General features: G+C 69.8%; 53 protein-coding genes, 2 tRNA genes and 2 pseudogenes (2 of these 57 cut by a window edge). 18 read left to right on the forward strand and 39 right to left on the reverse strand.

Features of this window, described 5'->3' with window-relative positions:
* Positions 1-506, forward strand: partial view of a macro domain-containing protein gene (locus NFR93_RS12430; protein ID WP_251453652.1) — the 3' portion only. 10 nt of this gene lie to the left of the window's left edge; 506 of the gene's 516 nt are visible here — the last part of the coding sequence; its start codon lies off the left edge, out of view; it ends in the stop codon at positions 504-506.
* 13 nt (positions 507-519) lie between these two features.
* Here the strand turns inward: NFR93_RS12430 and NFR93_RS12435 are convergent, their stop codons facing one another.
* The 4 genes from NFR93_RS12435 to NFR93_RS12450 form a co-directional block, all read right to left on the reverse strand.
* Entirely contained in the window at positions 520-1,608 is a 1,089-nt protein-coding gene (locus tag NFR93_RS12435; RefSeq protein ID WP_251453653.1) for a Gfo/Idh/MocA family protein, read from the reverse strand.
* Positions 1,578-2,288, reverse strand: coding sequence for a ThuA domain-containing protein (locus NFR93_RS12440; protein WP_251453655.1), 711 nt, complete (start codon positions 2,286-2,288; stop codon positions 1,578-1,580). Before NFR93_RS12440 ends, NFR93_RS12435 begins: the two co-directional genes overlap by 31 nt.
* Positions 2,285-3,484: a Gfo/Idh/MocA family protein gene (locus NFR93_RS12445; protein WP_251453657.1), complete on the reverse strand. Its 1,200-nt coding sequence runs from the start codon at positions 3,482-3,484 to the stop codon at positions 2,285-2,287. Before NFR93_RS12445 ends, NFR93_RS12440 begins: the two co-directional genes overlap by 4 nt.
* A gap of 141 nt (positions 3,485-3,625) precedes the next feature.
* Positions 3,626-4,630 (reverse strand): LacI family DNA-binding transcriptional regulator, encoded by a 1,005-nt coding sequence (locus NFR93_RS12450; RefSeq protein ID WP_251453659.1) that lies wholly within the window; start codon positions 4,628-4,630, stop codon positions 3,626-3,628.
* A 130-nt stretch (positions 4,631-4,760) separates the two neighbouring features.
* On the opposite strand from NFR93_RS12450, the gene NFR93_RS12455 reads away from it, so the two are divergent.
* The 5 genes from NFR93_RS12455 to NFR93_RS12475 all read left to right on the forward strand — a co-directional run bounded on the left by NFR93_RS12455 (position 4,761) and on the right by NFR93_RS12475 (position 10,519).
* Positions 4,761-6,044 (forward strand): ABC transporter substrate-binding protein, encoded by a 1,284-nt coding sequence (locus NFR93_RS12455; RefSeq protein WP_251453660.1) that lies wholly within the window; start codon positions 4,761-4,763, stop codon positions 6,042-6,044.
* A 10-nt stretch (positions 6,045-6,054) separates the two neighbouring features.
* Positions 6,055-7,074: a carbohydrate ABC transporter permease gene (locus NFR93_RS12460; RefSeq protein WP_251453661.1), complete on the forward strand. Its 1,020-nt coding sequence runs from the start codon at positions 6,055-6,057 to the stop codon at positions 7,072-7,074.
* Positions 7,071-7,964 (forward strand): carbohydrate ABC transporter permease, encoded by an 894-nt coding sequence (locus NFR93_RS12465; RefSeq protein ID WP_251453662.1) that lies wholly within the window; start codon positions 7,071-7,073, stop codon positions 7,962-7,964. The genes NFR93_RS12460 and NFR93_RS12465 overlap by 4 nt, the downstream gene beginning before the upstream one ends.
* A gap of 19 nt (positions 7,965-7,983) precedes the next feature.
* Positions 7,984-10,272 (forward strand): beta-xylosidase/alpha-l-arabinosidase, encoded by a 2,289-nt coding sequence (locus tag NFR93_RS12470; RefSeq protein ID WP_502846295.1) that lies wholly within the window; start codon positions 7,984-7,986, stop codon positions 10,270-10,272.
* A gap of 70 nt (positions 10,273-10,342) precedes the next feature.
* On the forward strand, positions 10,343-10,519 hold the full coding sequence (locus NFR93_RS12475; protein WP_251453663.1) for a hypothetical protein: 177 nt from the start codon (positions 10,343-10,345) through the stop codon (positions 10,517-10,519).
* 9 nt (positions 10,520-10,528) lie between these two features.
* Here the strand turns inward: NFR93_RS12475 and NFR93_RS12480 are convergent, their stop codons facing one another.
* Together NFR93_RS12480 and NFR93_RS12485 are read right to left on the reverse strand one after the other, a co-directional pair.
* Complete coding sequence (locus tag NFR93_RS12480; RefSeq protein WP_251453664.1) at positions 10,529-10,747, reverse strand: putative acetyltransferase; 219 nt, start codon at positions 10,745-10,747, stop codon at positions 10,529-10,531.
* A complete protein-coding gene (locus NFR93_RS12485; protein ID WP_251453665.1) occupies positions 10,741-12,222 on the reverse strand; it encodes an SDR family NAD(P)-dependent oxidoreductase in 1,482 nt (493 codons plus the stop codon). Before NFR93_RS12485 ends, NFR93_RS12480 begins: the two co-directional genes overlap by 7 nt.
* A gap of 117 nt (positions 12,223-12,339) precedes the next feature.
* Here NFR93_RS12485 and NFR93_RS12490 point away from each other — a divergent pair, with 117 nt between their 5' ends.
* Together NFR93_RS12490 and NFR93_RS12495 are read left to right on the forward strand one after the other, a co-directional pair.
* Complete coding sequence (locus NFR93_RS12490; protein ID WP_251453666.1) at positions 12,340-12,798, forward strand: NUDIX hydrolase; 459 nt, start codon at positions 12,340-12,342, stop codon at positions 12,796-12,798.
* Positions 12,795-13,241 (forward strand): DUF5996 family protein, encoded by a 447-nt coding sequence (locus NFR93_RS12495; RefSeq protein ID WP_251453668.1) that lies wholly within the window; start codon positions 12,795-12,797, stop codon positions 13,239-13,241. Before NFR93_RS12490 ends, NFR93_RS12495 begins: the two co-directional genes overlap by 4 nt.
* Before the next feature lie 22 nt (positions 13,242-13,263).
* Here the strand turns inward: NFR93_RS12495 and NFR93_RS12500 are convergent, their stop codons facing one another.
* From NFR93_RS12500 to serS, 11 genes are all read right to left on the reverse strand, one after another.
* Entirely contained in the window at positions 13,264-13,536 is a 273-nt protein-coding gene (locus NFR93_RS12500) for a GlsB/YeaQ/YmgE family stress response membrane protein (RefSeq protein WP_251453670.1), read from the reverse strand.
* 156 nt (positions 13,537-13,692) lie between these two features.
* The gene (locus NFR93_RS12505) at positions 13,693-14,046 is read right to left on the reverse strand and encodes a TraR/DksA family transcriptional regulator (protein ID WP_251453672.1); all 354 of its coding nucleotides are present in this window, start codon (positions 14,044-14,046) and stop codon (positions 13,693-13,695) included.
* 65 nt (positions 14,047-14,111) lie between these two features.
* Positions 14,112-14,381, reverse strand: coding sequence for a hypothetical protein (locus tag NFR93_RS12510; protein ID WP_251453674.1), 270 nt, complete (start codon positions 14,379-14,381; stop codon positions 14,112-14,114).
* A gap of 31 nt (positions 14,382-14,412) precedes the next feature.
* Positions 14,413-14,504, reverse strand: a tRNA-Ser gene (locus NFR93_RS12515).
* 85 nt (positions 14,505-14,589) lie between these two features.
* Positions 14,590-15,903: a diguanylate cyclase gene (locus tag NFR93_RS12520; RefSeq protein ID WP_251453676.1), complete on the reverse strand. Its 1,314-nt coding sequence runs from the start codon at positions 15,901-15,903 to the stop codon at positions 14,590-14,592.
* A gap of 22 nt (positions 15,904-15,925) precedes the next feature.
* The gene (locus NFR93_RS12525; protein ID WP_251453678.1) at positions 15,926-17,164 is read right to left on the reverse strand and encodes an LCP family protein; all 1,239 of its coding nucleotides are present in this window, start codon (positions 17,162-17,164) and stop codon (positions 15,926-15,928) included.
* Positions 17,165-17,250: 86 nt separating this feature from the next.
* The gene (locus tag NFR93_RS12530) at positions 17,251-18,570 is read right to left on the reverse strand and encodes an LCP family protein (protein ID WP_251453680.1); all 1,320 of its coding nucleotides are present in this window, start codon (positions 18,568-18,570) and stop codon (positions 17,251-17,253) included.
* A gap of 52 nt (positions 18,571-18,622) precedes the next feature.
* Positions 18,623-18,707, reverse strand: a tRNA-Ser gene (locus NFR93_RS12535).
* Between the two features lie 258 nt (positions 18,708-18,965).
* On the reverse strand, positions 18,966-19,265 hold the full coding sequence (locus NFR93_RS12540) for a GIY-YIG nuclease family protein (RefSeq protein ID WP_251453682.1): 300 nt from the start codon (positions 19,263-19,265) through the stop codon (positions 18,966-18,968).
* A gap of 478 nt (positions 19,266-19,743) precedes the next feature.
* Complete coding sequence (locus tag NFR93_RS12545; protein WP_251453684.1) at positions 19,744-20,652, reverse strand: HAD family hydrolase; 909 nt, start codon at positions 20,650-20,652, stop codon at positions 19,744-19,746.
* A complete protein-coding gene (gene serS, locus NFR93_RS12550; RefSeq protein WP_251453686.1) occupies positions 20,649-21,938 on the reverse strand; it encodes a serine--tRNA ligase in 1,290 nt (429 codons plus the stop codon). The genes NFR93_RS12545 and serS overlap by 4 nt, the downstream gene beginning before the upstream one ends.
* A gap of 84 nt (positions 21,939-22,022) precedes the next feature.
* Between serS and NFR93_RS12555 the strand changes: the two genes are divergently transcribed.
* On the forward strand, positions 22,023-23,039 hold the full coding sequence (locus NFR93_RS12555) for a diacylglycerol/lipid kinase family protein (RefSeq protein ID WP_251453688.1): 1,017 nt from the start codon (positions 22,023-22,025) through the stop codon (positions 23,037-23,039).
* Between the two features lies 1 nt (position 23,040).
* On the opposite strand, the gene NFR93_RS12560 is transcribed toward NFR93_RS12555, so the two are convergent.
* Positions 23,041-24,189 carry an ROK family transcriptional regulator gene (locus tag NFR93_RS12560; protein ID WP_251453690.1) on the reverse strand — a complete coding sequence of 383 codons (1,149 nt, stop codon included), beginning with the start codon at positions 24,187-24,189 and terminating at the stop codon, positions 23,041-23,043.
* Positions 24,190-24,345: 156 nt separating this feature from the next.
* Between NFR93_RS12560 and NFR93_RS12565 the strand changes: the two genes are divergently transcribed.
* On the forward strand, positions 24,346-25,749 hold the full coding sequence (locus NFR93_RS12565; protein ID WP_251453692.1) for an aspartate aminotransferase family protein: 1,404 nt from the start codon (positions 24,346-24,348) through the stop codon (positions 25,747-25,749).
* Between the two features lie 18 nt (positions 25,750-25,767).
* Here the strand turns inward: NFR93_RS12565 and NFR93_RS12570 are convergent, their stop codons facing one another.
* Entirely contained in the window at positions 25,768-26,853 is a 1,086-nt protein-coding gene (locus NFR93_RS12570; protein ID WP_251453694.1) for an FUSC family protein, read from the reverse strand.
* A 103-nt stretch (positions 26,854-26,956) separates the two neighbouring features.
* Between NFR93_RS12570 and NFR93_RS12575 the strand changes: the two are divergent.
* A pseudogene (locus NFR93_RS12575) lies at positions 26,957-27,259 on the forward strand (DUF7882 family protein); the annotation flags it as partial.
* A gap of 171 nt (positions 27,260-27,430) precedes the next feature.
* Here the strand turns inward: NFR93_RS12575 and NFR93_RS12580 are convergent.
* The 7 genes from NFR93_RS12580 to NFR93_RS12610 form a co-directional block, all read right to left on the reverse strand.
* Positions 27,431-27,787 (reverse strand): DUF7882 family protein, encoded by a 357-nt coding sequence (locus NFR93_RS12580; RefSeq protein WP_251453696.1) that lies wholly within the window; start codon positions 27,785-27,787, stop codon positions 27,431-27,433.
* Between the two features lie 29 nt (positions 27,788-27,816).
* Positions 27,817-29,379, reverse strand: a complete 1,563-nt coding sequence (locus NFR93_RS12585; RefSeq protein WP_251453698.1) for an SLC13 family permease — start codon at positions 29,377-29,379, stop codon at positions 27,817-27,819.
* Positions 29,380-29,408: 29 nt separating this feature from the next.
* Positions 29,409-30,560 (reverse strand): mannose-6-phosphate isomerase, class I, encoded by a 1,152-nt coding sequence (gene manA, locus NFR93_RS12590; RefSeq protein ID WP_251453700.1) that lies wholly within the window; start codon positions 30,558-30,560, stop codon positions 29,409-29,411.
* Between the two features lie 39 nt (positions 30,561-30,599).
* Positions 30,600-31,469, reverse strand: coding sequence for an alanyl-tRNA editing protein (locus NFR93_RS12595; RefSeq protein WP_251453702.1), 870 nt, complete (start codon positions 31,467-31,469; stop codon positions 30,600-30,602).
* A 47-nt stretch (positions 31,470-31,516) separates the two neighbouring features.
* Positions 31,517-32,236 carry a phosphatase PAP2 family protein gene (locus NFR93_RS12600; RefSeq protein ID WP_251453704.1) on the reverse strand — a complete coding sequence of 240 codons (720 nt, stop codon included), beginning with the start codon at positions 32,234-32,236 and terminating at the stop codon, positions 31,517-31,519.
* 84 nt (positions 32,237-32,320) lie between these two features.
* On the reverse strand, positions 32,321-32,665 hold the full coding sequence (locus NFR93_RS12605) for a hypothetical protein (RefSeq protein ID WP_251453707.1): 345 nt from the start codon (positions 32,663-32,665) through the stop codon (positions 32,321-32,323).
* Positions 32,666-32,765: 100 nt separating this feature from the next.
* Positions 32,766-33,752, reverse strand: coding sequence for an NADP-dependent oxidoreductase (locus NFR93_RS12610; protein WP_251453709.1), 987 nt, complete (start codon positions 33,750-33,752; stop codon positions 32,766-32,768).
* Positions 33,753-33,938: 186 nt separating this feature from the next.
* Between NFR93_RS12610 and NFR93_RS12615 the strand changes: the two genes are divergently transcribed.
* Positions 33,939-35,189 carry a glycoside hydrolase family 26 protein gene (locus tag NFR93_RS12615; protein WP_251453711.1) on the forward strand — a complete coding sequence of 417 codons (1,251 nt, stop codon included), beginning with the start codon at positions 33,939-33,941 and terminating at the stop codon, positions 35,187-35,189.
* Between the two features lie 3 nt (positions 35,190-35,192).
* Here the strand turns inward: NFR93_RS12615 and NFR93_RS12620 are convergent, their stop codons facing one another.
* From NFR93_RS12620 to NFR93_RS12645, 6 genes are all read right to left on the reverse strand, one after another.
* Positions 35,193-36,500, reverse strand: coding sequence for a PP2C family protein-serine/threonine phosphatase (locus NFR93_RS12620; protein WP_251453719.1), 1,308 nt, complete (start codon positions 36,498-36,500; stop codon positions 35,193-35,195).
* On the reverse strand, positions 36,497-36,910 hold the full coding sequence (locus NFR93_RS12625) for an ATP-binding protein (protein ID WP_251453721.1): 414 nt from the start codon (positions 36,908-36,910) through the stop codon (positions 36,497-36,499). Before NFR93_RS12625 ends, NFR93_RS12620 begins: the two co-directional genes overlap by 4 nt.
* Complete coding sequence (locus NFR93_RS12630) at positions 36,903-37,235, reverse strand: STAS domain-containing protein (RefSeq protein ID WP_251453723.1); 333 nt, start codon at positions 37,233-37,235, stop codon at positions 36,903-36,905. Before NFR93_RS12630 ends, NFR93_RS12625 begins: the two co-directional genes overlap by 8 nt.
* Positions 37,232-39,187 (reverse strand): glycosyltransferase, encoded by a 1,956-nt coding sequence (locus NFR93_RS12635; RefSeq protein ID WP_251454576.1) that lies wholly within the window; start codon positions 39,185-39,187, stop codon positions 37,232-37,234. Before NFR93_RS12635 ends, NFR93_RS12630 begins: the two co-directional genes overlap by 4 nt.
* A gap of 59 nt (positions 39,188-39,246) precedes the next feature.
* Entirely contained in the window at positions 39,247-41,736 is a 2,490-nt protein-coding gene (gene opgC, locus NFR93_RS12640) for an OpgC domain-containing protein (RefSeq protein ID WP_251453725.1), read from the reverse strand.
* A 113-nt stretch (positions 41,737-41,849) separates the two neighbouring features.
* Positions 41,850-42,971, reverse strand: a complete 1,122-nt coding sequence (locus NFR93_RS12645) for an ROK family transcriptional regulator (RefSeq protein ID WP_251453727.1) — start codon at positions 42,969-42,971, stop codon at positions 41,850-41,852.
* A 73-nt stretch (positions 42,972-43,044) separates the two neighbouring features.
* On the opposite strand from NFR93_RS12645, the gene NFR93_RS12650 reads away from it, so the two are divergent.
* The 4 genes and pseudogenes from NFR93_RS12650 to NFR93_RS12665 all read left to right on the forward strand — a co-directional run bounded on the left by NFR93_RS12650 (position 43,045) and on the right by NFR93_RS12665 (position 48,387).
* Positions 43,045-45,216, forward strand: coding sequence for an alpha-galactosidase (locus NFR93_RS12650; protein WP_251453729.1), 2,172 nt, complete (start codon positions 43,045-43,047; stop codon positions 45,214-45,216).
* A 37-nt stretch (positions 45,217-45,253) separates the two neighbouring features.
* The gene (locus NFR93_RS12655) at positions 45,254-46,552 is read left to right on the forward strand and encodes an ABC transporter substrate-binding protein (RefSeq protein ID WP_251453731.1); all 1,299 of its coding nucleotides are present in this window, start codon (positions 45,254-45,256) and stop codon (positions 46,550-46,552) included.
* Entirely contained in the window at positions 46,549-47,481 is a 933-nt protein-coding gene (locus NFR93_RS12660) for a carbohydrate ABC transporter permease (RefSeq protein WP_353049916.1), read from the forward strand. The genes NFR93_RS12655 and NFR93_RS12660 overlap by 4 nt, the downstream gene beginning before the upstream one ends.
* Positions 47,481-48,387 (forward strand): annotated as a pseudogene (locus NFR93_RS12665) (carbohydrate ABC transporter permease). Before NFR93_RS12660 ends, NFR93_RS12665 begins: the two are co-directional and overlap by 1 nt.
* Here the strand turns inward: NFR93_RS12665 and NFR93_RS12670 are convergent.
* Entirely contained in the window at positions 48,380-49,384 is a 1,005-nt protein-coding gene (locus tag NFR93_RS12670) for a nicotinamide-nucleotide amidohydrolase family protein (RefSeq protein WP_251453736.1), read from the reverse strand. The pseudogene NFR93_RS12665 and the gene NFR93_RS12670 overlap by 8 nt on opposite strands.
* Before the next feature lie 124 nt (positions 49,385-49,508).
* On the opposite strand from NFR93_RS12670, the gene NFR93_RS12675 reads away from it, so the two are divergent.
* Both NFR93_RS12675 and NFR93_RS12680 read left to right on the forward strand, forming a co-directional pair.
* Positions 49,509-49,988 (forward strand): hypothetical protein, encoded by a 480-nt coding sequence (locus NFR93_RS12675; RefSeq protein ID WP_251453738.1) that lies wholly within the window; start codon positions 49,509-49,511, stop codon positions 49,986-49,988.
* Positions 49,985-50,944 (forward strand): cation diffusion facilitator family transporter, encoded by a 960-nt coding sequence (locus NFR93_RS12680; protein ID WP_251453740.1) that lies wholly within the window; start codon positions 49,985-49,987, stop codon positions 50,942-50,944. The genes NFR93_RS12675 and NFR93_RS12680 overlap by 4 nt, the downstream gene beginning before the upstream one ends.
* 3 nt (positions 50,945-50,947) lie before the next feature.
* Here the strand turns inward: NFR93_RS12680 and NFR93_RS12685 are convergent, their stop codons facing one another.
* The 6 genes from NFR93_RS12685 to NFR93_RS12710 all read right to left on the reverse strand — a co-directional run.
* Positions 50,948-51,793: a ribokinase gene (locus NFR93_RS12685; RefSeq protein WP_251453743.1), complete on the reverse strand. Its 846-nt coding sequence runs from the start codon at positions 51,791-51,793 to the stop codon at positions 50,948-50,950.
* Between the two features lie 4 nt (positions 51,794-51,797).
* On the reverse strand, positions 51,798-52,631 hold the full coding sequence (locus tag NFR93_RS12690) for a DeoR/GlpR family DNA-binding transcription regulator (RefSeq protein WP_251453745.1): 834 nt from the start codon (positions 52,629-52,631) through the stop codon (positions 51,798-51,800).
* Positions 52,632-52,636: 5 nt separating this feature from the next.
* Positions 52,637-53,422 (reverse strand): triose-phosphate isomerase family protein, encoded by a 786-nt coding sequence (locus NFR93_RS12695; RefSeq protein WP_251453747.1) that lies wholly within the window; start codon positions 53,420-53,422, stop codon positions 52,637-52,639.
* Positions 53,415-53,888, reverse strand: a complete 474-nt coding sequence (locus NFR93_RS12700; RefSeq protein ID WP_251453749.1) for a ribose-5-phosphate isomerase — start codon at positions 53,886-53,888, stop codon at positions 53,415-53,417. Before NFR93_RS12700 ends, NFR93_RS12695 begins: the two co-directional genes overlap by 8 nt.
* Positions 53,885-55,639 (reverse strand): dihydroxyacetone kinase family protein, encoded by a 1,755-nt coding sequence (locus NFR93_RS12705; RefSeq protein ID WP_251453751.1) that lies wholly within the window; start codon positions 55,637-55,639, stop codon positions 53,885-53,887. Before NFR93_RS12705 ends, NFR93_RS12700 begins: the two co-directional genes overlap by 4 nt.
* A gap of 88 nt (positions 55,640-55,727) precedes the next feature.
* Positions 55,728-56,903, reverse strand: partial view of a substrate-binding domain-containing protein gene (locus NFR93_RS12710; protein ID WP_251453753.1) — the 3' portion only. It continues 1,023 nt past the right edge of the window; the window shows 1,176 of its 2,199 coding nt (coding positions 1,024-2,199); its start codon lies off the right edge, out of view; the stop codon is at positions 55,728-55,730.

The following is a 56,903-nucleotide window of genomic DNA, read 5'->3' on the forward strand; positions in this document are numbered from 1 at the left end:
TCACGGTCGTCCGAGGGGACATCACCCAGCAGCAGGTCGACGCCCTCGTGAACGCTGCGAACACCCGTATGCGCGGAGGGGGTGGCGTCGACGGAGCCATCCACCGCGCGGCGGGCCCGGCGCTGCTGCGCGAGTGCGTCGAGCGGTTCCCTCGCGGACTGGCGACGGGGGATGCCGGATGGACGGCCGCCGGCGACCTCGCCGCCCGCTGGGTCATCCACACCGTGGGTCCGAACTACAGCGCCGGCGAGCGCGACCGCGCCCTGCTCGAGAGCTGCTATCGCCGCGTGCTCGAGGTCGCGGACGAGGTCGGTGCGGCATCCGTCGCACTCCCCCTCGTCGGCGCCGGCGTCTACGGGTGGCCACGTGACATCGCGATCGAGACCGCGGTCGACACCATCGCCGCGGCAGCGACCCGTGTCGAAGAAGCTCGTCTGGTCGCCTACGACGTGGCCGCGCACGGCGAGATCCGGGCGGTGCTGGAGCGGCGCGGCCATCCCGTGTGATCGGGGGTACGGGTCAGCGTGCTCGCCACTCGGACGCCGGCGTCAACGGCACGAGCGAGGGGCGCTCCGCCGACGTCTCGAGCTCGATGCGTCGACCTTCTCGCGCCGAGGCCAGCAGACTCAGCATGATGTCGAGCACGTGCATCGCAAGTCCGCCGTCCGCCCGCCTGACGCCGGTGCGCACGAAGTCGATCACGCCGATGCCGCGCCCGGCGTCCTCGTAGCCGGCATCGGTCGGGCGCACGGTCCACTCGTCCGCCCCACGGGCGCGCACCCGCACCTCTCCGTCGAAGTTGTTCGGATCCGGTACCTGCAGCGACCCTGCCTCGCCGTGCACCTCGATCGGCGCGGCGGTCGACGCGCCGGCGTCGAAGCTGAAGGTGACGGTCGACAGGGCTCCCCCGACGTGCTCGAGAATGCCCGTCACGTGGGTGTCCACCTCGACGGGGATGATCTCGCCGGCGCGGGGCCCCGAGCCGATGCGGCGGGTGTCGCGGGTGCGGGAGGACGCGCCCGAGACCCGGGCGACGGGCCCGAGCAGGTGCACGAGCGAGGTGAGATAGTACGGGCCCATGTCGAGCAGGGGTCCGCCGCCCTCGCGATAGTAGAAGTCCGGATGCGGGTGCCAGGACTCGTGGCCCCCCGAGACCCACGTCGCCACTGCCGACACGGGACGGCCGATCGCGCCGGCGTCGATCGCCGATCTCGCGGTCTGCACACCGGTTCCGAGGACGGTGTCCGGCGCACCCCCCACCCAGGACCCGTTCGCCGCTTCGAGCATCGCGCGCGCGTCGTCGAAGGTCGCCGCGAGCGGCTTCTCTCCGTAGACGTTCTTGCCGTGCTCGAACGCGGCGATCGCGACCTCGGCGTGCGCAGCCGGGATGGTGAGGTTCACCACGGTCTGCACGGCGGGATCCGCCACCAGTTCCGCGACGGTGAGGGCGCGGCATCCGGGGATCTCAGCGGCCAGCGCCTCGGCGCGTGAGCGGTCGAGGTCGGCGGCGGCGACGATCTGCAGCTCGGGGTGCCCCGCGAGCGTGTCGAGGTACGCCCGCGAGATGACTCCGAGGCCTACGATGCCGATGCCGTGCGGCTTGCCCACAGCAGTCCCCTTTCGATGATGGTGCGGACGTTCGCGTCGGCGAGGACGTCGAGGCTGTGGCCCGGGGTGGCGACGAAGATGCGCCCTGCTCCCCATTCGCGCGTCCATACGGCCGGCGACACGATCGGCCGGTGCCACGGGTGGTACGGCTGCACCGGGTGGGTGGTGGTGGCGAGCACGTCGATGAGGTCGTCGTGCAGCACCCAGTACTGCTCGGTGTCGAGCGTGAAGTCGTCGAGTCCCGCAGTGATCTCGTGCGAGCGGCCGAGGTCGGTGAGCTCGACGGTGTAGGGCAGGTAGTTGTCGGATTCTCCGTTGCCGCACTGGTCGGGATGCTTCGACGGGTGCGTGGCGAATTGGCCGCCGATCAGCTGCAGGTAGTCGGAGGTGTTGCGATACGAGTCGGCGATGCCCCCGTGCCAGCCTGCGAGTCCCGTGCCGCGCTCGACGGCTCCGCGCAGACCCGCGAAGGCCTCCCGCGAGATCTCGGACATCGTGACGCACTGCAGGATGAGGTCGGTCGCCGCCATCGCCGCCTCGTCGGCGTAGACCTCGTTGGATTCCTCGACCCTGACCGTGAACCCGGATTCCTCGAGGAACGGGATGTACATGTCGGTGGCCTCGACGGGGCGGTGCCCGTCCCAGCCGCCGCGGACGACGAGTGCCTGTGGCGTGCTCATGCGGGTGCTCCTTCGATCGATGCGGGCGCGACGTCGACGGCCGCGCTGTCGTTCGCCGCGCTCTCTTCGACCGCCGCGAGGACCCGCTGCACCCGCGCTGCGTCGGCGAACGTGGGGGCCACGGTCTCGCCGCCGCCGATCGCGCGTACGAAGTCGACGACCTGGTGGGTGAAGAGGTGCTCGTAGCCGAGCCCGTGACCTGCCGGCCACCACGCCCCGGCATACGGTTGCTCGGGCTCGTTCACCTGGATCCTGCGGAAGCCCTGCTCGCCGGCGGGATCGGCGGCGTCGTAGAACTCGAGCTCGTTCATCTCGCGGAAGTCGAACGCGATCGACCCGCGGTCGCCGTTGATCTCGATGCGGTTGGAGTTGCGGTGCCCGGTCGCCATCCGCGTCGCCTCGAAGACGCCCAGCGCCCCCGATGCGAACGAGGCCGTGAACGCGGCGGCGTCGTCGACGGTCACCCGTTCATGCGGGGCGTCCTCGCGGGCGCGGCCGCCGAGACCCACCGATTCGCCGCGCACCGGGCGAGTCGGCACGAAGGTGCGCAGCGCAGCGGAGACCCGCACGATGTCCTCGCCGGTGAGCCACTGCGCGGTGTCGATGCTGTGGGCGCCGATGTCGCCGAGAGTGCCCGAGCCGGCGCGCTCGCGGTCGAGCCGCCAGGTGAAGGGGGCCTCGGGATCGCTCAGCCAGTCCTGCAGGTACTGCGCCCGCACGTGACGGATCCGCCCGATGCGCCCGTCCTCGACGAGGCGTCGCGCGAGGGCGAGGGCCGGGGTGCGGCGATAGCTGAAGCCGCACATGCTGACCGCTCCCGCAGACGACGCCTGCTCGGCGGCGGCCACCATGCGCTCGGCGTCCGCGACGCTGTTGGCGAGCGGCTTCTCGCACAGCACGTGCTTGCCGGCCGCGAGCGCCGTCAGGGCGATCTCCGCGTGCGTGTCGCCGGGCGAGCAGATGTCGATGACGTCGATGTCGGAGCGATCGATGACCGTCCGCCAGTCGTCCGTGGACTCCGGCACGCCGTAGGATGCCGCGGCTGCAGCCGTGCGTTCGGCATCGCGTCCGGCGAGGACGACCAGCTCGGGCGTGACCGGCAGGTCGAAGAAGCGCGGGGCGGTGCGCCATGCGTGGGCGTGCATCCGTCCCATGAAGCCGGGCCCGATCAGGGCGACGCGCAGTGTGGCGGGCATCGTCGGATCCTCTCTCGGCGCACGACGACTCCGGTGCACGCCGGGTCATCACGATGCCATCCGAGCTCACCGTGGCGCAGAAATTTGCGCAATATAGGCCGTGACCCACAGGCACGGGCGTGCGCGGGTCGACCGGGCACGTCAGCTGACCGGCGGTGGAGCCGTGGATCCGCGCACGACGAGCTTGGTCGGCAGCTGCACATGCAGCGACGGGGGCTGCTCGCCGGCGAGGAGCCCTGTCACGTACTCCGCCGCGAGCGCACCGAGGCGCCGCATCGGCTGGCGGACCGTCGTGAGGCCGGGTGAGACCCGCGCCGCCTCGGGGACGTCGTCGAATCCGACCACCGACAGGTCGTCGGGAACCCGGATGCCCAGCTCGCCCGCGACCTCCATCAGGGCGATCGCCGACATGTCGTTGGCGCAGAACACCGCCGACGGCCGGCGCGGATTCGAGAGCATCACGCGGGCCTCGTCTCGCGCGGTCTCGAGCAGGTACATGCCGTTGCGCACGAGAGCGGGATCGATGTCGATCCCCGCATCCCGCAGCGACTTCCGATAGCCCGCGTCGCGCGCGGCAGCCGAACGCAGGTCGGGCCGGCCGGCCAGGAATCCGATCCGGCGGTGGCCGAGGCCGAGGAGGTACTCCATCGCGTCGAGAGAACCGTGGTAGCTGTCGGACTCGACGGTCGGAAGGTCTGCTCGACCGGTGTGGGGGTCGATGGCGACGATCGGCACGTCGACGGACGCGCTGACGACGGTGGGAGTGACCATGATCGCTCCGTCGATGAGCGTGCCGCTGAGCCGGCTGAGCGAACGCCGCTCCCACCCCGTGCTGTCGGCCTGCCGAGAGCCGCTGTAGGCCAGCAGGTCGTAGCGGGTGGAGTGCAGCGCCTGCGCGACGCCCTTGAGGATCTCTGCACTGAACGGCTCGAAGTCGGCGACCAGCACGCCGATGACCCCGGTGCGGAACGATCGCATGCTGCTGGCGACGAGGCTGGACTCGTATCCGAGGCGCTCCACGACGTCGAGCACGCGCTGCACGGTGTCGGCGGCGATGCCGTACCGACCGTTGACCGCCTTCGACACCGTCGACACCGAAACGCCCGCTTCGGCGGCGACGTCGTGGATTGTCGGTCGGCGTCCCATGTCGGTGAGTGTAGTCATGGAAAAGGATTTCGAAAACGTTTGACGACATCGGCGGAGCGGGTGACACTCGTCCGAGCAAGGCGCGCAGCAGCGCCCAGGTGTCCACTCGAAGAGGAGAAGGTTGAATCACATGAACGCGAAGAAGATCCTCGTCGCATCGGCGACGTTGGCGATCGGCGCACTCGCCCTGAGCGGTTGCGCGGGCGGGTCCGGCGACAGCGCGGACGGCCAGAGCATGACCCTCTGGCACAACTCCACGACCGGACCGGGGCAGGAGTTCTGGGAGCAGACGGTGGCCGATTTCGAGGCCGAGAACCCCGACGTCACGATCGAGATCCAGTCGCTGCAGAACGAAGAGCTCGACGGCAAGCTGCAGACCGCGCTGAACTCCGGCGACGCGCCCGACATCTTCCTGCAGCGCGGCGGGGGCAAGATGGCCGCGATGGTCGAGGCCGGTCAGCTCAAGGACCTCACAGACGTGCTGTCCGACACCGCCACCAGCGAGATCCCCGAGGGCTCGTTCCGCGCCAACACGATCGACGGCAGCGTCTACGCGATGCCGGTGGCCGTGCTGCCGGGCGGCATCTTCTACAGCCAGGACCTCTTCGACGAGGCGGGCATCGAGGAGACCCCGGCCACGATCGACGAGCTCGAGGACGCTGTCGAGGCCTTGAAGGCCACCGACGTCGCCCCGATCGCCCTGGGCGGCAAGGACGCCTGGCCCGCCGCGCACTGGTACTACTTCTTCGCGCTGCGCGCCTGCAGCCCGGAGACCATGGCCGACGCCGCCGCCGAGATGAACTTCGAGGACCCGTGCTGGCTGGAGGCGGCGGAGAACCTCCAGAGCTTCGCCGACACCGAGCCGTACAACGACGGATTCCTCACCACCTCCGCACAGCAGGGCGCCGGATCGTCCGCCGGACTCCTCGCCAACCGCCAGGCGGCCATGGAACTCATGGGCGCCTGGAACCCGGGCGTCATCGCGTCGCTCACGCCCGACCAGGAGCCGCTGCCCGACCTCGGCTGGTTCCCGTTCCCGGAGGTCCCCGGCGGCGAGGGCGAGCCCGGCTCGATCCTCGGCGGCGTGGACGGCTACTCGTGCTCGGTCGACGCACCCGACGCGTGCGTCGACTTCCTGAACTACCTCGCCACGTCGGACGTGCAGGAGAACTACTACGCGGCCTTCAACGCTCCCCCGGTGAACACAGTCGCGCAGGAAGCGGTCACCGAGCCGTACCTCCAGCAGATCCTCGAGGCCTACAACGCCGCACCCTACGTGTCGCAGTGGCTCGACACGGTCTACGGCCTGAACGTCGGCAACGCCCTGAACGTGGCGGTCGTCGACCTGCTCGCCGGCAACAGCGGGCCCGACCAGCTGGTCGAGGCCGTCAACACCGCCGCGGCGAAGGGATAGGACCACTCGCATGCGTGTCCGCGAGAACTCGCTGACGGAGACCTCCACTCCTGCCGAGCTCGCGCAGCACGAGGGGGGCGGCGTCAGCGCGTCGCCCCCCTCGGTGCGGCGGCGACGGAAGGGTCTGGGATGGGGCGGCCGCCTGGAGGTCGCCCTGCTGGTGGGCCCCGCCCTCCTGGTCTTCCTCGGCTTCGTGATCTTCCCCGTCGTCGCCGCCGCCTACTACGGCTTCTTCAACTGGCAGGGCTACGGCGTGCCGACGAACTTCGTCGGCTTCAACAACTACCTGCTGATCCTGCAGGACCCCGCGTTCCACGCGGCGCTGAGCCACAACGCCTTCATCGTCGTCATGTCGCTCGTGCTGCAGGGTCCGGCGGCCCTGCTGCTGGCCCTGCTGCTGAACCGGCGCATGCGCGGACAGTCGGTCATCCGCGTGCTGATCTTCGTGCCCTACGTGATCGCCGAAGTCGTGGTCGGGGTCGGCTGGAGTCTCATGCTCCAGCAGAACGGAGCCCTGAACGGTTTCCTCGATCAGATGGGCCTCAGCGGCATCGAGCAGGACTGGCTCGCCGACCCGAACCTCGCGATCTGGACGCTGATGGTCATCATCACGTGGAAGTACATCGGCTTCGCCGTGATCCTCTTCCTCGCGGGACTGCAGGGCATCCCCGAGGAGCTCTCGGAAGCGGCCGCCATCGACGGCGCGTCCTTCTGGCAGACCCAGTGGCGGATCACCATCCCGCTTCTCGGCCCGACGCTGCGGATCTGGGCGTTCCTGTCGATCATCGGCTCGCTGCAGCTGTTCGACCTGGTCTACATCATCTGGGGTCAGTACGTGGCCTCGACGGCGGGCACCTCCACCATGGCGACGTACATGGTGTCGGAGGGCCGCAACGCCGGCAACTACGGATACGGAAACGCCGTCGCCGTCGTGATCTTCCTCATCTCGCTCGTCGTCGCGCTGCTCTACCAGCGCTTCGTGCTGCGACGCGATACGGAAGGCGCGCTGACGGGAGGAAAGCGCCGATGAGCACTGCGACCGCTGTCATCACCACCACCCCTGCCGGCGAGCAGCGCCCTCCGCGGCGCACCCCCCGCGAGAAGCTGCCCTGGGGCAACCCGCTGGTCTACTTCGTCGCCCTCGTCGTCATCGCCCTCCTGCTCGTGCCGGTGGCGTACATCATCCTCGGCGGGTTCCGCACGAACGCGCAGATCACCACAGACCCCGCCGGCCTGCCGAACCCGTGGAACGTCGAGAACTACCTCGTGGTCCTCGGCGGCGACATGTTCTGGCGGCAGGTGCTGAACTCCGCCATCGCCGCGATCGCGACCACGGCCGGGGCCGTCGTGCTGGGTCTCATGGCCAGCTACGTACTCGCCCGCTACCGCTTCAAGGGTCGTGGAGCGTTGTACGCGCTGTTCGCGGCGGGCCTGATGTTCCCCATCACCGTGGCGATCACCCCGCTGTACATCGTGATCCGCAACCTCGGCCTCATGAACTCGCTGCCCGGTGTGATCCTCCCGCAGATCGCGTTCGCCCTCCCCACGACGATCATCATCCTGGTGCCGTTCCTGCGGGCGATCCCCGACGAGATCGAGGAGGCCGCGTTCATCGACGGGGCCTCGCGGCTGGGATTCTTCTGGCGCATGGTGATCCCGCTCGCCATGCCCGGAGTGATCACCACCGGCATCCTGGCATTCATCGGCAGCTGGAACAGCTACCTGCTGCCGCTCTTCGTGCTCAACAACGAGGCGGTGTTCACACTGCCCCTCGGCGTGCAGGCGTTCTCGTCGCAGTACTCCGTCGACACCGCACGGGTGCTCGCGTTCACGTCGTTGTCGATGATCCCCGCCCTCGTCTTCTTCAGCCTGTTCGAGCGCCGGATCGTCGGCGGCCTGACCGGCGCCGTCAAAGGCTGACCCCCTCTCAAGGAGAACCGTGACCATCGTCGATTCCGCGCGCGTCGAATCCCTGCTCGCGCGCATGACCCTCGAAGAGAAGCTCGCCCAGCTGGTCGGCTTCTGGGTCGACCAGGGCGACGACGTCGTCGCGCCCATGCAGGGAGAGATGGCCACCTCAGCGCGCTACGAGGACGCGAGCGTCCATGGTCTCGGGCACCTCACGCGGGTGTACGGCACCCGGCCGGTCGACCCGGTGGAGCGCGCCGCGTGGCTGTGGGGCGAGCAGCGTCGTCTGCGGTCCGAGACCAGGCTGGGCATCCCCGCCCTCGTCCATGAAGAGAGCCTCACGGGTCTCGCGGCGTGGCAGGCGGCGACCTTCCCGACGCCGTTGGCCTGGGGAGCCGCCTTCGACCCCGAGCTGGTCGAACGGATGGCGGGTCTCATCGGCGAGTCGATGCGGGCGCTCGGCATCCATCAGTCCCTCGCTCCGGTGCTGGACGTCGTGCGCGACCCGCGATGGGGGCGCGTCGACGAGTGCATCGCCGAAGACCCCTACGTCGTCGGGACGATCGGGACGGCGTACGTGCGCGGGCTTCAGTCCGCCGGGGTGCACGCCACCCTGAAGCACTTCGTCGGCTACTCCGCGTCGCAGGCGGGACGCAACCACGCGCCGGTCCACGCCGGACCCCGCGAGATCCGAGACGTGCTGCTGCCGCCGTTCGAGATGGCCGTGCGCGACGGCGGCGCGCGCTCGGTCATGAACTCCTATGCCGAGATCGACGGGATGCCGGTGGCCGCGGACCCCGCCGTTCTCACCGGCATCCTCCGCGACGAGTGGGGGTTCGACGGCGTCGTCGTCTCGGACTACTTCTCGGTGGCGTTCCTGCACACGATGCACGCCGTCGCGGCCGACCTCGGCGAAGCCGCGGCACTGGCCCTCGCCGCCGGGATCGACGTGGAACTGCCCACAGGAGACGCCTACCTCGAGCCGCTCGCCGAGAAGGTGCGGGCGGGCCTGGTCGACGAACGCGCGGTGGACGCGGCCGTGCGGCGCGTCCTGGCGCAGAAGGAGGAGCTGGGCCTGCTGGATGAGACCTTCGACGCGCCTCCCGCGTCGATCGACCTCGACTCCCCCGCCCATCGGGCCGTTGCACGCGAGCTCGCCGAGAAGTCGGTGGTGCTGCTGAGCAACGACGGCACGCTGCCGTTGCGCTCACCCGGCCGGGTGGCGGTGATCGGCCCCAACGCCGACGCGGCCGAGGCGCTCTTCGGCTGCTACTCGTTCGTGAACCACGTCCTGGCACATCACCCCGAGGTCGCGCAGGGATTCGCCTCGCCGACCGTGCATGAAGCCCTCGTCCAGGAGTTCCCCGGGGTCGAGATCACGCACGCCCGCGGGTGCGAGGTCGAGGACGAGGCCGACGGCGGCGACACGTCGCTCCTCGACGCGGCCGTGGCCGCGGCATCCGATGCCGACGTCGCCGTCGTGGTGGTGGGCGACCGCGCCGGACTGTTCGGCCGGGGCACCGTCGGCGAGGGCAACGACGTCGCCGACCTCGAACTGCCGGGTCGCCAGCGAGAGCTGGTCGAGTCGGTCGCCGCGACCGGCACGCCGGTGGTGCTGGTCGTCCTGTCCGGTCGGCCGTACGCGATCGACTGGGCCCTGGACGGCCGGGTCAGCGCGGTGCTGCAGGCCTTCTTCCCCGGGGAGGAGGGCGGGTCGGCGATCGCGGGCATCCTGTCGGGGCGCACGTCGCCTTCCGGTCGACTCCCGGTGTCGCTGCCCCGCTCCGCGGGCGCGCAGCCGTACAGCTACCTGCATCCGGTGCTCGGCGGTCCGTCCGACATCACCAGCGCCGACACCACCCCCGCACTGCCGTTCGGACACGGGCTGTCCTTTACGACGTTCGCGCGCACGGAACTCACGACGGATGCCGCGACGCCGACCTCGGGACGCTTCGGCGTCACCGTGCGCGTGCGCAACACCGGAGACCGTGCCGGCGCCGACGTCGTCCAGCTCTACGCCCGTGACGTGCACGCGAGCATCACGCGTCCCGTCGCGCAGCTGGTCGGCTATCACCGCCTCGAGCTGGACGGGGGCGAGGAGCGCATCGTCGAGTTCGATGTGCCGACCGCGCGTCTCGCCTTCACCGGACGCGACGGCATCCGCATCGTCGAGCCCGGCCGCATCGAACTGTGGGTCGGGCCGGACTGCGCGACCAGAGAGACGTCCACAACGGTCGAGCTCACCGGTGGCGTGCACGCCGTCACGGTCGCGGACGGTCGGTTCGTCTCGGTCACCGAGCACGCCTCTCCCCCCGCCTGACGCCGGCTGTCAAGCCCGCGCCCCGGGAATCATCTCCGCGATAGCGTGCGTGGCACGAGGAAGGCGAGCCATGTCGACAGGGATGACAGACGACGAGAAGCGGCGCGATCAGCTGCTCTCCGCGCCCGACGCGCGGGAGGAGGACGCCGCACCGCGCATCGAGGTGACCGAGCACGACGGGGTGACCCGCATCGACATCCGAGACGACGCGCCCGTCCGCCCGGGCGGCACGGACGACACCGACTGATCCGACCGATCAGCCGGCGGTGCGCCGGGTGCGCGGGGCGGGCGGCGGCGGCACTTCCTTCGCGGCGATGATGTCGCCCACCGCGATGTGCTCGACACCTCGCTTGCCGTCGACGACGACCGTCGTCTCGTCGGCGCTGACGAGTTCGCCGAGCGCGTCGGTCGCCTGGCCGGTGGGCAGCAGATAGCGCACCACGACGCGGCGTCCAGGGGCGGGCAGGTTCACCATGACCCGGGCGCGTAGTCCTTCAAGAAGACGCCGAACAGGTCCTCGCCCGCTTCGCCCCGCACGATCGGGTCGTACACGCGCGCGGCGCCGTCGACGAGATCCAGCGGAGCGTGGAATCCTTCTTCGGCCAGTCGCACCTTGGTGGGGTGCGGGCGCTCGTCGGTGATCCAGCCGGTGTCGACGCTGGTCATGAGGATGCGGTCGGTCTCGAACATCTCGCGTGCGCTCGTGCGGGTGAGCATGTTGACCGCGGCCTTGGCCATGTTGGTGTGCGGGTGACCCGGGCCCTTGTAGCCGCGACCGAAGACGCCCTCCATTGCGCTGACGTTCACGACGTACGTGCGTCGCGCGGGACTCGCCGCCAGCGACGGTCGCAGCTTGGACACCAGCAGGAAGGGCGCGGTCGTGTTGGCGAGCTGCACCTCGAGCATCTCGAGCGGATCCACCTCGTCCACGCGCTGCGTCCACGAGTTCACGTGGTCGAGGTCGGGGACGAGACCGCCGGCGTCGATCGCCGTGCCCGCGGCGAGCCGCTCGAGCGAGCTCGATCCTGCAGCCATGGCCTGCTCGGTGAGCTCCTCGGCGCGAGCGGCCGCCGCGGCGAGGATCGGATGCGCCGTCACCGAGCGCTCGAGCGCCTGAGGATGCTGGTCGTTGGTGTGCCCGAAGGTGACCAGTTCCGGCAGAGGCCCGTCCGGCAGCGGCGCGAGCTCGGCGTCGACGAGCGGCTGGTACGCGCCCGGCGATCGCCGCACCGTCTGCGTCGCGTTGTTGATGAGGATGTCGAGGGTCCCGGCGGCGGCGACGTCGTCGGCGAGCCCGATGACCTGAGCGGGGTCGCGCAGGTCGATGCCGACGATCTTGAGCCGGTCGATCCACTCGGGAGCATCGGGGAGGCTGCTGAAGCGGCGCACCGCGTCGCGGGGGAAGCGTGTGGTGATGGTGGTGTGGGCGCCGTCGCGCAGCAGGCGCAGCGCGATGTACATGCCGATCTTCGCCCGTCCGCCGGTCAGCAGCGCCCGCTTGCCGGTCAGGTCGGTGCGCGCCTCGCGTTTGGCGTGGCTGAGCGCCGCGCAGGCGGGGCAGAGCTGGTGGTAGAACGCGTCGACGACGGTGTAGGGCTGCTTGCAGATGTAGCAGCCGCGGGCCTTGAGCAGCGTTCCCGCGGTCGGTGCGGTCGTGGCGGTGCTGATGGGGATGCCGCGCGTCTCGTCGTCGATGCGGTCCGGTGCACCGGTTGCGGTGGCGGCGACCACCGCACGGTCGGCGCTCGCGATGGCCTCGCGGATCTCGCGCCGACGCACCTTCTTGACCGCCTTGAACATCTTCGCGGTCGCCTGCCGCACAGCGACGAAGTCGGGGTGCGTCTCGTCGAGGCCTGCCATCCCGTCCAGCACCTTCAAGGTGATGGCGAGTTCGTCCGGATCGATGCCGCTGGGCGGCAGGGTGGACGAAGGCGAGGTCTCGGGAGGCACACGCGATTCTACGTCGAGCCGGATGGGCGCCGCCTGGCAGCGTGGACGACCAGCGCGACCGATCGGCAGCCGACGGTCAGCGGCCTCGGTGCGCCCAGGACCTGTTAGCGTGCCAGCGTGAAGAGCGGAACTCCTGCCCCGGCGCCGCAGCGCAGCATCCGTGTCTCGGCGGCCGTGATCACCGATGCCGAAGGCCGCCTGCTGGTGGTGCGCAAGGCCGGGACGACGGCGTTCATGCAGCCGGGCGGCAAACCGGAGCCCGGCGAGTCGCCGAGCCAGACCCTCAGCCGGGAGCTGGCGGAAGAGCTCGGCGTGGCCGTCGCCCCGGATGACCTGCGGGCGCTCGGGTCGTTCAGGGCAGCCGCCGCGAACGAACCGGGACACGTCGTGGTGGCGGATGTCTTCGCCGCGGACATCGGCGTGCAGCAGCCGGCGATCGGAGCGGAGATCGCCGAGATGCGGTGGGTCAGCCGCGCCGACGTCGACCACGTCGAGATCGCGCCGCTCGCCCGCGAGCACTTCCTGCCTCACACCCCCGTCGAGCGACGCCACGCGTCGTCTGAAGAGCACGCATGAGCCTTCGCTCGGAATCGACGCGAACCCCATCGTCGACGCGAAGCCGCGACATCGCCGCGACGCGGTTCTCGCACGCGGTCGTCGAGCATGAGCCGACGACCGACCCGGTGACGCGTGAGGCGTACTCGCGCGAGGTGATCAGCTTCGGGTTCTGGTTCGGCGACCCGTCGGTGCCGTACCCCGCCTTCTACGCGTATGTCTCACCCGAACCCGACGGCGTCGCGGACCGGGCACTGCCCGGCGGCGCCGAGTGGCTCGATCGCGGTGCGTCGCATCTGGCGATCTATCCCCTCGAGGCAGCGAAAAGCACCGCCGATCCGAGATCGGCGGTGCTGGACTTCTGGGAGGCGGCCTATCGCGCGGGCGCGGAACCGGCCGGGTGGGACCTCGCTCGCCACGCGTGCGTGGACGGCGCCACGGATCCGTTCGCCGCGGCGCGCTGACGCGGCCGCGGCGAACCGGGGATCAGGTGGTGCGGCGGCGCGTCGCCATGACGTAGATGCCGAGCACGATGATCGCGCCGATGATCGAGCCGATGATGCCGGCAGGCTGCAGGAAGCCGCCCATCGGGTCGGCGCCGAAGATCAGGAAGCCGAGGAATCCGCCGACGAACGAGCCCACGATTCCGAGGACGATCGTCATGAGGATGCCCATGCTCTGCTTTCCGGGGATGACGGCACGAGCGATGAAACCGGCGATGAGGCCGACGAGGATGAGTCCGAGAATGGTCCACAACATGTTGCCTCCTTGGTTGGGGTGGCCGGATGAATCTCCGCCCACCGGTCGAGTGCAGATCAACGTAACAGCGCGGTTCGCGCCGCCGACCGCCCTACCGCGGGCGGTCCATGAGCGGTATGATCCCGCAGCCCTGCGTGCGCGAACCGCGGTTCGGGTCTACCGGCGCGACTCGGCTCTCGCCGCACAGTCCACGCACCGCGTCGCCGTCGGGCGGGCGTCGAGTCGACCCGAGGGGATGCCGCGCCCGCAGTCCTCGCAGACGCCGTAGGTGCCATCGCCGACACGTGAGAGTGCCGCGTCGATCTCGGCGCGCTCGACCAGCGCTGCTTCTCGGAGACCCTCGAGTCTCGACCATTCCGCAGAGAGCGTGACGCCCTCGGGGTCGTGCTCGTCGTCCGCGGAGTCAGCTGCGCGGTCGACTCGAAGCGCGGCCATCCCGGCGTTCAGATACTCGACACGGCTGTCGACGTCCCGTCGACGCTGCTGGAGGATCAGCTCGGGCGTGTCCATGATCGGTCGACCCTACGGCGTCCCTGGAAGGCGCGGGCCGCGTGCGAGTCCGGGTTCGGGCGTCGTCACCAGATGACGCCGCCGCCGATGGAGATGCCACCCCAGGTGAGCGCGATGAAGATCCCGGCGAAGACGACGGGGGCGATGCCCTTGCCGCTGCGCGCGAGACCTTTGAGCAACGCGATCACGGCGAGGACGGCGGCGATGATCGACAGTCCACCGCCCACGATGAGCCCGATGAACAGCGGGATGGGCATGAGGACGAGGCCTGCCAGCGCGACCCAGAAGGCGGCCCAGGCAGTCTTGTTCGTGCGGCGTGCGACAGCGTCTGACATGGCACCGATACTCTCATGACCAGGCATTTTTTGGCGGAGACGGAGGGATTTGAACCCTCGGTCCCCGTAAGGGGACTCCACCTTAGCAGGGTGGTGCACTAGGCCTGACTATGCGACGTCTCCACGCATCCGGCAGCCTCGGCCGCGCGAACGCACCCGCACATCATAACCCGATGGCGCATCCGGCCACGAACTGACGAAGGCTCGTTCACCCGGCGCCGACGGCGAGCCCGGCGACCGCGATCTGGTTGCCCCCACGGCCCTTCGCGAGATACATGGCCTGGTCCGCGTCGCGGATCAGGCGGTCGATGCCCAGCACCCCGTTGCTGACGTCTGCGATGGCCACTCCGATGCTCGCTCCGACGCACAGCCCCGCAGGCAGGAACGAGTACTCCTCCGACAGTGCTTCGCGCAAGCGCGCGGCGATCTCGGTGGCGACCTCGGCGTCGGCGTCGCAGACGACGACGAACTCGTCGCCGCCGTAGCGTGCGATGACGTCGACGTCACGGATGTGCTGGCGAAGGCGCGCAGCCACCTCGCGGAGAACCTCATCACCCACGTCGTGGCCGAGCTGATCGTTGACGTCTTTGAAGCCGTCGAGGTCGATGAAGATGACCGCCGCACGCGCGTGGTCCACCTGGCGGGCGATCTCGTCGAGGCGGCGCCGGTTGGGCAGGTCGGTCGTCTCGTCGTGGGTCGCCGCGTGCTCGAGCTGCCGCTGAAGACGTACCGTCGCGAGGGTCTGCGCGGCCTGGCCTGCAAGCGCCTCGGCCAGCGGGCCGGCCTCGGCGTCGAAGACCCGCGGGTGTCGGAAGAAGCACGCGAACACACCCAGCGTCATCCCCTCGACCTCCAACGGCGCCGCGATGAGCGCCCGCACGCCGGCGCCCTGCATCGCATCACCGAGCTCGGGGGCGAAGCCGTCCGCCTCGGCCCGGCTCGTGATGGTGACGACGGAGTGCAGCTGTCGTGCCGCAGCGGTGATGGCGGCCGCGGACATCTCGAGATCGAGCGGGTTCTCCCCCGCCACACGGTGCGCGTGCGCGTGCTCGTCGAAGAGGAAGACCGCTGATTCGTCGGCGCCGTAGGCCTTGGCCGCCGCCGCGGCGAGGATCTCGCTCAGTCGCTCTTCGCTGGTGGCGTCCGAGAACGCGATCGAGGCGTCGATGATCAACTGCAGACGATTGCGGGTGCGGTCGGCGAGGGCGAACGAGTCCCGGAGACGCTGGCCGGACACATACCGGTCGGAGGCATCCATGACGGTCAGCACCGCGCCGTCGCCGTCCGCGGCGCGCACAGCGAGAACAGCGCGCTCCGGATCGCGGACCGCCGCCATCATCACGGAGTTCCGCCCGCCCCCGTCGAGGAAGTCCGGCACACGCACGAGCGTGTCGCTGAGCGGCCGCCCGATGACGTCCTCTCCAGCCCACCGCCGGAACCATGCATTGGCCGCCACGACGCGGTCCTCACGATCGAGGCGAATGACGCCGACCGGAAGCGAATCGACATCGCACACGTCCATCGTGCTCCTTTCCGCGCTCAGATTATCCCTCCGGAACGGTGCAGGTCACCTGCGCCGCGGTCGTGCCTGCGATGTCGCTGGGAAGCGCCACACGCTCGTCGCTCTGCTCGACCGCAGGGGGCGACGACGATGGTGCCGGCGACGGCGCTGCCGTCTCGACGGGCGAGGGGGATGCCGCGGCTTCGGCGTCGGGTGCGGCATCCGGTTCGGGCTTGTCTGCCTCGCCCGTGACCTCGACCCCGTAGCCCTGACTGGCCTCCCCGGTCAGCGTGAGGGGTTCGTTGTCGCGAAGCGCCTGGAAGAGCACCTCGGCGGTCTCGGCGACCGGCTGCACGTGGATGCCGTCGACGGAGTACACGGTCGGGTACTGCACGAACACGATGTCCTCGTACGCGACGTCCTTCGCGGCCATGGCGATCTGCACCATGAGCGTGGGGTTGGTGAGCCCCGAGCTGAGCACCAGCTGCTCCTGCGACACCTGATCGACGGCCGTGGTGGCGAGGGTGAACAGGGCCGACGGGTTCGCGAGCACGGCATCCGACTGCAGCTTGCGCACCATCGACGACATGAACTGCTGCTGATTCGAGATGCGCCCGAGGTCGGAGCCGTCGCCGATCCCGTGCCGCATACGCAGGAACTGCAGTGCCTCGGCGCCGACGAGCGTGTGGTTCCCCGCCGTCAGCTCGAGACCGGTGTGGCGGTCGCTGACGTCGCCCGACACGCACACGTCGACCCCGCCGATGGCGTCGGACATGTTGATGACGCCGGTCCAGCGGATCGCGGCGGCGAAGTGGATCCGCTCGCCGGTGAGCTCCTCGATGGTGCGCGCGGTGCAGGCGAGCCCACCCTCGAGGTACGACGCGTTGAGCATCTGCGCCGTCATTGCGGGATACTCCCCGCCCTGCCCGTCCGAACACGCCGGGATCGGCACGATCATGTCACGCGGGAACGACACCACCGTGACCCGGCGAGGGTTGTCGCTGATGTGCACGAGCATCGTGACGTCGTTGCGCTCGCCCCCGTCGTCCTCGGCGCAGCGCGGGAACAGCTCCAGGTCCTGACCCTCGCACGAGTCCGTGCCGACCATGAGGATGTTCACGCCGCCCTCGATGGCACCGAGCGATGGAGGCAACTCCCGCTCCTCGTCGAGCACGACCGCGTTCGAGCCGAGCGCGGTTGCGGCATCCCACACCGTGAAGGCGCCCACCCCGACGACGCTCGTCGCGACGACGGAGACGAGGACGGCCGCGAGTGAGACCATGCGCAGAAGCGGATGCCGGTGCGTGCGGCGCGCGTGGCGCGCGACCGGTCGGCGCCCCGACCCCGGGGGCGTGGGCGTCGCGGCCATCAGCCTTGTGCCGCCAGATTGCCGGCCGAGCACGTGACTTCGGCCGCGGTGGTGCCGGGGATGGAATCGGGCAGCTCGACGACCTCATCGGTCGGAGCCGGCGTCGCACCGGGCGTCGCGCTCGGGGCGGGCGACTCGACCGGGTCGGGCTCGGGCTCGGGCTCGGCGGTCTCGTTCGGCGTGGGCTCGGGGGTCGCCGACGGCTTCGTCACGCCACCGGTGTCTTCGGCCTCGTCCGCGATCGAGATGGCCTGGTTGGCCTCGAGCGCGGCCCACAGCTCGGCCGCTGCCTCGTAGTCGGGGGCGACGCGGTTGGAGTCGTAGGGGTCTTCCTGCACCGGGTACTGCACGAAGACCATCTCGTCGAACGGCACATCTTTGACCGCCAGCGCGATCTGCACGAGCGTGAAGGGGTTCGTGAGGCTCTGGCTCGGGGTGACGTTCTCGACCGCGGTGGTCGCCAGCCGCAGCAGCGTTGCGGGGTCCGAGAGGACTTCTTCGCTCACGAGCTTGCGGGCGAGGCTCGACATGTACTGCTGCTGGTTCGAGATGCGGGCGAGGTCGCTGCCGTTGGAGAGCCCGTAGCGGGTGCGCAGGAACTGCAGCGCCTCGAGTCCCTGGACCGTGCGTTCGCCGGCGGGCCAGTCGATGCCGGTGTAGCGGTCGCGGATGCCGCCGTTGCCGATGCAGACGTCGACGCCGCCGATGGCGTCGGTGACGTTGATGACGTTGCCGAAGCTGACCTTGGCGGCGAACGGGATGTTCTCGCCGCTGAGCTGCGAGACGGTCTTGACGACGCAGTTCATGCCGCCGTGCTCCCACGCGAGGTTGATCTGAGCGCGCTCGATCGCGGCGTTCACGGTGCCGTCCTCGGCGGTGCACTCAGGGAGCGGCACCATGAGGTCGCGGGGGAACGAGATGACGGTGACGCGGCGCGGGTTGTCGCTGATGTGAAGCAGCAGGTTGACGTCGTTGAGCTGGCCCTCGGCGTCCTCGCCGGTGCAGCGGTCGCCGAAGTACTTGGCGTACTCGGGTTCGCACTCGTCCGTGCCGATGACCATCATGTTGACGCCGCCCTCGATGGCGCCGATGTCGGGGGCGACAGATTCCTGCCCTTCGAGCGCGACCGCGTCGTCGGCGAAGTTGGACGACAGGTCGTATGCGGCGTATACAGCGACGCCGGCGCCCGAGACCAGGACGACCGCGAGCACGATGCCGAGGACCTTCATGACCATGCCGAACGGGCTCGGCGACGACAGCGCGGCGTGGCGCGCGACAGTGCGTCGGCGGCGCCGCGGCTGCGTGTTCGGCGTGCTCACTCGGGTCCTCTCGGATGACGGGCGGGGTCCGCACACCCGACGCAACCCTGAGCGGAGGGTGTGGGATTCGAACCCACGGGACATTGCTGCCCACTGGTTTTCAAGACCAGGTCCATCGGCCGCTCGGACAACCCTCCCGGCGGATGCCGCAGCATCCGTCGAACGGCGAGTCTATCCGACCGGCACGAACACCCCATTCTCGCCACCACGCCTGTGGACGCGCTGAACGGCGCGCCCGCCCTTCCGGACGCTGAGCGAGCGCAGCGAGACGAAGCGGCGTCCCACCACACGCTTCGTCTCGTCGCTCCGCTCCTCGCTCAGCGACCGGACCCAACGGACGATCAGCGAGCGCGCCACTCCGGACGCTGAGCGAGCGCAGCGAGACGAAGCGCACTTCAGCCGTCCCGCTCACGAGATGCTCTCTGCCGGGCGCTCCAGCCCGCCAGCTCGCCGTACCGGCCCTCGATGAGCAGCCGCTTCTTGGCTCGGCTCCACCCCTGAATCCGCTTCTCCCAACCGAACGCCTCGTCGATCCGGTCGAACTCGGCGTGCCACACGAGTGCAACCGGAAGCCGTTCTCGTGTGTACACAGCCCCCTGCCCGAACTGGTGCTCGGAGATCCGCCGCTCGAGGTCGATCGTGCTGCCGGTGTAGTACGACCCGTCGGCGCACTGGAGCATGTAGACGAAAGGCATCTCAGGACGGTACGGGATGCCGCAGTGCAGACCGCCGGCCTGTCCACAGGCGCGCTTCGTCTCGTCGCTCCGCTCCTCGCTCAGCGACCGGGCCCAACGGACGCTGAGCGAGCGCGGCCCCTCCCGGACGCTGAGCGAGCGCAGCGAGACGAAGCGGCGTTAACAGGCGCGCTTCGTCTCGTCGCTCCGCTCCTCGCTCAGCGACCGGACCCAACGGACGCTGAGCGAGCGCGGCCCCCTCCGGACGCTGAGCGAGCGCAGCGAGACGAAGCGGCGTCCACACGCGCGCTTCGTCTCGTCGCTCCGCTCCTCGCTCAGCGACCGGACCCAACGGACGCTGAGCGAGCGCGGCCCCCTCCGGACGCTGAGCGAGCGCAGCGAGACGAAGCGGCGTCCACACGCGCGCTTCGTCTCGTCGCTCCGCTCCTCGCTCAGCGACCGGGCCGCGAGCGGAGCGAGACGAAGCGCACGCGCGGGGTCAGAGCTGGCGGAGGACCTCGGCGACGCCGCCGGCCTGCACCGACAGGGTGATCTCGCCCGCCGCGTCGTGCACTTCCGGCGGTCCCTGCTCCATGGCCACCGCACGCCCGCCGTTCTCGACGGCCCAACGCATCATGCCCACGTCGTTGCGACCGTCGCCGATGACGAGCACGTGCGCGGGGTCGATACCGAGCTCCGTTCGCACGCGTTCCAGTCCGGTGCTCTTGTCCACACCCAGGGGCGCGATGTCGAGCCAGGCGGTCCAGCCGACCGCGTACGACACGTGGTTCAGGCCGATGCGGTCGACGAGCTCGACGAAGTCCTGCTCGGCCTGGTCGGGCGCGACGACGACGACGCGGCACACCCGCTGCTTCCCGAGCTCGTCGAAGGCGACGCGGCGCGCGGCGACGAGGTTCCAGTCGTCGAGGTACTCGGTGTAGAGGCGGTCGCCGTTGGGGAGCTCGACGAGGTAGCGCGCGTCGGGCAGGTGCTGCCGCAGATCGGCGAGCACCTCGGACGCGTCGAAGGTCTCGATGTGCCAGCGCTCATAATCCAGGTCGTCGGCATCGCGGCGCTTCAGCACGACGGCGCCGTTGGAGCACACGACGTACTCGGGCGCGATACCCAGGACGCGAAGGATGCCGCGCGTGCCCTCCCACGACCTTCCGGTCGCGATCATGACCTCGTGGCCGGTGCGATGCGCGTGCTCGACGGCTCCGACCACACCGGGGCTGAGCGTCTCGTCTTCGAGCAGGACGGTGCCGTCGATGTCGAGCACGATGAGAAGGCGCTCGACCTTCTTCGCGGGGTCCTCGGTGTCGCGCGCGACGCGTTCGACCAGCTTCGCGGCCTTCTTGGGCTTGACGACCTTGATGCTGCCGGTCTTGGGCAGGTGCGCCTCGGTCATGCGATCGGCTCCATCACCTCGAGGCCGCCCAGGTACGGGCGCAGCACCTCGGGTACCGTCACCGACCCGTCGGCCCGCTGGTGGGTCTCGAGCAGCGCCACGATCCAGCGGGTCGTGGCGAGTGTGCCGTTGAGCGTCGCCACCGGCTGCGTCTTCGCACCGCCCGTCGCGGCGCCCGCCTCGACCGGCGGCCGGTGCCGGATGTCGAGCCGGCGCGCCTGATACGTCGTGCAGTTCGAGGTCGACGTCAGCTCGCGATACGCGCCCTGGGTGGGCACCCACGCCTCCACGTCGTACTTGCGCGCCGCGCTGGAGCCGAGGTCGCCCGCGGCGACGTCGATCACGCGGTACGACAGCCCGAGGTCCTGGAGCATCGACTCCTGCAGCTGGACCAGACGCAGGTGCTCGGCCTCGGCATCCTCGATGGTCGTGTAGACGAACATCTCGAGCTTGTTGAACTGATGCACCCGGATGATGCCGCGGGTGTCCTTGCCATGCGACCCCGCCTCGCGGCGGTAGCAGGTCGACCATCCGGCGTAGCGCTTGGCGCCGCGCGAGAGGTCGAGGATCTCGCCCATGTGGTAGCCGGCCAGCGGCACCTCGCTCGTGCCGACGAGGTACAGGTCGTCCTCTTCGAGCCGGTACACCTCGGCGGCGTGCTGCCCGAGGAAGCCGGTGCCGCGCATCACCTCGGGGCGCACGACCGTCGGCGGGATCATCGGGGTGAACCCAGCCTGCAACGCCCGGTCGAGCGCAAGCGACATGAGGGCGAGCTCGAGTCGCGCCCCGATGCCGGTGAGGAAATAGAAGCGGCTCCCCGAGACCTTCGCGCCGCGCTCCATGTCGATGGCGCCGAGCAGTTCGCCGAGGGCGAGGTGGTCGCGCGCCTCGAAGTCGAACTTCACGGGCTTCCCGTGGGTGCGCAGCGTGATGAAGTCGTCCTCGCCTCCGGCGGGCACGCCGTCGATGACGATGTTCTCGATGCGGGCGAGGGCCTCGGCCGAGGCCTCTTCGGCGGCGGTGACGGCGTGCTGGGCCTGCTTGACGCGCTCGCTGAGCTGCTTCGCCTCGGCCACGAGCGCGGCCTTCCCTTCCTTCGGCGCCTGCGCGACCCGCTTGCCGTGGGCGTTCTGCGCCGATCGCAGCTCTTCGAACGCCGTGATGGCGGCCCGCCGTTCGCGGTCCGCGGCGAGCGCGGCGTCGACGGTGTCGGGCGACTCCCCCCGCGCCTCCTGCGAGCGCTTGACCAGCTCAGGACTGTCGCGAAGGAGGGCGGGATCGATCATCCGCTCAGTTTAGTCTCGGCCCGAGAGGGGATGCCGCGAGGGCGGTCGCCGCATCCGCTGACCGCTCGGCCGTAGCCTGTACCCATGGCGACCGCATCCGACCCCTCGAACGGGCCGGAACCCCGACGCCACGCGGCGCTCGTCTACAACCCCATCAAGGTCGAACAGCGGAGCCTGCGCGCGATGGTCGAGCGGGCGTCGGCGGATGCCGGATGGGATGCTCCGGCCTTCTTCGAGACCACCCCCGAAGACCTGGGCGACGGCGTCGCCCAGCAGGCGGTCGACGGCGGCGCGGACGCAGTGCTCGTCGCGGGCGGGGATGGCACGGTCAGGGCGGTGTCGGAGGCGATGGCGGGCACCGGCGTGCCGCTGACGATCGTGCCGAGCGGCACCGGCAATCTTCTCGCCCGCAATCTGCGGCTGCCGATGGAGGATCGCGAGCGCGTCATCCGCGGCACGTTCGAGGGCGACCGCGCCGCCATCGACGTCGGCTACGCCGGCATGCGGCGCGCAGACGGCTCGTATGAAGAACGCGCATTCGTGGTGATGGGCGGTATGGGACTCGATGCCGCGATGATCGCCAACACGAGCCCGCAGCTGAAGAAGACGGTCGGCTGGGTCGCGTACGTCGACGGCGCCGCCCGCTCACTGGTCAACGCCCGGCCGTTCCGCGTCGTCTACCAGATCGTCGGGCACCGCCTGCACTCGACCCGGGTACAGAGCATCCTGTTCGCCAACTGCGGCTCGCTGCCGGCCGGGCTCGAGCTGATCCCCGAGGCCTCGATCGCCGACGGTCAACTCGACATCGTGATCTTCCAGCCCAAGGGTCCGCTCGGCTGGATCTTCGTGTGGCGGCGGGTGGCGTGGGACAACAGCGTGCTCCGGCGCTTCCGCGCGGGCCGCCGCATCCTGGCGTTGCGCACCAAGGACAGCTCGGTGCTCTACTCCCGGGGCACGGCCGTCGAGGTCGGCGCGGCCGAGGGCGCGCATCCGGTTCAGCTCGATGGCGACGAGTTCGGCGAGGCCGTCCACATCACCGTGCGCGTCGACCCCGGGGCCCTGACCATCGCCCTCCCGAAAGGTCACCGCCTGCCCCGCTGAATCAGGCGGCGGGGGCGCGCAGGAGCTCGGCGAACGCCGACTCGGCGGCGCCGATGAGCAGGCGGTCCTCCGCCAGACTGGCGACGCGGATGCTGAGGTCTTCCATGTTGGCAGGCATCGCCTGCGCGGCAACGAGCGCGGTGAGCCCCGAGAGGTCGTCGTCGGCGAGCGTGGCGAGGAAGCCGCCGAGCACGACGACCGAGGGGTTCAGCACGTTGACGGCGTTGGCCAGCGCGGTGGCGAGGATGCGTCGCTGCCGGTCGATCTCGTCGCGCGCGGCGGGGCCGGCCGCATCCAGGGCTACGGCGAGAGCGGGCTCGTCGGCGGTGGTGAGACCGGCCACCGCGAGAAGGCGCGCGCGGCTGACCTCGTCCTCGAGCGTGCCGTCGTCGGCCCGTCGGTCGGCGGCGGCGGCGATGCCGGGACGGTTCTGGCCGAACTCGCCGGAGTATCCGCCGGCGCCACCCACCGGCATCCCCTGCACGATGAGGCCGCCGCCGATACCGCTCGCACCGCCGTTGAGGTAGACGACGTCGTCGATGCCGCGCGCGGCGCCGAAGAGGTGCTCGGCGAGGGTACCGAGGCTGGCGTCGTTGCCGACCGTGGTCGCAAGGCCCGTCGCCGCCGACACCAGGTCGCGGACGGGGACGTCGTTCCATCCCAGGTGCGGGGCGTTGCGGACCAGCCCGTCCACGGCGCGGACGAGCCCGGGGACAGCGAGCCCGATCCCGGCGATGCGGGCCTCCGCGAGCGGTCCCGCACGCCATTGCACGATGCGGTCGGCGATCAGCCGGGCGGTCTCGTCCGGGGTGAGGAGGTGGTCGACCTCGATGCGCTCCCGCACCCGGATCTCACGGTCGAGCCCGACCGCGCCGAGCGTGAGGGCGTCGACTTCGGGGTTGGCGGCGACGGCGACGACCCGCGGGTCGGCGGCGACCACGGGCGACGGCCGACCGACGCGACGCGACGGGTCGGGCGCCCGCTCGATCACGAGCCCCGCGCCTTCGAGCTCTGCGACCAGATCCGCGATCGTCGACCGGTTCAGACCGGTCGCGCCCGTCAGCGCCGCGCGCGAGAGGGGCCCGTCCAGGTGCACGATGCGCAGCAGACGCGACAGGTTCCGCTGCCGCACGCCTTCGACCTCCGCCACGCGCCCACTCTAGAGCGGGCGGGGCATATGTTGCGGCATCCGACGAATCACGCCGACACACAGTCCGGCGAGCGCCGCGCCCGATCCGGACGAACCGTCCATGACCGGATGCCGGGGCCGCGGGTATCGTCGGGAGCGACGCCCCTGGGAGGCAGCATGTCGACGATCACCGAACGAGCAGCCCGCACCGAGGCCGAACTGCAGCAGATGGCCAAGGACCACCTGTGGATGCATTTCGCCCGGCAGTCCGTGATGACCGACGGCCCCGGCGTGCCCATCATCGTCAAGGGCGAGGGCCACCACATCTGGGATTCGAAGGGCAAGCGCTACATCGACGGCCTGGCGGGCCTGTTCGTCGTCGCCGCGGGGCACGGCCGCAAGCGCATCGCCGAGGTCGCCGCCAAGCAGGCCGAGCAGCTGGCGTTCTTCCCGATCTGGTCGTACGCCCACCCCGCCGCGATCGAGCTCGCCGACCGCATCGCCGACTACGCTCCGGGCGACCTCAACAAGGTCTTCTTCTCGACCGGCGGCGGCGAAGCCGTCGAGACCGCGTTCAAGCTGGCCAAGTACTACTGGAAGCTGCAGGGCAAGCCCACCAAGCACAAGGTGATCTCGCGCTCGGTGGCCTATCACGGCACGCCGCAGGGCGCGCTCGCGATCACCGGCATCCCCGCGATGAAGGAGATGTTCGAGCCCCTGACCCCCGGTGGCTTCCGCGTCCCGAACACCAACTTCTACCGGGCCGCCGACATGGGTGCCCCCACCTCGAGCCTCGAGGAGTTCGGCGTGTGGGCCGCCGACCGCATCGAGGAGATGATCCAGTTCGAGGGCCCCGACACCGTCGCGGCGGTCTTCCTCGAGCCGGTGCAGAACTCCGGCGGCTGCTTCCCTCCCCCGCCCGGCTACTTCCAGCGCGTGCGCGAGATCTGCGACAAGTACGACGTCCTTCTGGTGTCGGACGAAGTGATCTGCGCCTTCGGCCGCATCGGCCACATCTTCGCGTGCGACGCGTACGGGTATCAGCCCGACATGATCACGTTCGCCAAGGCGGTCACCAGCGGGTACTCCCCGCTCGGCGGCACCGTCGTCAGCGACCGCATCTACGAGCCCTTCGCCCACGGCGACCGGGCGTTCTACCACGGCTACACCTTCGGCGGACACCCGGTCTCGGCGGCGGTGGCGATGGAGAACCTCGACATCTTCGAAGAGGAAGGACTGCCCGAGCGCGTGCGCGAGTACTCTCCCCTCTTCCGCCAGACCTTGGAGAAGCTCACCGACCTGCCCATCGTCGGCGACGTGCGCGGAGACGGCTACTTCTTCGGCATCGAGCTCGTGAAGGACAAGGCGACGAAAGAGACCTTCGACGACGACGAGTCCGAGCGCCTCCTGCGCGGCTTCCTCTCGAAGGCGCTCTTCGACGCGGGGCTCTACTGCCGCGCCGACGACCGCGGCGACCCGGTCATCCAGCTCGCACCGCCGCTCACGATCGGCCCGAGCGAGTTCACCGAGATCGAGCAGATCCTCCGCAGCGTCCTCACCGAGGCGTGGGCGCGCCTCTGACCCCCGGGGCGCCGTCGGTCACGACGAGCGGATGCCGCGCCCGCCGATCCGCGGCAGCACGGCCGTGAGCACACCGACCGTTGATCCGACGATCGTGTCGACGATGCGCTCGCCGGCGACGGCCGCCGAGCCGATGTCGCCGGTGGCGGCGCCGGTGATGAGCAGCACCAGCGGGGTGATGAACAGCAGCGCCAGCGCGTAGTGACGCACGACGACCAGCTCGATGAGGAACTGCAGGCCCCCGAGCAGGAGGGCGAGCCACACCCCGCCCCACGGAACGAGGATGAGCAGCGGATAGATCGCCGCACCCGCGACGGTTCCGACCATGCGGTGCAGTCCCCGGGTCACCGCCACCCGCCGCTCCACGGCTATTCCGACGACCGCGACGCCGGCGCTGACGATCCAGTACGCCCGTTCCGGATCGACCACGACCCCGAGCGCCGCCCCCACGACAGCGACGGTGGACGCGCGGACGAGGAGGGTGAGCGCCTTCTCGTCCCACACCGGCCCCGGCATGATCTCGCGCAGCGCGCGCGCCGGCTCGCGCCTGACGTGTGAGCGCAGGAGCGGCGTAAGCGCGACGAGGTACGAGAAGCAGCATCCGGCCGCCACGGCGATGAGGAACACGACCGGATCGACATCGGGAACCGTCGCGGTGATGTGCGCGGCGAGCCCGAACACCAGCACGAAGAACAGCGGACCGGGAGCACCGAGCGCGAAGCCGTAGACGAAGGCGCTCGCGGCGATCGTCGTCACCACGAGTCCGATGAGGGTCCACAGCATCGACCCGCCGGCGGCGATCCCGACGGCGGTCGCCGCGACGAGGACGAGCGCGACGAACGGCAGCACCTTCGCGCGCTCCCGCGGGCGCAGGCTCGACACATGGAGGGCCGTGAAGGCACCGGCCGCAGCCTGGAAGCCGAGTTGCGGCATCCCGACGAGTGACATCACCGCGATCGGGACCGTGATCGAGATCGCGGCCTGCGTCGCCACCGGCCAGCGGGGGCCGTGCGAGGGCGCGAGCCTGAAGAGACTGGCGACCGCGTCGACGGCCACGGCGAGTCCTCGCCGATGCGGGCTCGCTCCGCCGATCGCGCTGTTCACGTGCCCCCCTCCTCCAGCACGGTAGCCGAGCGGGGGAAGTCGTCCGGCATCGAACGTCACACGGCGCCGTACTCCCGGCGCGAAGCGGGCTATTGTGAACGACGTGGGAACCATCTACTACGGCGGGTCGGACACTCCGATCAACATCGAGGATCGCGCGCTGGCGCACCTGAAGGTCGTCATCGCGACCAAGCTGCGTCGCAACGAGACGTTCACCCTGTCGTGGACGCATCCCGAGGACCAGCCGCGCGGTCGCAGCACGATCTGGCTGCACCCGTCGATTCCCCTGCGGTTCGTCTTCGACACCCCCGAGCCCACCGAGCTGAGCCGTCAGTGGATCGAGGAGCTCGCCAACTCGGCCACCTCGTCGGGCGGCATCATGCTGGTGGCCGAGCACTTCGACACCGGCCCGGTCGCCGTCGACGACCAGAGCGGCGCGACGTCCGCCTCGATCGAGGGCGCCGACGTCAATCTCGGAACCGTCGAGATCGAGAACCTCGAAGTCGACCAGCTCACGGTCAACGGGGCGGACGTCTCCGGAGCCCTGCCCAGCCCGCGCAAGCCCCGAAGCGCCTGATCAGCCCGTAGGGGCAGCCTCTTCGGAGGTCGTGCCATTGCCGTTCGCCGGCTTCTCTTTCTCCTCCGTGGGCTCGGGCACGATCGTGAGCCCGTGCGGTCCGCTGGCGGCGATCATCATCTCGTCCACCCACGCGCGGTTGATGCGCGGAGGCCGGCTGCCGTAGAAGTGGAACTGCATGGGCACCGACGCGTGCATCCAGAAGCTGCGCCGCCCCGTGCCATCGCCGACCTCGACGTCGAACATGAAGGACTCTCCACGCCGGAGCTTGTTCATCATCACGATGCGAAGGTGCGCGAGGGTCCGATCTTCGATGTCGATGGCGTTGCCGATGGTGTCGTAGATGAACCTGCCCATGTCTGGAGCATAGCCCGGGCGTCTGCGGCTCAGAACCGCCAGACCAGCGGGACGTAGAGCACGGCCATCGCGACGAAGAAGAGGACGAGCGGCAGGCCGAGCTTCCAGTAGTCCCCGAATCGGTAGCCGCCGGGCTCCATGACCATGAGATTGGCCGGCGTGGCGATCGGCGTCAGGAAGGCCGCCGCGCCGGCGACAGTCAGGGCCATGAGGAACGGCAGCACCGACACCTCCAGCGCACCGGCGAGAGCGATCGCGATCGGCGCCATGACGAGCACGGTCGCTGCATTGCTGATGAGCTGGCCGAGCACCGCCGTCAATAGAACCAGCACGAGCAGGGCGGCGTGTGGACCGGCGCCGCCGAGGATGGCGAGCACCCACGCCGCGACGAGGTCGGCCGTCCCGGTCGTGGCGAAGGCGGTGGACAGCGGGATCATCCCGGCGATGAGGACGATGGTCGTCCACGAGATGGACCTGAACGCGCGGGTCGGCGTCACGGCACCCGAGACCACGAGACCGCCCGCCGCGAGCAGCGCGGCGACAGCAGGGGGAACCAGCCCTGACGCCAGCAGCAGCACCATCGCGGCGAGGATCGTCAGGGCCCGCCGCGCGCCCTGACCGAGCGGCACCGAGCGCCGCAGGTGATCGGGCTGATCGACGACAAGGACGCCCGGAGCCCTCGCCTGCCGACTGAGCGCATCCCACGTGCCCTGCAGGAGTAGTACGTCGCCCGCCTGCAGGGTCAGGTCCGGTATCTTCAGCAGGTCGTCGCCGCGGCGGACTGCCAGAACGACCAGGTCCGCGTCCGGCGTCTTCATGCCGAGGGCGACGCTCTGTCCGATGAGCGGAGACCGCGGCGCGATGATCACCTCCGTGACGCCGCTCGATGCCCCCAGGATGAGGCCGGTGTCCAGACTGAGCGAGTAATGCTCCCGAAGCAGTCGGGCGTGTCGAGCCAGGTCCATGGGCATGAGAGCCCCCGGTCTGTCGGGGAGCAGCCGTGGGCCCAGCAGCACGAGGATGGCGAGCGCGCCCACGACGAGCGGCACACCCACGAGCGCGAACTCCGCGTATCCGAACGGGCGCTCCCCCGCCGACGCGGCGAATTCCGAGACGATGATGTTCACCGGCGTGCCCGTGAGCAGCAGAAGTGATCCCGCCGAAGCGGCGAACGCCAGCGGCATGAGCAGCTGCGATGAGGCGAGCCCCGCTCGGGCGGCGACCACCACGACGAGCGGCACCAGCGCCGCCGTCGCCCCGTTCACGCTGATGACGGCAGAGACGGCGGCGGCCAGCAGGCCGATCACGATCAGAAGCGTCGCCCGGCCGGAGCCGGCCCGGCCGATCACCTGCTGGCCGGCCCACGCGGTAACCCCTGACGAGTCCAGCGCCTCGCTCACGACGAAGAGTGCGGCGATGAAGAGCACGGTCGGATCCCCGAAGCCGGCGAGGGCCTGGTCGAGCGTCAGCACACCGGTGAAGTAGAGCGCGAGAGAGACGCCGATGGCGACGATGCCGAGCGGCACGCGATTGCTCATGAAGGCGACGACGGCCACGGCGAGGATCGACAGCGTCGCGACGACGGGGTCCACGTCGCCCACTGTAGCGAGATGCCGTCCGATCAGACGGTGGCGACGAAGAGGCGCCCGGATCCGCGGATGCCGAGGGTGGCGGCATCCGAGACGAAGACAGCTCGGCCGCGCTCGAGCTCGATCGTCTCGCCGTCGACGTCGATGGTGAACGCACCGTCGACCAGCAGCCCGATCGCGGGCCCGGTCGTGGCGACGGTGTCATCGGCGGTGACCTCGATCAGCTCGAACGGCACGTCGGAGCCCGTGGCCAGCGAGCGAGGCCGATAGGTCACCGCGTGCTGCGTGCGCGAGAGCGGCGGCAGGTACGGCGCCGGTCCGGGTGTGAAGTCGAGCACGCGCGTGAGCTCGGGGATGTCGATGTGCTTGGGGGTGAGACCGCCCCGCAGGACGTTGTCGCTTGGGCCCATGAGCTCGACGCCCGTCCCGCACAAATAGGCGTGGATGTTGCCCGCCGGAAGCCACAGCGCTTCGCCGCGGCGGAGCGTGACGTGGTTGAGCATGAGCGCGATCGCGATGCCCGGATCGCCGGGGTACTCCGTCGCGATGCGTCCGGCGGGTTCGAATCGTCCGGGCAGGCGTGCGGCGATGTCGGCGATCTGCGCCACGAGCCCCTGCACGGCGGGCCCGCCGGCGAGCAGATCCTCGAAGGCCGCACGGATCCCCCCTGCCGCGGCGAGGCGGTCCCGCCAGACGGCGAACGGCTCGGGGTCGGTCGCCTCGGCGGCGAGGGCGTCGATGACCGCGAGCGTCTCGACGACCGGCCGGAATCCGCAGAGCGCCTCGAAGCCGTCCTCGAGCGCGACGATCAGCTCGGGCTTGGCGTGAGGGTCCTTGTAGTTGCGCTCCCGGGCGTCCCGCGCAATCCCCGCAGCCTCCTCCCGCGCGAACCCCTCGGCCGCCTGCTCGGGGGTGGGGTGCGCCTGCAGCGAGAGCGGGGATGCCGCCGACAGCAGCTTCAGCAGGAACGGCACGCGTGCGCCCTCGCTCCGCTCCCAGTGCGCTAGATCGGCCCATCTCGCCGACTCGTGGAAGCGACTCGGCGCCGACGGGTGAGACCCCAGCCACAGCTCGGCCTCGGGCGCGTCGGACGCCGGCATCCCGAGGGCGCGCGAGATCCCTCCCGGTGTGCCCCAGGCGTAGTCGCGGACGACACCGCGGATCTCGGCGAGGTGAGCGGTCATGGACGTCCTTCCGTCACGGTCGATGCCGGTTCGTTGATATCACTCCGGTGTGACGGATGTGTGCATGACGACTTCGCGGGCGCCGGGCACGTCGACGACCTCGAACCGGACATGTGCGTGGCCGAGTTCTGCGAGGCTGTGCGCGTGCGTGCCTCCGCAGGGGATCGTGGCGTCGCCGTCCGGGAGCGCGCACACCCATGCCCGGCGCGCGGCGAGGGAATCGCCCTCGACGTCGACGCGGACCTCGGCGCCGGTGGCGATCCAGGACGCGAGCTGCTCTTCGACCCGCGCGGCGAGTGCCGCCGGGTCGTCGAACGCGGCGGCGTCGAACCCCTTGCGGCGCAGCGACTTGCCGACGCGGTAGGTGTCGACCGAGCCGTTCTCGAGGATGCGGGACGACGTGCATGCCAGGGCGTCGAATCCGGGGGCGCCGAGCGCATCGGGGGGAACGTCCTTGCTCCACGCGTCGGCGAGCGCCCGGTCGAGGGCGAGCGAGGCGAGGTGGCACGCGGTGTGCCCGAGCGACAGGCGACGGCGGTGGTCGGCGTCGGCGACCACCGTGACGGCGTCTCCCGTCGCGACAGGGGCGTCACCGGCGACGACATGCGCGACGACGAAGACCCACCCCGCCGTCCCGGTCCGCACCGGCACGTCCGCGCCGAGCAGCAGCTCTGCGCCGTCGGAACCCGCGACGACCGCGTCCTCGATGCGGATGGCGGTCCCGTCTGCCAGGCGCAGGTGTCCGCGGTCGGCGAGCTGATCTGGCCAGTGCGCGTCGACCGGATGGAACGCGGTGCGGTCGAGCACGACCGCCTGTCTGCCGTCGGGCAGCGACTGCACCGCGATCACCATGCCGTCGGACTCGGTGGCGCCGCCCGGGTAGGTGACGAGGGTCTCGGAGAGCTGCATGCCTTAAACGGTACCCGCGAGCGTGGGCGCCGGGCCCGGTGGATGGATCAGCGCACGCTCTCGGGGAGCTCGCCGGGCCGCGACGGATCGGCGAGATGTCGTTTCGCGCGGCGGTCTCGCAGCGCCTCGACGGCACACCACACGATCGTCGCGACCGCGACCCCCTCGAAGAATCCGGCGAAGACATCGCTCAGCCAGTGCGCGCTCAGGTAGGTGCGGCTCCACATCATCCAGATGACCCAGACGGCCCCCGCGAGCCACAGCCACCACTTCCGCAGCAGCAGGGCGAGGGTGATGGCGAAGGTGGTCGCCACGGCGGTATGCCCCGAAGGGAATGAGGTGTCGACGCTTTCGGCGAGAGAGCCCTCGGGACGTTCGCGGGCGATGACAGCGGCCATGGGGGCGCCGATCGCCACGACCAGGACGATCGCGGACGCCATGTTCACGGCATCCCATTTGCGCTTCCGCCACAGGAAGAGCAGCACACTGACGATGAGGATGACGATCATCGCGACCGTGCCGCCGCCGACCGCGGGGATCCAGGCGAGGATCAGCCACACGTCGCTGCGGAGCGAAACCATGAGGTCCTGCCACCACATGTCCATCGGCAGCGGCTCATGCCCGTTGAGGGCGACCACGACACGCCAGATCACGAAAGCCACGGTCGCCGCGACCCCGGTGATGAGGGCGGTGTTGCGGCGCGCGTCGGGATCGGTCAGCGGCGCCTCGGAGGGCGCCTCGGGTACTTCTTCGTCGGCCGGGCTCACGGTGCCAGCGTAGACGGCACCGCGTCTTGCGGCGTCGATCGGCGCGAAGGAATGCGACCGGCCGGGGCTGTCAACCGGCTTGGATCACCAGGGCTGGCGGTGCGGGATGTGCGTCGGGCGTCGCGGACCGGCGCTCACCGGCGCGGACAGACGCTCGACCGCGCGGGCGAGCACCTCTTCCAGCGACAGCGCCGTGCGCGGCGTTCGGGGACCGACGAGCCAGACGACGGACAGGCCGTCGGGTACCTTCTCGACATACGCGACCACACTGGACGGGTGGTCCGCGGCGAGCGAGCGATCGCACAGGCGCCACGAGCAGTCGTCGAGCGGCTGGAACTCGAGCTGATGAAGTGAATCCTCGGCCCGATCCCCCGCGCTCTCGTCCCGATCTCCGGTGAACCGGTCGTCTTCGACCTCAATGAGCGACATTTTCGAACCTCCGCCATCGATACTGCCCCGCACACCCGACTGTCGCCCCGGGGGTTGACAGGTCGGCGGAGGCGTGATCTAGCGGGGCTCCGGTCGGTCGTCAGCTCGCCTCGTGGATGTCGCGCGCCTTCAGGCTGCGGTAGGTCGTGACCGGGTGCGTGGCGAGGACGACCTTGCCGCGGGAGTGCAGCTTCTTCAAGTCGGCATACGCCTCGGCGATATCACCCAAGGGGTAGAAACCCGAGATCAGCACCGTGAACGCCCGGCGCTCCGCCAAGTGCGTCAGCCGTTCCAGCTGCGCGGTCTGCCGCGCGAGCTCTTCCGGGTCGTCTCGCAGCAGGCGGAGTTCGACGTCGCGGCGATCCGCGCTCGAACGGTAGCGCTCATCAGGCACCCCGAGCTCCTCCGCGAGGTCCCGTCCGTCCTGGCCGAAGTTGTCGATGAACGCCGTCACCGGCGCCCCGGCCGCCTTGCGGATGCGATCGGCCATGCCGTCGCCGTAACGCACCGGCTTGATGCCGAGCTGCCGCAGGTAATCGAAGTTGCGGTCGCCGCAGGTGCCGACGACGGTCGCCCCGAGGTGCTTGGCGATCTGCGCCTCGATGCTGCCGACCCCGCCGGCCGCCGCCGAGATCACGACCACGTCCCCCTTCGTGACGCGCAGGTCATCGAGGGTGTCGAGGGCGGTGACGCCGGCGAGGTAGAGACCGCCGGCGGTCTCCCACGAGACGGTCTTCGGCTTGGCCACCAGCGCCGCCGCGGGCACCGTGAGGAAGGTCGCGTGCCCGCCCGACCGGACGTGACCGATCACCTCGCTACCCACTCGGAAGCGGGCGACACCCGGCCCGACTGCCGAAACGATGCCGGCGAAGTCGCTGCCCGAGCGGCGGGGCCACGGTTCCTCCCACTCGGTCTCGGCGCCGCTGCGGATGAAGCCGTCGATGTGGTTGATGCCCGATGTGATGACCTCGACGACCACCTCGCCGTCCCCCGGAGGCGCGAGCGGATGCTGACGCACCTCGAGGACGTCGGTGTCTCCTACGCGGTCGTACTCGACGACCGAGGTCTGTTCGTGCTTCTTCGCCACGATGCACCTCACTAGTTCGGCTAGTGAAAAGGGTAGCGAGGTCTCGACGCGCGCGGCCCGATACCGATGATTTGCCTCGGAGGCCGAACCGCACTTGACCGGCGACCTTGCGCCGTGCACTCTGATCACACCACCCGAAGCAAAACCCCCGCGTTTCCGTGACCCGTTTTTCTTCAGGAGTGACCCATGACCGTCGGCATCCGGCACGTGCGGCTCGTCGCCGCCGTGCTTCTCACCTTCATGCTGGCGATCGTCGGCGCCCTGGCCTCTGCCGGACCGGCGGCGGCCGCCCCGCCCTCGGCGTCCAGCACTGCCGAGATCGCCCTCTCCCCCACCTCGGGACCTGCGGGAACGACCGTGACCGTGACCGGACTTCGGTTTCCGAAGAAGTCCACCGGAACCGTCACGGCGGGCACCATGACGGTCGGCGTCACGACGACGGGATCGGGTTACTTCACCGCCACGGTGACGATCCCCTCGGGAACGGCGTCCACCCTCCCCGTCACCGCCACGGTCGGTCGGACGTCGGCCGCCGCGACCTTCACCGTGACCGGTCAGCCCGACACCCCGCCGACCGGGACGGCGGCCCTGCGGTTCGGGGTCACCACGCCCGGTGGCGCCACGGCGAACGCCGAACTGGATGCCGTCGCGGCCCTCGCGGGCGAGAATCCGTCGATCGTGATGTCGTATTACGACTTCGGCCAGCCGGCACCGACCGCGGGCCTCGACAGCGTCGCAGCCCGCGGCGCCGACAGCATGCTGACGTGGGAGCCGTGGCGATGGGGCGGAGGCGTGACCCAGTCCGCCTACTCCAACGCGCGCGTCGCCGCCGGCGATCACGACGCGTACCTGCGGCAGTGGGGTACGGCGCTGGCCGCGTGGGGCGGCACCGTGTACGTTCGCTACGCCCACGAGATGAACGGCAACTGGTACCCGTGGGCCGAGGGCGTGAACGGCAACGCGCCCGGATCGTACGCCGCGGCGTGGCGCCACGTGCACGATGTGGTGACCTCACAGGGCGCCACGAACGTCAAGTGGGTGTGGAGCCCGAATGTCCCGTACACGGGATCCGTGCCCCTGACCGGCCTCTACCCCGGTGACGCCTTCGTCGATGTCGTGGCCCTGGACGGGTACAACTGGGGCACGTCGGCCACATGGAGTTCGTGGACGACCCCCGAGGCCCTCTTCGCCGGCGGCCTGAGCGAGCTGCGGACGATCGCACCCGGCAAGCCGATCATGATCGCCGAGACCGCCTCGGCCGAAGCGGGCGGGTCGAAGGCGGACTGGAACACCGCACTGGTGTCGTACCTCGCCGCTCAGCCCGACGTCGTCGGGTTCGTGTGGTTCCACCACGACAAGGAGACCGACTGGCGCATCGACAGCTCCGCAGCGTCGGCGACGGCGTTCGCGGCCGTCCTGGCGCAGCGCCGCCAGTAGCGGTCAGGCCTCACCGGCGTCGCGGCGCAGCACCAGCACCGTGACGTCGTCGTCCGGATCGCTGTCGCGGGCGAGCGTGCGGATCCGACCGACGACGGCATCCGCGTTGCGCTCGGCGGCGACGAGGTCGGCGATCCGGCCGAGTGCCCCGACATCGCCGTCGAACAACTCGAGGACGCCGTCGCTGCAGACGACGAGGGCTTCGGATGCCGCGAGCTCGAGTTCCTCGACGACCCACGGTTCGTCGACGGGAATACCCACCGGGAGGTTGCGGGACGGCAGCCGCGTCCACGTGCCGTCGGCGCGTACGACGATGCTCAGCCCATGCCCGGCATCGACGTAGCGGACCACCCCGGTCAGCGGATCAACGCGCGCGTGGAACAGGGTGGCGAACGCGCCGGCGTCCCCGAGATCGGCGGCGAGCGCCTCTGAGGCGCGCTCGACGGCGACCGAGAGGTCGCGCTCGCCTCGGGCGCTGCGGACGACCGCGCGCACGGTGGCGGCGATGATCCCCGCGCCGACGCCTTTGCCCATCACATCGCCGACGGTGAACGCGGTGCCGCCGCCCGTGTCGTACCAGTCGAAGAAGTCGCCGCCGATCGCCCGAGAAGGAACGCACACCGCGGCGAGACCGAAGTCCGCCACGTGCGTACCGGCCTTGGGCAGCAGCGCGCGCTGCACCGTGGACGCGTGTTCCAGCTCGAGCAGCGTCGACCGCTCGCGCGAGGCGATGTCGGCCACGTGCTGCCTGGCGACGCGAGCGAGATCGTTGACGATGGCCGCCGCAAGACCGAAAGCGACGGCCGAGAAGACGGTGCGGGCCAGTTCGTTCGGGTTCTCCTCGAGGCTCGAACCGAGAAGGAACGGCACGAGCTGGCCGAGCGCCACCCCCAGGAACGCCCAGACGACGAATCGGCGCCCGGGCATGGCGGCGATCCAGACCGCGGGCAGGATCGCCAGCGACGCGAAGATCGACGCGCTCTCGCCAGTGGCGAACCTCAGCACCCCCACCACGGCGAAATCGATCGCGGGGACGAGCAGCACCGCCCGGTCGGACACGTCGATGCGGTGGAAGACGGCGGCGATCACGGTCGCGGCGAGCATCATCGCGACCGCCGCCGCGAACGCGACCGGACTCGAGATCGAGATCGTCGGGAGGGCGAGACTGAGCACGGCGGCGACGATGAACAGCGCCAGGACCGGCAGCTGCTTGATGAGCGCCGAACGCTCGCCGAGGGCGATCGCCGCCAGCGCAAGGGAGTCGACGGCCGGCGCGGCGCCCGTGCGCGTCGCCGTCGGCGCCGACGTCATGAAGGGGGCGAAGAACGCGTCTTGACGATCGTCCAGACGTTGCTGCCGCCGTCGCGCTCCAGCCGGAACTCGTCGACCATGGCCGAGATCAGCGCCAGGCCGCGTCCGGACTCGGCGAGCTCGTCCGGCATGGTCGCGTCCCCGATGTCGATGCGCGGCGGCTCGGCGGTGTCGACGAGCACCGCCCGGAGCGCGTCGTCGTCGGCATCGAGGTCGAGGCGGCACACGATCGTGGTGTCGGAGCTGCCGTGCTGGACGATGTTGCTGGTCAGCTCGATGAGGGCGGTCTCGAACATCATGCGATCGGTGTCGCTCACCGCGGGGAACTCGCTCCACAATGCGGCGAGCCGGTCGTGCACGACGTCGACTCCGTCCGGCGGAGTGCGGAACACCAGCGTGCGTTCAGTCACGGTAGGCGTCCTCGGCGGTGTCGAAGCTCGCCAGGACCCGGTCGAGGTTCGACAGCTGCAGCACCATGGTGACCTGCGCGCTGGGCGCCGCGATACGCAGATCGCCGCCCGCCTGCCGCGCGGTCTTCAACGACCCCACCAGCGCGCCGAGTCCGGACGAGTCCATGAAGTCGATCTTGCTGAGGTCGACGACGATGTGGGTGAACTGGTCCTCGACGGCGCTGAGCACCGCCGCGCGCAGGTCGGGGGCGCTCACCATGTTGAGCTTGCCGGAACCGCGGAGGATGGCGACTCCCCGTCGGGCCTTCTCGATCTCGAACTTCACGGCGTCCTCTCGTCGGTGGGGGCGTCTTCGGGGGTGAAGCCGCGGTAGGTGGCAGCGCTGAACAGGACGCTCAGAACCACCAGGTCGAAGATCGCCCACGCGATGTTGACCGCGGTCCCGAGCACTTCGGCGTCGTTCAGGAAGAGGTTGACACATCCGATGATGATCGCCAACACCAGCAGCACCATCACCACTAGCTGCACGCGGATGAGGTGCCACTGCGGTCCGGTGCTCTGAGGACGCGTCTTGGGCGTGACGGCGAACCCCAGCGGGATGCGCAGGACGACGTTCTCGAACGCGGTGCTGCAGGCCTTTATCCACACCGGGAACAGCGCCAGGCTGTACTGCTGGCCCCGCCATGTCGGGGTTCCCCGCGCGGCGACGAGGAACAGCAGCTGGTTGACGATCATGAACGGGATGAACCGGATGAAGAAGTCGAACGAGAGCGTGTCGACGGGAAGGATTCCGAGGACGAGGAACACGATCGGCGCCGCGAAATAGACCACGGCGGCGAAGCCGCTGAGGTAGCTCCACATCGTCGCGAAATACATGAGCCGCTGCGGGATCGTCAACGCGCGCTGCACGAGGGGGTTCTCCCGCAGGAAGACCTGCATGGTGCCCTGCGCCCAGCGCAGCCGCTGGGTCAGCATCGTGCCGAGGTCTTCAGGGGCGAGGCCGTCGGCGAGCAGTTCGTGGTGATACACGCTCTTCCAGCCGAGTCCGTGCAGGCGCATGCACGTGGCCATGTCTTCGGTGACCGAGATGGTCGCCAGCGGCATGATCGGCTGTGCCTCGCCGGGGCGATCGATCGTGATGTCCTGCAGGATCGCCTGCACCGACTCCAGGGCGTTCAGCGGCGAGAGGTCCTGCTCGACGAGGGCCGCCATGATCCGCTCGACGTCGACATCGGCATCCGGATCGTCCGACGTGCTCGCCAGAGCCAGAGCGCGGATCTCGGCCAGGTCGCGCTCGACCTCGGCGACGTCGGAGGCCACGAGCGACAGGCTCGCAGCATCCACCCGACGACCGAGGGAGTACGTGACCGAGGCCACCGGCTCACCGGCGTCGAGCGCGCGCCGCGCGTCGCCGATCGCGGCGGCGACGTCGTCGAGCGCGGCGCGCACCGTCGGGTCCTTCGCCGCGGGGTGGGACGACGCCTTCGCGATCGCCCGCGCGGCTGCGGGCAGGGCGCGCGCGATGCGCTTGTCGAGTTCGCGCACGTAGCCCACGATGCCCAGCTGCATGAGCGCGTCGCGACGGAGCACGGCGTTCGAGCCGCAGAAGAACGCGGCGTTCCAGCCGTCCTTGCCCTGCTGGATGGGCCCGTAGAAGAGCGGCGCCTGGCTGCCGAGCGGGTCACCGGTGGCGACGTTCGAGAAGACCTGCGGAGTCTGCACGAGCGCGACCCTGTCGTCGCGGAAGTAGCCGAGCGTGCGGTCGAGGATGTCAGGGCGAGGGATCTGGTCGGCGTCGAGGATCAGGATGTACTCGCCCGTGGTCACCTCGAGGGCGTTGTTGAGGTTGCCCGCCTTCGCGTGCCGAGGCCGGTCGTCCCACGCCGATGAACGCGTGATGTAGCCGAGGTCGGCCGCCTCGGCGGCCTCGCGCATCTCGGGCCGGCTGCCGTCGTCGAGGATCCACGTCCGATGCGGGAAGGTGATCTTCCGGGCCGCTAGGGCCGTGGCCATGACCAGTTCGATCGGCTCGTTGTAGGTGGTGATGAAGACGTCCACCGTCGCCGTCGGGTCGGGCGGGGGCGGTGCGGGCCGGCCCTTGGCTCTCCACATCGTCAGGCCGAACAGGCACACGTCGATGAAGCTGTAGGTCTCGGCGACCACGAGCGGCACGGCGATCCACCATGCGTCCCAGTTGAGCGATGCGGTCCACCGCCACAGCAGATAGTTGCCGCCGAGGACGAGGGTGAGCAGGATCACGATCCGCAGCGCCAGCATCCGTCCGGGGGATGCGAGGGTGCTGCGCGTGTCGCGGCGCGTGGCGGGCGGGGCGGAGGTCATCGCGGCACGATCCCGAACAGGAAGCGGGTCTTGACCATCGCCCACAGCGCACCGAGCACGGCGACGTAGGCCAGGGTGTTGATGAGCACGTTCCCTTCGCGGAGGACCGGCACGTTGGCGACGATCAGGACGAACAGCATCTGCATGACGAAGACGTAGAGGGTGGCCTGCCCGAGGGGGATGAGGAACCACCCGAGCGCGCGCTCGAACGGCTTCCAGCACACGCTGAGCACGGCGTACGCCGTGATGGTGAAGAGAAGCACGTTGAGCAGCCGCCCGACCTCGAGAGTGGTGCGCTCGAACCAGGTGACGTACAGCTGTGTGAACTCGTTGGCCGGCACGAGGCCCAGTCTCACGTCCCCCGAACTCGAGAGGTAGGGGTTGCTCCACGACAGGAGCATCAGGCTGACCGACCCCACGATGCACAACGCCAGCACGACGCGCCCAGGCCCGGTGAGGAACCACGCGATGATCTCTCGGCGGTAGAACCCCGCGACCATCCCGGTGACGAAGAGCACCTGCCAGGTGAGGAGCGGGAACGAGTCCTCGAACTGCGACGGCAGGATCCGCAGCGCGAGGAACGCCTGCGCGATGTACAGCGTCCAACTGACGGCCAGCACGATCAGCCAGCGGCCCCGCCCGAGGCCCCACAGGATGAGCGGCGATATCGCCAGCAGGATCACGTAGAGACCGAGGACGTTGACCTGCCAGGGGCCGATCTTCAGCAGCGCCAGGTCGACGATCACCGAGGGGTCGACCGGGTACGTCGTCAGCCGGTCGAACCCCGCGTACAGGTCGTAGACGCGTCCGGCACCGGCGCTCCCGGCAGCGCCCGTGCCCTCATCGACGAACGTGGTCGCCGAGCGGGTGTCGAGGAAGGGCAGCAGGCTCAGGGCGCCCACGATGAGCGAGATGGCAAGGGCCGTGACATACAGCTTCCACGCGCGCCGCCCGGTGCGCACGGTCACCTCGCCGATGCCGCCGGCCAGCACCTTCGGCCGGTAGACCATGCCCAGGACCACGCCCGACAGGAGCACGAAGAGCTCGGCACCCGAGACGATGCCGATCGCCTCCTGCGTGGCGTTCTGCAGGAGCGAGGTGAGCGCGAGGTGGTTGACGATGACGAAGACGATGGCGACGCCGCGCAGGAGGTCGATGCGCAGATCGCGGTTGCCGGGCCCCTCATAGGCGAGCGGTCCGGGTCTGCGGCGCAGGAGAAGCCACAAGGTGAGCGCGATCGCCAGCATGAGGATGCCGATCGCCACGGCCCATGCCCACGCGCCTTCGATCGTGAGCCCGACCCCGCCCGGGGCGAGCGCGGACGGTTCGAAGACGGGACCGAACACCAGGTCGGATTCCCCGGCGTCGCGCCGGAATGCCGTCGCCATCGCGGGCGATTCGGTGAGGCTCCAATCGATGACGACCTCGCCGACCACCGCGCGCCGCGTGGTCGCATCCCGCCACAGCGCGACGTCGATGAGCGGGTAGGCGTCCGGGCCCACCGCGTCCATGACCTGCCGCCACCAGCTCTGCTTGATGGGGAGCTCGGCGCTGCCGCCCGCACCCGGGGCGTACATCGCGCCCGTGTCGAGCATCATCGGCTTCTCGGATGCCGCGGCGAAACGCGTGTAGAAGGCAAGTGCACCCTCGCCGTCAATTTTCGCGGCGAGGTCACCGTCGCCGGGGATCCGGTTGACCGGCGAGCCGCCCCCGCTCGGGTCGTGGTATGCCGTCAGACCGACCCAGTCGACGTATTCCGCCCCGGGGTCGTACGGGCCGTACGGGTCGTCCCCGGATGTCAGTTCGCCGTCGCCGTCGGTATCGGCAGCGGGGTCGGTCGACGCCCGGGCTGCGGCGAAGGGGTACCCGGTGCCCTCGAAGGGCGACCACACCAGCGCCGCGTCGGGAAGCCCTTCGCGCAGAGCGTCGGCGAAGGCCCGGAAGGCGGCGACGTACGCGTCGGGGTCCTGTCCCCACGGCACCCAGGGCGCATTCATGTCCGGCGCGAATCGCACGTACAGCGGCGAAGTCTGGTCGCCGCGCGCCTCGACGAGGTGAGCGACCGCCTCGCGGGCGTCGGCTTCTTCGAAGTCGGCGAGGCCCGTGTCCGGGTGCAGGCTCACGACCGGCAGGGCGCCCTGCGCCGCCGCCTGGCGCAGGAACTGCTCGAGATACCCTGCCCCGGCGTCGGAGACCGGAAGCGGCGTGACGTGCTCGAAGACCGCCGGCACCGCGCCGAGTCGCTCCGCCTGCGCCGCGGCGCTGTCGGTCCCCCAGTCGAGCGTCGCGCCGAAGTAGGCGCCGGACTCCGGGACCAGTGGGGCTTCATCCGCCTCGAGCAGCGCGGCCGACGCCGGCGAGGCGACGACCAGCGCCCCCAGGACGAGCCCGGCCGACATTCCCCGGGCGATGCGCGACCATGCGCGGCGCACCGAGGTTCGCACCGAGAGGGCCCGCGAGAAGGGAGCCTGAGGAACGCGCGACACGTCACCCCCTTCTCGGTGTGCTGCTTCTTCACACCGCGTTCAGGACGACGTCGTCACGGTCACCGTCCCGCCGATCCTACTGAGGTCGGGGGCCGAGAACCCGGCACCAGCGCTCACGACGCGCTGAGATCGATGCGACGCACCGCCGCTTGGATCGCCACCGCCGCCGCTCCTCGCGCCCAGCCGGTGAAGCCGCTGTCGTCCACGAACAGCTCGACCGGATCGGCGCGCGGGTCGCGGTCGCCGGCGATCGCCGCCCTCACCCGCTTCTCGGCGATCGCGAACAGCTGCATGCCGTCACCCGCGAGAACGATCGCCGGCTGCTGCGTGAGATTGGCGGCGAGCGCGATGAAGCGGCCGAGGGCGTCTGCGGCGGCATCCACCACCCTGCGCGCAAGAGGGTCGCCTTCAACGGCGAGCGCGAGGACGCCGTTGTAGTCGACCGGGCGTCCGAGTTCTGCCGCGACCTGCCCGGCGATCGACCCCGAGGTGAGCATGGCCTGCGAGCACCCGTGGTGCCCTTGCGCGCAGGGCGGCCCTCCGTGCGCGAGGGGCAGGTGGCCCGCGAGCCCGACACCCGCCTCGCGCGAGCGGACCACGTCGTCGTGTATGACGAGCGCGTGCCCGACCCCCGCGCCGATCGTGATGACCGAGAATCCGGGCAGACCACGGCCCGCGCCGAACCAGTGCTCGGCCTCGGCGAGGGCCAGCAGGTCGTTGTCGAGGGTCACCGGCACACCGAGGGACTCGCTGAGCGGGCCCGCGAGATCGACCCCGACCCAGCCGAGGAACGGAGCGAACTCCACGAGGTTGTCACGCACCGATCCGCCCACCGATACGCCGACGCCGCGAAGGTCGTCGAGAGCGAATCCCTGGATCACCTCGTGGATCTGTGCGGCCACCAGACCCGGATCGTGCCCGACGAGCTCATGCTCAGACGCAGCCAGCGGGGTCGCGCGCACGTCGGTGGCGACAGCGTAGAGGGCGTCCCCGGTGAGCTTCACGCCGACGAACGTGCCCAGGCCGGGTGCGACATCGAGTGGCCGCGCCGGCCTGCCCACGCGGCCGACGGCGTCCTCGTCTCGTTCGACGAAAAGGCCGCGGTCGAGGAAGGGCTTCGCCAGTCGCGTGAGGCTCGCGGGCGACAGGTTGAGGCGCGAGGTGAGAGCGCTCCGCGATACCGGCCCATGGATCAGGACGGCGCGCGCGAGCGCGGCTTCACTGGCAGTGAGCACGCTGTCTCCGGGTCGTCGTGCGCATTTGGTTTCATCCTGGCACAAACCATTGATTCCATGGTAGAACTAATCCATGCAGTCAACTTCGACCGATCTCAGCGCCGAGACTCCTCGCGAAGGCGCCACCTCCCGCATCCTCCACCTCCGCCGCGGCGGCACCAGTGTGGTCGTCGACCTCGACGCCTCACCCACCCCCGCCATCGTCCACTGGGGCGAAGAGCTCGACGAGGCGACGCCGCGGACGCTCGAGGGCCTCGCCCGCGCGACGCAGCCTCAGCGGGTGTCCGGCGGCCTCGACGCCACCGCACGCCTCACCGTCCTCGCCACTCCCGCCGGCGGCTGGCTCGGCACCCCGGCGCTCGAGGGCCACCGCGCCGGCGCCGGCTTCAGCGCGCGACTGACCCTCGCCGGCGTGCAGTCCAACGGCCACCGGGCCACCCTCGCCCTCGTCGACGCCGAGGCGCGTCTCGCGGCCCAGATCGAGCTGCGCGTCGGACCGAGCGGTCTGTTCCACCAGCGCGTTCTGCTGCGCAACGCCGGCGACACCCCGTACACCGTGCAGGCGCTGCAGCTGGCCTTTCCGGTGCCGTGGGATGCCACCGAGATCCTCGACACCACCGGCCGCCACCTGCGCGAGCGGTCGCCCCAGCGGCGCGACTTCACCTTCGGCACGCACCTGCGCGAAAGCCGCCGCGGCCGACCGGGCGCAGACGCGACGCTGCTGCTGGCCGCGGGCCGCCCCGGCTTCGGCTTCGAGACCGGCCGCGTCCACGGCATCCACGTCGCATGGAGCGGCAACCATCGCACCCTGGCAGAACGCAGCGTCACCGGCGAGGCCTTCCTCGCGGGCGGTGAGCTCTACGGGCCCGGAGAGCTGATCCTCGCCTCCGGCGAACAGGTCGCCTCACCCTGGGTGATCGGCTCGTGGGGCGACGGCCTCAGCGAGCTGTCGCACCGCTTCCACGACGAGTGGCGCGCGCGCCCGCAGCATCCCCGTCGCCCGCGTCCTGTCACGCTCAACACCTGGGAGGCGGTGTACTTCGACCACGACCTCGCTCGACTCACCGCGCTCGCCGACGCGGGCGCCGAGGTCGGCGCCGAACGCTTCGTGCTCGACGACGGCTGGTTCCACGGCCGTCGCGACGACACGGCCGGTCTCGGCGACTGGACCGTCGACGCGGACGTGTGGCCGCAGGGACTGCACCCCATCGTGAACCACGTCCGCTCTCTCGGCATGGACTTCGGCCTGTGGGTCGAGCCCGAGATGGTGAACCCCGACAGCGACCTCGCGCGGGCACATCCGGATTGGATCCTGCGCGGGCGCATGGAGCTGCCGCCGTCGGCCCGTCAGCAGCAGGTGCTCGACCTCGCGCACCCCGACGCGTACGCGCACATCGCCGCGCGACTGCACGCCCTGCTGGACGAGTACGACATCGCCTACCTCAAGTGGGACCACAACCGCGATCTCGTCGACGCCGGCACCGGCCCCGAAGGCGAAGCCCGGGTCCACGCGCACACGCTGGCGGTCTACCGCCTGCTCGACGAGCTGCGCGCGGCGCACCCCGGGCTCGAGATCGAGAGCTGCGCCTCGGGCGGTGCGCGTGTCGATCTCGGCATCCTCGACCGCACCGACCGCATCTGGACCAGCGACAGCCTCGACCCGCTCGAGCGCCTGTCCAACCAGCGGCACACCGCGCTCGTGGTCGCGCCCGAGCTGATGGGCATGCACCTCACCAGCCCGGTCGTGCACTCGTCGGGCCGCACGGTCGACCTCGCGCTGAGCGCGAGCGTCGCCCTCTTCGGCCACTTCGGGATCGAATGGGATCTCACCAAGACGGACGAGCCCACCCGCGCGCGCATCGCCGAGTGGGTGGCCCTGGCCAAGCGCCTGCGCCCGCTCGTCGCGCAGGGCCGCACGATCGACGTCGACGGCACCGAGCCGGGGATCGACGTGCGCGGCATGGTCGCCGCCGACTCCGCGTCCGCCGTCTTCACGATCGTGCAGACGCAGACCTCGATCGCCTACCCCGCCGGCCGGGTGCGGATGCCGGGACTCGACCCCGCGCGCAGCTATCGGCTCCGGGTGCTCGAACTCACCCCGCCGCACGGCGCGGGTCAGTCGAACCTCGCGTGGGCCGAGCACGACACGGTGCTCTCTGGACGCCAGCTCGCCGTGATCGGCGTGCGTCCGCCCGTGCTCCACCCCCAGACCGCCGTCGTCGTCGAACTGACCGCGACGGACTGACACCCCACCACGCACCACCCAGCGCAAGGAGGCGCACATGAGAACCGTTCGACGACGGCGGATGCGGATCGCGGCGAGCATCGCCCTGATCGGCACCGCCGCAGCCCTCGGCGGCTGCGCGGGCGAACAGCCCGGCGGCGTGACCACGCTGAACTTCTTCCAGTTCAAGGGAGAGGCGATCGAGGACTTCGACAAGATGATCGCGGACTTCGAGGCGGAGAACCCCGACATCCGGATCGTCCAGAATCAGGTCGCCGATGCCGACACCCTCATCCGCACCCTGCTGGTGAAGGACCGCATCCCCGACATCGTCACCCTCAACGCCAACGGCAACTTCGGCCGACTGGCGCAGGCGGGGGTCTTCCACGACTTCTCGGACGAACCGGTGCTGGACACCATCAACCCCGCCGTGCAGCAGATCCTGGCCGATCTCGGCACCTTCGGCGACGAGGTCAACGGCCTCGGCTACGTCAACAACGCCAACGGGGTGATCTACAACACCCGCATCTTCGAGGAGCAGGGGCTGGCTGTCCCAGAGACGTGGGACGAGTTCGTCGCCGTCTGCGACGCGCTCCAGGATGCCGGAATCACCCCGTTCTACGGGACGCTCGCCGACTCGTGGACCGCCATCCCCTCGTGGAACGCGCTCGGGGCCTACCCGGCGCAGAACGGGTTCTTCGACAAGATGCGCGAGCTCGGCGAGGACGTCGGCGCCGAATCGGAGGTGTCGTTCCAGAAGGACTTCGCCGAGGTCATGGATCAGCAGTACACGCTGTTCGGCTACATGCAGGACGGCTACCGCGGCCGCACCTACGACGACGGCAACGCCGCGTTCGCCAACGGCGAGGCGGCGATGCTGCTGCAGGGCATCTGGGCGACCAACCCCATCAAGCAGGTCAATCCCGACATCGAGATGGGCATCTTCCCGTACCCCGGAACCGACGACCCCGACGAACGCCTGCTCGTATCCGGCGTCGACGTCGTCTTCACGATGGGAAAGGACTCCCCCCACGAGGAGGAGGCCATGCGCTTCATCGAGTACGCCTTCCAGAAGGACGTGATCGAGGAGTTCGCCGCCTCGCAGAATATGGTGCCCTCCGTCCAGGGGGCCGAGTTGAGCGACGACCCCGCACTGCAATCGGTCAAGCCCTATTTCGACGCAGGGATGATCACCGGGTTCATCGACCACCAGGTCCCGCCCAGCATCCCGCTCATCCCGATCGATCAGGAGTTCCTGTTCAACGGCAACGCGGAGGCGGCTCTGGCCGCGCTCGACAACGAGTGGCGCAAAGTCGCCGCCCGGACTATTCCGGTCACGACGGGAGAAGACCGATGACCCTCACCCAGGCGGTACGCAGCACCGCGACCAAGACGAAGCCCCCGCGGGCGAACCGGATGCAGACGGGCGCCAAGCGGGCACCGTCCGCCTACTACTGGATGGTGTGGCCCGCGGTCATCGCCTTCGCCGCCTTCCACACCCTGCCGGTCGTGATCGGCATCTTCTTCAGCTTCACCAATTACGCGGGCTACGGCGCGTGGAACTTCGTCGGCATCTCGAACTACGTGAACCTCTTTCGGGACGACCGCGTCCTGCAGGCGTACGGCTTCTCGTTCCTGTTCGCGATCGTGGCGACGGTTCTCACCAACGCCATCTCGCTCGCGATCGCCATGGGACTGAACGCCAAGATCGTCGGGCGCAACTTCTTCCGCGGCGTGTACTTCGTGCCCTACGTCCTGGCGATCCTCGTGATCGGGTACGTGTTCCAGTTCTTCTTCTCGAACTCGCTGCCGAAGATCCTCGCCGACATCCCGATCTTCCGCGACAACATCCTCACGAACGAGACGTGGGCCTGGACGGCGATCGTCGCACTGGCGGTCTGGCAGGCGTGCGCCTTCTCGATCATCATCTATCTCGCGGGGCTGCAGACGATCCCCGCAGAGCTGTACGAAGCGGCATCCATCGACGGAGCCGGCAGCGGCCGGCAGTTCCGCTCGATCACGTTCCCGCTGATCAGCGCGTTCTTCACCATCAACGTGGTGCTGAGCCTCAAGGGGTTCCTGCAGGTGTTCGACCCGATCGTGGCGCTCACCAACGGCGGTCCCGGCACGTCCACCGAGTCGGTGACGCTGCTGATCTTCCGCGGGGGCTTCTCGGGCGGAGAGTTCGCCTACCAGACGGCGAACGCCGTGATCTTCTTCATCGTGATCACCGTCGTCTCGCTCCTGCAATTCCGGGTCCTTCAGCGCAGAGAGGCCGACTACTGATGACCACCATGACCAACACCCCTGTCCAACTCGACCAGCCGGTCGCGCCGGCGCGGCGCCGGTGGCGACGCACACCGTCGGAGGACACCCGACCCGTCAATTGGTGGGCGACCGCCCTGATCGCGGTGTGCTCGCTCACGGTTCTGGTGCCGCTGTACCTCGCCGTCGTCGTCGCCCTGAAGACACCCGCCCAGCTCGCGTCGGGCACCGGCTTCGAATGGCCGAACCCCGTGCGGTGGGAGAACTTCGCCGACGCGTGGGCACGGACCGACTTCCCCCAGGCACTGGCGAACACCGCGTTCATCACGGTCGGCTCGGTGGTCTTCACACTGCTCACCAGCTCGGTGGTGGCCTACGCGCTCGCCCGCAACATGCACCGGCCGTTCTTCAAGGGCGTGTTCTTCTACCTGCTGGCGGCGCTGTTCATCCCCTTCCCGATCATCATGCTGCCGCTGGTGAAGCAGACGGCGATCCTGGGACTCGACAACCAGGCCGGGCTGATCCTGCTCTACACGATCTACGGGCTGTCGCTGAACATCTTCATCTACACCGCCTACATCCGCTCGATCCCGATCGAGCTCGAAGAGGCGGCGCGCATGGACGGCGCCGGCACGTGGCGGGTGTTCTGGCAGATCATCTTCCCGCTGCTGACGCCCATGAACGCCACGGTCGGCATCCTGACCTGCGTGTGGGCCTGGAACGACTTCATCATGCCGCTGGTCGTGCTCACCGAACCCGGCGCCCGCACGCTCCCGCTGGCGCAGTACGTCTTCCAGGGGCAGTTCAACACCGACTACACCGTGGCGTTCGCCTCGTACCTGATGGCCATGGCGCCGCTGCTGATCGTCTACATCTTCTCGCAGCGCTGGGTCATCTCGGGGGGTCACACGCGGCTCGATCAAGTGACGTCGGAGGGGGCGGCGAGCGTCTTGTGCAGGAACACCTGCTGGATGCCGTCGTCCCCGTCGACGCGCTCGCGCTCCCGATACCCGCACCGCTCGTAGAGCCGAAGGTTCGCCTCGCTCAGCGATCCGGTGAACAGCTCCGCCTCGCGGCATCCCGCCGACCGGCCGCGCTCCTCCACCGCGTCCAGCAGCGCGCTTCCGAGACCGGCGCCCTGCTGGTCCGGCGCGATCGAGATGCGGCCGATCAGCAGCAGGTCGCCGTCCCGCCGGGCGCGGGCGGCTCCGACGATCCGGCCGCCGGTGACCGCGACGCAGCCGAGGTTGGCCTCCAGCTCTGCGCGCACCTGCTCGAGCGTCTGCGTCAGCGGCGGCATCTGCACCGAGTCGTAGATGAGCGCCTCCTGCACGAACGCGGCCCGCTGCAGGGTCAGCACCTCGCCCGCGTCGTCCTCCTCGACCGGGCGGATCCGGACACCGGAGACCCCGGCATCCGCTTCCTGCTCCGGTGCGCCGTCCGCCTGGCCACGAGAAGCGGATGCCGCCCCTTCGACGAGCTCGGCCAGCAGCGCCATGGCCGCTTCGACCGTCTGCTCGAGTACCTCCTCGGGGCCGCCCTCGAAGCGGCAGAGCCGGTGAGCGGTGCCCCCCGCGTCGGCCCACCCGAGGTAGACGGTGCCCGGTTCGTGCTCACCTTCGGCGTCCGGACCGCCGACACCGGTCGTCGAGACCGCGATGTCGGCGCCCAGGAGCGAGCGGACGCCCCCGGCGAGCTGCTCGGCGCACTCCCCGGACACGACATCGATCCCCTCCGCCACTCCGAGCACGTCGTTCTTGGTGCGGGTCTGATACGCGACCACTCCCCCGGTGAACCAGTCCTGGGCGGACTCGCCCCTGCCGACGGTGCTGGCGAGCATTCCGCACGTGAGCGACTCGGCGACGGCGACCCTCACACGCGCGCGCTGCGCCGCCTCCGCCAGTCGTTCGATCAGGTTCTCCATCGACTCCCCTCCGCTCGTCGTCCCGTCAGCGTAGACCGCCCGATGACGTCCTCCTGGGCTAGCAGGGGCCCGCCGGACCGTCAAGGGAGTCGCGCCCGCGCAGGGCGAGGGCGACAGTGTGGACGTGATCACCTGGAGCAGAGTCGGCGGATGCGTCGCCGCGGCGTTGCTGGTCGCGTCGACCGCGTCGGGGTGCGCACTGACGATCCCGACCGACCCCGACGGTACGCTCGAGGCCGCGCGCGGCGATGTCCTGCGCGTCGGTGCGTCGCCCGCAGAGGGTCTGGTCTCCGTCGCCGGAGAGGAGGTCACCGGTCCACTCGCGAACGCGATCGAGGGGTTCGCATCATCCATCGACGCGCGGGTGCAGTGGTCGGTGGACGGCGAGGAGGATCTCGTCGACGACCTGGTGGGCGGGCAGCTGGACCTGGCGATCGGCGGCATGACCGACCAGACCCTGTGGGCGACCGAGGTGTCGGTCACTCGCGGCTATCCCGACTTTCCCGGCGCGGACGGGGCGGCCGTCGTCGTTCTCCTCCCCATGGGCGAGAACGCGTTGCAGAGCGCCCTCGAGTCCTACCTCGACGAGGAATACGGCTCATGAAGTCGATGGGGCGCACCGACCTCCCCCGTGAGCAGCAGGAGGCGCTGCACAAGGCGATCCGGTGGGAGTGGTTCACGATCGGCTACACGGTCGTGACCATCGGACTGATCGCCCTCGTCGTGGGCGGATCGCAGGCCATGCGCACGGCGTGGATCGAGGACATGCTCTCGCTGATCCCCCAGATCTCGTTCCTCGTCGCGCTGCTGTTCATCCGGCATCCGCCCTCGCGCGCGTTCCCTTTCGGACTTCACCGCGTCATGGGGGTCGGGCATCTCGTCGCGGGCGTCGCCCTGCTCGCGATCGGCGGCAGCCTCGCCGTCGAGTCGATCCTCGGCCTCGTGCGCGCGGAGCATCCCGCGATCGGTACCGTGCGCCTGTTCGGCCAGACCATCTGGCTCGGCTGGCTGATGGTCGCCGTCATGAGCGTCATCGTCATCGGGCCCTTCATCTACGGCCGGGCGAAGGCGAAGCTCGCCCCGGTCCTGCACAACAAGGTGCTCTACGCCGACGCCGACATGGCGAAGGCCGATTGGACCACCTCCGTCGCGTCCATCGTCGGTGTCCTCGGGATCGGCATCGGCTGGTGGTGGCTCGACGGCACCGCAGCGCTCTTCATCTCGGCGGGAATCGTGTGGGACGGGTGGCGCAACGCCCGCGCCGCCGTGCTCGATCTGATCGACCAGCGCGCCCGCACCGAGGACGACGCCCGGACGCACCCGCTGCTCTACCGGATCCGCGACCGCGTCGAAGCCGAGCCCTGGGTGCGCGCGTGCGCGGTGCGGATGCGCGACATGGGCCAGGTGTTCCACGTCGAGGTGTTCGTCGTCCCGCGACGTTCGTGGGTGCGACTGGGTCGGGTGGAACGACTGCGAGAGGCGATCACCCGCCTGGACTGGAAAGTGCAGGACGTCGTCGTCATCACCCGCTCCGAACTGCCCGACGAGGCGGAGCGCTGAGCCTCAGATCCCGAGATACGCCTCGAGCGGCTGGAGCAACGGCTGGGAGCGCTCGTCCGCAACGGCCGCTGCGCCGACGTTGCACGCGAGCTGCAGAGCTGCCGCATCGTCGATGCCTCGCAGCATGGCGACCGTGAGAGCGGCGGCGAATGCGTCACCGGCGCCGACCGTGTTCACCACCGTCGAAGCGTCCGCACGCGCCCTGGCTATGACGACGCCGTCGCGTCGGAGGAGTGCTCCGTCGCCCCCAAGGGTGACGGCGACCAGCGGCGCAGTGGCGAGGTATGGCACCTTCGCATACTCCCCCTCATTCACGATGAACAGGTCGACGCGCTGCCGAAGTCCGTCGTCCAGCGGCATGACAGGTGACAGGTTGAGTGCGACGAGGCCCGACGTGCGCTGCGCGAGATCGGCGACCAGTCGCAGATCGACCTCCAGCTGCGCGAGGAGGGCGTCGGGTCGCTCCTCCTGCAGACGGCGGGGGTCGATCCGCCCATTCGCTCCGGGACACACGACGATCGAGTTCTCGCCCTCATCGTCGACGACGATGAGCGCCGTCCCGGTGGGCTCGTCCACGCGTTGCAGGGCGCTCGTGTCGACGCCCGCCGCATCGAGGTTGGAGACCATGGACGCGCCTTCGCCGTCTGCGCCCACCGCGCCGACCAGCCTCACGCGTGCACCGAGCCGGGCTGCGGCGACAGCCTGATTGGCGCCTTTGCCCCCCGGTTCACGGCTGAGAGAACCGCCGCCGACCGTCTCCCCGGCCGCCGGCAGCGCAGTCACACGCGCTGTCAGATCGAGGTTCACCGCACCCAGCACCGTCAGCACCACGGCTTCCGCCGGCGTCATCGCGTCACCCCCGCCCGACGTGCTGTCCACGGGCGACCACCACGTTGACCGAACTATCGCGCATCGCCCGCAGCGTATCCCGGTCGATACCGGTGTCGACGATGACGGCGTCGAAATCCGACAGCGGCAACAGCGCATGCAGCGCCCGCCGCTCGAACTTCGTGTGATCCGCCAGCAGGAGACGCCTGCTGGCTGCGTCGAACATGGCGTGTTTCACGTCCACCGTCTCCAGCGTCTGGTGGAAGACCTGGCCGTCGGTGATCGCAGGCGTCGACATGATGGCGAGATCGGCTCGCATGCCTGCGATGGTGGTGGTCGTGATCCGGCCCATGAACGCACTGCACCAGTTGTAGTACTGGCCGCCCACTCCGAGAAGGGTGATCCCTCGCACACCCTGCAGCTGATTCATGATCGTCAGGGTGTTCGTGATGATCGTCAACGGCGTCTTCGCTGCCAGCAGCGGCACGAGGTGGAGGGTCGTGGTCGAGTCGTCCAGGAAGATCGCCTGGCCAGGCTCGATGAACTCCAGTGCGGCGTGCGCGATCGCGTCCTTCTCGACGAGCTGGCGGCTCGCGCGGTAGACGTCGCTCGACTCGACGAGAGACGTCGACAGCGCCGAGGCCACTCCGCGGCTCTTTCGCAGCAGGCCCCGCGCTTCGAGTTCATCCAGATCTCGGTGCACGGTCATGACGCTGATGCCGAAACGACTCGCCATGTCCTCGATCCGCACCGTGCCCTCCGCCATGACGGCTTCCGTGATGGCGCGTTGGCGCTCGGCCTGCCGGCTCTGGCGCGCATCGGCGAGCTTGTCCGTCGCAGATGATGCGGGGTGCGTCACCCTCTTCACGCTAGCGCCGCCTCGTCGATGATCTGCGCAAGCGCATCGGGGTCGTGAGCGAAACGACCGAGGAAGAGCCCATCGACCTGACCGGCGAGCGCCCGGAGCGTCCCGGGCTGGGCGCTTCCGCCATAGATGACCGATGACGATGCCGCTGCCCCGAGCGAGATCACGTGTCGACGCAGTGCCGCGGCGACGACAGCGACATGCTCGGCCGATGCAGGCTCGGTCGACCCGATCGCCCATTCCGGTTCGTAGGCCACGATGAGCTCGCCGGGGTCGTCGATGCCTTCCAGCACGGCGGCGAGCTGAGCACAGCACTGCACGGCGGCATCAGCGGCGTCGGTGCGCACACGCTCTCCCACGCACAGCACGGGAGTGAGCCCGTTGCGTACGGCCGCTGCCATCTTGAGGCGGAACGTGCCTTCACCTTCCCCGAAGACGCTCCGGCGCTCGGCATGCCCTACCTCCACCAGGGCGCATCCCACCTCTCTCAGATCTGCACCGCTCACGGCGCCGGTGAATGCGCCACGATCGGCCCAGTGGAGGTCTTGCGCCCCGACTTTCACCGGCGTGCCCCCGAATGCGGCTTGCACTCCGGTCAGGGCGGGCAACGACGGCAGCACGAACAGGGTCACCCTGCCGTCCTGCATTGCAGGGTGACGCGCGGCCATCCGGGCCACGTCCTCGGCCCATGACAGCGTCGTCGCCACGTCCATGTATAGCTTGAGGCTCACGCCCAGCACGACGGAGCGCGCCTCGTCCGGGCCGGTCGTCCCGGGGTCAGCCACAGCTTCCGGTTTGCTCGTACCCGTCGATGACCGCGACCTTCTCCGCGGAGGCGGAGGATTCGTCGAACTCGTACCCCAGCCACTCCTTCGCGAGCCTGCGAGCAAGCTCGCGTCCGATCACGCGCTGGCCCATCGTCAGGACCTGCGCGTTGTTGCTCAGCACGCTGCGCTCGACGCTGTAGCTGTCGTGCGCGGTCACCGCACGGATCCCCGCGACCTTGTTCGCCGCGATGGCGACGCCCAGACCGGTTCCGCACACCAGGAGGGCCCGGTCGGCGCGGCCGTCCTTCACCAGTTCCGCCGCGTTGATGGCGATCGACGGGTACGCGGTGTGCCCGTCAGCGTCGACGCCGACGTCGATGACCTCGGCGACCCGCGGGTCGCTCTCGAGATCCGCTTTCAGCATCTCCTTGTACTCGAGTCCAGCGTCATCACTGCCGACGACCACGCGCCACGTTCGATTCATCGTTTCTCCTCCGTCGTTCCGTCGTTCCATGCTGAAGCCCCCGCGGCCATCGCCAGAGCGAGGGACACCGCCCCGGGGTCCGGTGTCCCGAGACTCTTCTCCATGTGGGGCCGGGCACGGCCCATCCTCGGGAGAAGGTCCGCCGTCGCTCGCGCTGCTTTCATCGACACGGCGGCTGCTGCCTCCCACGCCGTGGCCAGGTCGTCGCCGCCGGCGATCCGCTCGGCGAGGGTCTCGGCGAACGGTACGAGCGCATCCACCATCGTCTTGTCGCCGATCTGCGCTTTGCCGGATGTCTGCACGGCATCCCTCGCCGCGGCGACCGCCTCGGAGGCGGTCCGCCCGTCAGGGGCGGTCGCATCACCGAGCACCTTCGCCGCGGCGCGAAGACCCAGTCCCCACAGGGCCCCCGACGTGCCACCCGCCTTGTCCGCCCATGCGTCGCCGGCCCGCGCGAGCACGGTGCCCGGTCCCGCGTCGGAATCGGCTGCCGCCTGCGCAGCGGCGTCTGCGGCCCGCACTCCGCGCTGCATCCCGATGCCGTGGTCGCCGTCGCCCGCGATGGCGTCCAGCCGTCCCAGCTCGTCCACTTCGCGATCGATCATCGCCCGGATCGCGCTCAGAGCCCGGGCGACGTCCTTTCCTGCGCGCTGCGCATCGACTGTCGCCGCCGGCTGGATCGCGTCGTCCTCTGCCGTCTCGCCCTCGGCGGCGTTCTCGTCCGCGATTCGGTCGGCGAGGTCCACGACGCCTTTGCGGTATGCAGGCGCGTACGCCGGGGACGACCACGCCTGCTCCAGGACGTCATCCAGCCATATCAGTGTGAGTGAAACCCCGGCCATCTCGAAACTCGTCGCGTACTCACCGACCTCCGGGTCCACGATCTCAAGGCCCGCCTGCGTGATCAGCCCTGCGACGGAGTGGTAGAGCAGGAAGAGCTCTTCGGACTTCACCGATCCCAGGCCGTTGACGATGACCCCGACTCGAGCGGAGGCGCCGTCGCCGAGATCATCGGGACGCTCTTCCAGAAGACGGGTGACGAGGAGATCCGCGATCTCGCCCGCGGAAGGCAGGGGGACGACATCGATGCCCGGCTCGCCGTGGATCCCCATCCCCACGGCCATCATCCCGTCGGGAACCGTGAAGAGGGGCGCGGTGGCGCCCGGGAGCGTGCAGCCCGAGAAAGCCACCCCGACCGAGCGGGTGCGTTCGTTCGCGCGGGCAGCGAGCGCCTCGACCTCGGCGAGTCCCATGCCCTGTGCGGACGCCCACGCCGCGGCGCGGAAAACGGCAAGGTCACCGGCGATGCCGCGGCGCTTCGCGCGGTCGGCGAGGGAAGCACTGTAGATGTCGTCTGTGACCCGCACCGTCGCGGTGGGGATGCCCTCGGCGCGGAGACGTTCCTGCGCCTGGTCGAAATTCAGGGCGTCGCCCGCGTAGTTGCCGTAGCTGAAGAGCACGCCGGCCTCCGTCGCAACCGACCGGGCGACGGAGTAGATCTGCTGCGCGCTCGGAGACGCGAAGACGTTGCCCATCGCGGCCGCGTGCGCGAGCCCCGGGCCGACGAGTCCGGCGAACGCCGGGTAATGACCCGACCCCCCGCCGATGACGACGGCGACCTCGCCCGCCGGAGTGGCGGAAGCGCGGGCGACTCCGCCGTTCACGCGGCGGACGAGGCCACGGTGCGCGGCGATGAAGCCCAGAGTCGACTCGGCTGCGAAGTCGTCGGGGTCGTTGACGATGTAGCTCATGGCTGCTCTCTCGATGGTGGTGCGGGGGCGGACGCCGGGCGTCCGCCCCCGCGGACCGCGCGGGAGCGCACGGTCGATCTGACCGGACTCAGCCGGAGTAGGTGAACGGCTCCGTCATCTTGTCGACGTTCTCCGGAGTGATGAGGATGCAGTCGAAGGCCTGCTTCTCCGTCTCCGGAGCCTCGCCGGTGCGGATGAACTCGTCCGCCATCTCGACGGCGGTCTTCGAGAAGACGGCGACCGGCTGCAGGACGGTGTATGCCATCTCGCCCGCCTTCACGGCGTCGACGGCGTCCGGCGAGCCGTCGAAGCCTCCGACGAGCACGCCCTCCAGCTTGTTGGCCTCCTTGAGCGCGGCGATCGCGCCCAGAGCCATCTCGTCGTTACCGGAGATGACGCCGTCGATGTCGGGGTTGGCCTGAAGCAGCGACTGCATCTTGTCGTGGCCCTTCGTGCGGTCCCAGTCGGCCACCTCCATGCCCTTCTGGACGAGCTCGGGGTACTGACTGATCACCGTGGTGTAGCCGTTGGAGCGGGTCTGGGCGTTGTTGTCCGAAGGTGCGCCGAAGAGCTCGACATAGTCGCCCTTCTCTTCCATCAGACGCACCCATTCCTGAGCGCCGATCGCCGCGCCCTGCGCGTTGTTGGAAACCAACTGAGCCTTGGCGATACCCGACTCGTTGATCTCGGCGTTGACCAGGAACACCGGGATGCCGGCGTCCGTCGCCTTCTTGACCGCCGCGGCCGAGCCGTCCGCGTTCGCGGGGTCCAGGATGATGGCGACGGACTGGTTCGAGATCGCGGTGTCGATCAGCGTGTTCTCGGTGTTGGTGTCGCCCTTGTGGGCGCCGACGGTCGCCTCGTAGCCCAGTTCCTCAGCGGTGGCCGCGGCGACGTCGCCCTCGGTCTTCCAGTAGGGGTTGGCCGGGTCGTTGACGATGATGGTGATCAGGCCGCCCGCGTCGCCGCCGGCCGCCCCTGCGTCACCGCCGTCCGTCGCACCTCCGCCGGTGGTCGAGTCGCCGGCGCAGCCGGCGAGTCCGATGACGAGCGCGCCCGCTGCTGCGAGGGCGGCCAGTGCCTTCATGCGCTTCATGTGGATTGTCCTTTCTTGATGATTCGGCGGCGGTGATCGCCGCCGAGATCGACGGTCAGTTCGAGCGTTCGGTGGAGACCGGTCGCTGCTGTTCCGACGAAGTGGGGGGCGGCGTCGCGCTCGCCGAGGGCGGCGCCGAGGGGTTGTGGGGGATGCGGGCGCCGGCCG

Source organism: Microbacterium sp. Marseille-Q6648, assembly GCF_943181415.1.
Taxonomy (GTDB): domain Bacteria; phylum Actinomycetota; class Actinomycetes; order Actinomycetales; family Microbacteriaceae; genus Microbacterium.

Bases quoted from the DNA above. Each gene is read 5' to 3' on its own strand.
- NFR93_RS12670 (WP_251453736.1), bottom strand. From the start codon at position 49,384: ATGGAGAACCTGATCGAACGACTGGCGGAGGCGGCGCAGCGCGCGCGT.
- NFR93_RS12545 (WP_251453684.1), bottom strand. From the start codon at position 20,652: ATGACCGAGGCGCACCTGCCCAAGACCGGCAGCATCAAGGTCGTCAAG.
- NFR93_RS12555 (WP_251453688.1), top strand. From the start codon at position 22,023: ATGGCGACCGCATCCGACCCCTCGAACGGGCCGGAACCCCGACGCCAC.
- manA (WP_251453700.1), bottom strand. From the start codon at position 30,560: ATGACCGCTCACCTCGCCGAGATCCGCGGTGTCGTCCGCGACTACGCC.
- NFR93_RS12580 (WP_251453696.1), bottom strand. From the start codon at position 27,787: ATGGGCAGGTTCATCTACGACACCATCGGCAACGCCATCGACATCGAA.
- NFR93_RS12680 (WP_251453740.1), top strand. From the start codon at position 49,985: ATGAAGTCGATGGGGCGCACCGACCTCCCCCGTGAGCAGCAGGAGGCG.
- NFR93_RS12700 (WP_251453749.1), bottom strand. From the start codon at position 53,888: ATGAATCGAACGTGGCGCGTGGTCGTCGGCAGTGATGACGCTGGACTC.
- NFR93_RS12525 (WP_251453678.1), bottom strand. From the start codon at position 17,164: ATGGTCTCACTCGCGGCCGTCCTCGTCTCCGTCGTCGCGACGAGCGTC.
- NFR93_RS12500 (WP_251453670.1), bottom strand. From the start codon at position 13,536: ATGTTGTGGACCATTCTCGGACTCATCCTCGTCGGCCTCATCGCCGGT.
- NFR93_RS12660 (WP_353049916.1), top strand. From the start codon at position 46,549: ATGACCCTCACCCAGGCGGTACGCAGCACCGCGACCAAGACGAAGCCC.
- serS (WP_251453686.1), bottom strand. From the start codon at position 21,938: ATGATCGATCCCGCCCTCCTTCGCGACAGTCCTGAGCTGGTCAAGCGC.
- NFR93_RS12635 (WP_251454576.1), bottom strand. From the start codon at position 39,187: ATGCTGGCGCTGCGGATCGTGATCCTGCTCACCCTCGTCCTCGGCGGC.
- NFR93_RS12620 (WP_251453719.1), bottom strand. From the start codon at position 36,500: ATGACGTCGGCGCCGACGGCGACGCGCACGGGCGCCGCGCCGGCCGTC.
- NFR93_RS12685 (WP_251453743.1), bottom strand. From the start codon at position 51,793: ATGACGCCGGCGGAAGCCGTGGTGCTGACGGTGCTGGGTGCGGTGAAC.
- NFR93_RS12615 (WP_251453711.1), top strand. From the start codon at position 33,939: ATGACCGTCGGCATCCGGCACGTGCGGCTCGTCGCCGCCGTGCTTCTC.
- NFR93_RS12495 (WP_251453668.1), top strand. From the start codon at position 12,795: ATGAGCCTTCGCTCGGAATCGACGCGAACCCCATCGTCGACGCGAAGC.
- NFR93_RS12520 (WP_251453676.1), bottom strand. From the start codon at position 15,903: ATGGACGTGTGCGATGTCGATTCGCTTCCGGTCGGCGTCATTCGCCTC.
- NFR93_RS12450 (WP_251453659.1), bottom strand. From the start codon at position 4,630: ATGGGACGCCGACCGACAATCCACGACGTCGCCGCCGAAGCGGGCGTT.
- NFR93_RS12440 (WP_251453655.1), bottom strand. From the start codon at position 2,288: ATGAGCACGCCACAGGCACTCGTCGTCCGCGGCGGCTGGGACGGGCAC.
- NFR93_RS12460 (WP_251453661.1), top strand. From the start codon at position 6,055: ATGCGTGTCCGCGAGAACTCGCTGACGGAGACCTCCACTCCTGCCGAG.
- NFR93_RS12565 (WP_251453692.1), top strand. From the start codon at position 24,346: ATGTCGACGATCACCGAACGAGCAGCCCGCACCGAGGCCGAACTGCAG.
- NFR93_RS12445 (WP_251453657.1), bottom strand. From the start codon at position 3,484: ATGCCCGCCACACTGCGCGTCGCCCTGATCGGGCCCGGCTTCATGGGA.
- NFR93_RS12655 (WP_251453731.1), top strand. From the start codon at position 45,254: ATGAGAACCGTTCGACGACGGCGGATGCGGATCGCGGCGAGCATCGCC.
- NFR93_RS12705 (WP_251453751.1), bottom strand. From the start codon at position 55,639: ATGAGCTACATCGTCAACGACCCCGACGACTTCGCAGCCGAGTCGACT.
- NFR93_RS12510 (WP_251453674.1), bottom strand. From the start codon at position 14,381: ATGTCAGACGCTGTCGCACGCCGCACGAACAAGACTGCCTGGGCCGCC.
- NFR93_RS12480 (WP_251453664.1), bottom strand. From the start codon at position 10,747: ATGGTGAACCTGCCCGCCCCTGGACGCCGCGTCGTGGTGCGCTATCTG.
- NFR93_RS12465 (WP_251453662.1), top strand. From the start codon at position 7,071: ATGAGCACTGCGACCGCTGTCATCACCACCACCCCTGCCGGCGAGCAG.
- NFR93_RS12540 (WP_251453682.1), bottom strand. From the start codon at position 19,265: ATGCCTTTCGTCTACATGCTCCAGTGCGCCGACGGGTCGTACTACACC.
- NFR93_RS12475 (WP_251453663.1), top strand. From the start codon at position 10,343: ATGTCGACAGGGATGACAGACGACGAGAAGCGGCGCGATCAGCTGCTC.
- NFR93_RS12595 (WP_251453702.1), bottom strand. From the start codon at position 31,469: ATGCAGCTCTCCGAGACCCTCGTCACCTACCCGGGCGGCGCCACCGAG.
- NFR93_RS12650 (WP_251453729.1), top strand. From the start codon at position 43,045: ATGCAGTCAACTTCGACCGATCTCAGCGCCGAGACTCCTCGCGAAGGC.
- NFR93_RS12505 (WP_251453672.1), bottom strand. From the start codon at position 14,046: ATGGACACGCCCGAGCTGATCCTCCAGCAGCGTCGACGGGACGTCGAC.
- NFR93_RS12605 (WP_251453707.1), bottom strand. From the start codon at position 32,665: ATGTCGCTCATTGAGGTCGAAGACGACCGGTTCACCGGAGATCGGGAC.
- NFR93_RS12455 (WP_251453660.1), top strand. From the start codon at position 4,761: ATGAACGCGAAGAAGATCCTCGTCGCATCGGCGACGTTGGCGATCGGC.